This window comes from Methylobacterium sp. D53M, assembly GCF_053345625.1.
This window is the reverse complement of record NZ_JBKFAL010000013.1, coordinates 1-56,577: the sequence shown is the minus strand read 5'-3', so window position 1 is coordinate 56,577 and position 56,577 is coordinate 1. Positions and strand designations below refer to the sequence as shown.

The following is a 56,577-nucleotide window of genomic DNA, read 5'->3' as shown; positions in this document are numbered from 1 at the left end:
AGGGGTTGGAGCTCGGCTTCTGGCGGATCGCCCTCCGGCCGGGCAAGCCGCTGATGCACGGCCGCCTCGGCGACATGCTGGTCATCGGGCTGCCGGGCAACCCGGTCTCGTCCATCGTGTGCGGGCTCCTGTTCGTGGTGCCCGCCATCCGCGCGCTCCAGGGTGATCCGCGGGCCGGCGCCGACCGGAGCGAGCCGGCGACGCTCGGCCGCGACATGCCGGAGAATGACGGCCGGGCCGACTACATGCGGGCGAGCCTCGCCCTCGAGCCCGACCGTCTACCGGTCGCGACCGCCGAGCGGCGTCAGGACTCGTCGATGCTCGCCGTACTCGGACGGTCCGAAGCCCTGCTGATCCGCACCCCGCACGCGCCGGCCGCGCGCGCCGGCGATCCCTGCCGGATCATCCGCCTCGATCGGCGCCTGCTCTGATCATCAGGGCGCGACGCGCCAGACCTTGAGGGGACCGGGCACGTCCAGCGGCACGAGGCGCGCACTCCGGGCCGCGCCCGCGGCGAGCCGCGTGGCGAACGCCGTCTCCGCCTGGAGGTTCTCGGCCGGCCGGACCGGGCAGGCGACGAGGTAGCGGACGTCGAACGCCGTCAGCACCCGGTCGAGGTCGGCCTCGGTGCCGCCCAGCCCCTCGATCGCCGCTTTGAGGCCGGGAATGGCCCGGTGATAGGGCGCGGCGACGATGCTGTGCGGGGTGCGGAGGAGGATCGACGGCCCCATGAAGATCGGGGCGAGCACGGTGCCTTCCGGCAGGTGCGCCAGGGGGCGGACCGCGGCGTCGCCGAGGCAGGCATTGGTCTCGGCCGCGTCGGGCGCGTTGCGCAGGCCGGGCGCGAGGGTCTCCGCCAGGAGCGCCGGGATCATCCAGAGGCTGCTGACCATCGCGGCGCCGAGGAGCGCGACGGGCCAGCGCCGCGCCCCGGCCGGCAGGGCTGCCCGTGCCAGCGCGCGGTCGAGGACTACGCCCGCCACCAGCGGCACGAAGCCTGAGACGATGTAGAGTCCGCGGAACTGCGCGATGCCGAGGATCAGCCCCGGCCACAGGAACAGCGCGACCACCGACCAGGCCCGGCGTTCGGGGCCGCGCCACGCCATCGCGGTGGCCGTGAGGCTCGCCAGGATCACGACCGGGTAGAAGACCAGCGCCTCCCACTGGCCGCGGGCCACGAATTTCGCCAGCGGCGCCATCTCGTTGACCGTGAGCAGCCAGTGGATCCGCACCAGCGGCGGCATGTCGGGGAACGGGCCGCCGAGGCAGGACGGGAAGGCGGCGGCGAACCCTGCGAGCAGGACGCTGCCCGCGAGGCCCGCCAGGGCGAGGCGCGCCGGGACCGTCGAGAGGCGCTCGCCCGCGGCGGCGGCGATCGCGGCGAGGGCGAGGCCGCCCAGGGTGAGCCAGAGCCAGGGTGGCGAGAGCGCGTCACAGTGGGAGACCCCCCAGAGCGAGGGGGCCGTCTGGACGGCGAACAGCGCGGGGGCGGCGAGGCCGAGACCCAGGCCGAAGCCCGCGAGCGACGCCAGCGCGGGCCGTCCGCGCAGGCACCAGTCGCCCGTGAGGAAGAGCGCCGCCAGCGCGACGAAGGGCAGGCCCTCGAGCCCGATCGCCAGCGACACGGCCGCCAGGATCCCGCCGATCAGGCCGGGTCGCAGGCCGCCGCGGATCAAGCAGAAGGCGAGACCGAGGATCGAGAGAATCTGCAGATTGTGGTGGTCCACCCGCCCGGCCTGGAACTGGATCGTCACACCGAAGGTCTGCGCGGCCGCGATCAGGGCCAGGAGCGCGGCACGGCTGCCGAAGCTGTGCCGGACGCCGCGATACAGAAGCCAGCCGTAGAGCCCGAAGAGCAGCACGGGCCAGAGTGCCGCCGTCAGGCCCTCGGCGAGCGCGGGGCCCGTCAGGGGCGTGAGCGCCAGGATCAGGCCGGCGATGGGCGCGTCGACGAGGCGCGACCAGTGGCTCGGCACGCCGCCCGGGGACAGGAATCGGTACTGGACGTTGTCGTACCAGCCCTGGCCGGCCAGCAGGTCGCGCACTTCCACGAGGCGCATCGCGTCGTCGGTATCCGGGACGCGCAGGTGCTGGACGGTTTCCCAAACCGCGTGGGGCGCGTTCATCGTCGCGATGCAGAGGGCGGCGAGGATCCACAGCAGCGTGCGGGCCTCGATCCGCCCGCGCGGTCGGGAGAGGGGTAGCGCCGGAGCCGGCATGGTTGGTGGATCACCCGGGCGGGCGGTCGATGCCCTCGCCGGCATGCTCGCGCGGTTCCGCTTAACGCGCGGTCAAAGGGCACCGGATGCGCGGCCCGGCCGTCGATCCGGCCCCGCGGCGCCAGCGATTCCTTAACCACGACCGGGCATCCTGGCGACCGGTCGGCGTCCTGCGCGTCGCGCGCCGCACCAATCGCCGGAGCATGGGATGAGCCACCACACCGAGACGCTGGTGATCGGCGCCGGGCCTGCGGGTCTGACTGCCGCCTACCTGCTGTCGAAGAAGGGCCGCTCCGTCACCGTCCTGGAGCGGGATCCGGCGCAGGTCGGCGGGATCTCGCGCACCGTCTCGCACAACGGCTACCTGTTCGACATCGGCGGCCACCGGTTCTTCTCGAAGTCCCGGGCCGTGGTCGATCTCTGGGACGAGATCCTGCCCGACGACTTCATCGAGCGCCCGCGCCTGTCGCGGATCTACTATCGCGGGCGCTACTACGCCTACCCGCTGAAGGCCTTCGAGGCTCTGCGCAACCTCGGGATCCTCACCAGCGCGGCCTGCGTCGCCTCTTACCTCTACGCCCGCCTGCGGCCGGTGGCGGAGCCCAAGACCTTCCACGCCTGGGTCCGCAACCAGTTCGGCGAGCGCCTGTTCTCGATCTTCTTCAAGACCTACACCGAGAAGGTGTGGGGCATGTCGTGCGACGCGATCTCGGCCGACTGGGCGGCGCAGCGCATCAAGGGGCTCGACCTCGGCGCGGCGATCCGCGACGGCATCAAGCGGTCGCTGGGCCTGCGCAAGGCGCCGAAGGCCGGCGGCCCCATCATCAAGACTCTGATCGAGTCGTTCCGCTATCCCCGCCGCGGCCCCGGCATGATGTGGGAGGCGGCAGCCGCCAAGATCCGCGCCCAGGGCGGGCAGCTGAAGCTCGACCGCGGCGTCGACTCCCTCAGCTACGATGCCGGCACCGGCATCTGGACGGTGGCGGCCCGCCGCTCGGACGGCAGCCGCGAGACCTTCACGGCCCGCAACGTCGTCTCGTCCGCGCCGGTCCGCGAGCTCGTCGACGCCATCCGCCCGCGGCCGCTCAGCACCTTCAACGCCCGGGCGCTGAAGTACCGCGACTTCCTGACGGTGGCGCTCATCGCCAAGTCGGACAAGAACTTCCCGGACAACTGGATCTACATCCACGACCCGTCGGTGAAGGTCGGCCGGGTGCAGAATTTCCGCTCCTGGTCGCCCGAGATGGTGCCGGACGCGGACCACACCTGCCTGGGCCTGGAGTATTTCTGCTTCGAGGGCGACGGCCTCTGGAACGCCGACGATTCGGAGCTGGTTGAGCTCGCCAAGCGCGAGATCGGTCAGATCGGCCTGATCGACCCGGCCGACGTCGTCGATGCCTGCGTGGTCCGCCAGCCGAAGGCATACCCGGTCTATGACGAGGAGTATGCCGGCCACGTCGTCACCGTGCGGCGGGAGCTGGAGCGGGATTTCCCGAGCCTGCACCTCGTGGGCCGCAACGGCATGCACAAGTACAACAATCAGGACCACGCGATGATGACCGCGATGCTGACCGTGGAGAACATCCTCTGTGGCCGGCGCCGGCACGACGTCTGGCGGGTGAACGAGGACGCCGAGTACACCGAGTCCGGGGTGTCGGGGGCCGACGTCGCCCTGGGCAGCGAGCGCCTCGTCCCGCGCAAGGTCGCCTGAGGCCAGTTCCGGTCGGCCTCCCGTCTTTGCGAGCGAGGCGAAGCAATCCAGGGCGGCGCTGAGCGCCTCAGAGTCGCGCTGCCATGGGTCGCTTCGCTCGCGATGGCGGAGTGTGCGACCCCACTGAGGTAACGATCGGAAACCCCGCGGTCGGCGACACGGCTCGAGCCGCGTCACCGGCGCGGCTTGCCGGTCTCTGCGGCGCCCCTATCGTTCCTTCCCGGTAATGCCCTGGTCCAAGGGCCGCCGGGAGGATTCTATCGATGCGATCTCTACTTCTCGCCGCGCTCTTCGCGGGCGTGGCCATGCCGGCGGCGGTGCTCCCCGCCCTGGCGCAGGGTGCGGCCCCTGCCGAGACCAAGGCCAAGACCGACGACCTCGAGAAGCTCGAGGGCTTCCACAGCACGGACACCCAGGCCGCCGCCGAGATCCCGCAGACCGGCCGTCGCGCCGACGCGATCCGCAAGAACCTGTCGAAGGTCAAGCTGCCGGACGGCTTCAAGATCGACCTGTACGCGGTGGTGCCGGACGCCCGCGCAATCGCGGTCGGTCCCAATGCCGGGGTGCTGTTCGTCGGCACGCGCAAGAGCAAGATCTACACGGTCACCGACCGCGACAAGGACCGGGTCGCCGACGAGGTCCGCCCCTTCGCGCCAGGCATCACGTTCAAGATCCCGAACGGCGTCTGCTTCTCGAAGGACGGCGTGCTCACCGTGGTCGAGCAGAACCGCGTCCTTGCCTTCCCGGCCGCCGAGTTCTTCTACGAGAACCCGGACGTCGCCGCCGGCGTGCTGGTCAAGCAGGGACAGCTTATCCCGGCCTCCGAGGAGAGCTTCAACCACACCGCCCGGGTCTGCCGGGTCGGGCCGGACGGCAAGACCTACATCGCGCTCGGCCAGCCCTACAACGTGCCGCCCGCCGAGAAGGCGGACCTCTACAAGAAGACCGGCATCGGCGGCATCATCCGCATCGACGCCGACGGCAAGAACCGCGAGGTCTACGCGACCGGCATCCGCAACTCCGTCGGGATGGACTTCAATACCGACAAGTCGCTCTGGTTCACCGACAATCAGGTCGACGGCATGGGCGACGACAAGCCGCCGGGCGAACTGAACCGCTCCACCAAGGCGGGCGAGAATTTCGGCTTCCCGTGGTTCGGCGGCGGCTCGGTCCGGACGGTCGAGTACAAGGACCAGACCCCGCCGGCCGACGCCGTCGCCCCGCAGGCCGAGCTGCCGCCGCACGCGGCCGATCTCGGCATGACCTTCTACAACGGCAAGCAGTTCCCGGCCGCCTACAAGGGCGGGATCTTCATCGCCGAGCACGGCTCGTGGAACCGCACCGAGCCGGTGGGCGCCCGGGTGATGTTCGCCAAGCTCGGGGCCGACGGGAAGGTCGAGTCGGTCAAGCCGTTCGCGGAAGGGTGGCTCACCGGCGACGGCGAGTATCTCGGCCGCCCGGTGGACGTCGCGGTGATGCTCGACGGCTCGCTCCTGGTCTCGGACGATTCCGCCGGGGCGATCTACCGGATCTCCTACGAGAAGTAGTCTCTTGTGACCTGGCGCCTCTCCGCTCGTGAGGCGCCAGGTCGCGGAAAGCCGCAACGCGCCCTCTCTGACGTTCGGGAGAGGGCGCGCGCGTCCCCTTCCGACGCGAGCGGACAAGTCTTCACTGATCTCAGAGTTCGAGCCCGCCCGATGATCCGCCCGCTTCTCGTCCTCGCCGCCACCCTCGTCCCGCTCTCGGCGCAGGCCGGCGACGCGGCCGCAGGCAAGAAGCGCGCGACCGCTTGCCAGACCTGCCACGGCATGGACGGGCTCTCGAAGCTGCCGGAGGCGCCGAACCTCGCCGGGCAGGTCGAGCCCTACCTCGTGAAGGCGCTCACCGAGTACCGCGACGGCAAGCGGCAGAACGAGATCATGAACGTCGTGGCTAAGGAACTGTCGGACGCCGACATCGCCAATCTGGCGGCGTACTACGCGGGCATCCAGATCGACGTGCTGCCGCCGGGGTAAGCGGCACCACCGTCATTGCGAGCGGAGCGAAGCAATCCAGGGCGGCGGGCTATTGACGAGCGTCGCGCACCTGGTTTGCTTCGCTCCGCTCGCAATGACGCGGAGGATCAATCGTCCATCTTCAGGGCGGCGATGAACGCCTCCTGGGGGATCTCGACGCGCCCGAACTGGCGCATCTTCTTCTTGCCTTCCTTTTGCTTGTCGAGAAGCTTGCGCTTGCGCGAGATGTCGCCGCCGTAGCACTTGGCGGTGACGTCCTTCGACAGCGCCCGGATGGTCTCGCGGGCGATGATCTTGCCGCCGATCGCCGCCTGGACGGGGATCTGGAACAGATGGCGGGGGATCAGGTCCTTCAGCTTCTCGCACATGGCCCGGCCGCGCGACTCCGCGCGGGTGCGGTGGACCAGCATCGAGAGGGCGTCCACCGGCTCGGCATTCACCAGGATCGACATCTTCACGAGGTCGCCCTCGCGGTAATCCGACACGTGGTAGTCGAACGAGGCGTAGCCCTTCGAGATCGACTTCAGCCGGTCGTAGAAGTCGAAGACGACCTCGTTCAGCGGCAGGTCGTAGACCACCATGGCGCGCTTGCCGACGTAGTTGAGGTCGATCTGCACGCCGCGGCGGTCCTGGCAGAGCTTGAGCACGCCGCCGAGATACTCGTCGGGCGTCAGGATCGTGGCGCGGATCCACGGCTCCTCGATCGTCTCGATCTTCATGATGTCCGGCATGTCGGCCGGGTTGTGGAGCTCCTTGGTCTCACCGTCGCGCATCTTCAGGTGGTAGACCACCGAGGGCGCCGTGGAGATCAGGTCGAGGTTGAACTCGCGCTCCAGCCGCTCCTGGATGATCTCCAAGTGCAGGAGCCCGAGGAAGCCGCAGCGGAACCCGAAGCCCAGCGCCGCCGACGTCTCCATCTCGTAGGAGAACGAGGCGTCGTTGAGCCGGAGCTTGCCCATGGCGGAGCGCAGGTTCTCGAACTCGGCCGCGTCCACCGGGAACAGGCCGCAGAACACCACCGCCTGGACCTCCTTGAAGCCCGGCAGCATCTCGGTGGTCTGGCGCTTGTCCTCGGTGATCGTGTCGCCGACGCGGGTGTCGGCCACCTCCTTGATCGAGCCGGTGAAGAAGCCGACCTCGCCCGGTCCCAGCGCGTCGATGTCGGCCATCTTCGGCCGGAACACACCGATCCGGTCGACGCCATAGACGGCGTCGGCGCCCATCATGCGGATGGTCATGCCCTTCTTAAGGGTGCCGTCGATGATCCGCACCAGCACGACGACGCCGAGATAGGCGTCGTACCAGCTGTCCACGAGCAGCGCCTTCAAGGGCGCGTCGCTCCTGCCCTTCGGCGGCGGCAGGCGGGTGACGATCGCCTCGAGCACAGCCTCGATGTTGAGGCCGGTCTTGGCCGAGATCGGCACGGCGTCGGAGGCGTCGAGGCCGATCACCTCCTCGATCTGCTCCTTGACCCGGTCCGGCTCGGCGGCTGGCAGGTCGACCTTGTTGAGGACCGGGACGATCTCGTGGTTGGCGTCGAGCGCCTGGTAGACGTTGGCGAGCGTCTGCGCCTCGACGCCCTGCGAGGCGTCGACCACCAGGAGCGAGCCCTCGCAGGCGGCGAGCGAGCGCGAGACCTCGTAGGCGAAGTCCACGTGGCCGGGCGTGTCCATCAGGTTCAAGACGTAGTCCTTGCCGTCCTGGGCCTTGTACTCCAGGCGCACGGTCTGCGCCTTGATGGTGATGCCGCGCTCCTTCTCGATGTCCATCGAGTCGAGCATCTGCTCGCTCATGTCGCGGAGCGCGACCGTGCCGGTGGCCTGGATCAGCCGGTCGGCCAAGGTCGATTTGCCGTGGTCGATATGCGCGACGATCGAGAAGTTGCGGATGGTGTCGATCGGGGCTGTCATCGGCATTCCGTTCGGGCGCGCGCCGGCGCGCACCGTCTGACGTCGGGACGTGTTCGGATGGAGCGGCTCCCGCGCGAGATAGCAGCGCGGCGGGAAGGCGCCAAGCGCGGCCTGAGCGCCCGGGGGGGGCGGGCCCGGTCGATGATCGCACGCAAGCGAACGGGGGCCGGAACGAGCCGGCCCCCGGGTCACGATCGTGTCTGGCGCCGAGGAGCGATCCGGCTCAGCGACCGCGGTCGCGGATCAGTCGCTCGATCTCGGCCTCGCCGTGGGAGCGCGCCTTGGCCTCGGTCGGATGCTTCCGGTCCGAGCGCTGGTGCAGCTTGCCGTGCTTGCGGATGCTCCACTGGAACAGGGAGCCGCTCTCGCCGACCGGCTCCACGTCGAGGCTGAAGGGGTAGGTATCTGTCTGGGTATCGCTCATGGGGCCGATATGGGGCGGTCAGCGATCTTTCGCCATGCCTGATCGCCAAGTCCTTGCGCGTTTACGCGTCCGCACCGGTCGCGCGCGCCCGCGCGGCCATGGCAACGAGGCTTTTGCGCAGCGCACCCATGTCGGTGACGCGCTCCGGGTAGGGGACGCGCACCGTGCGGTCGGCCGCCATCAGGTCCATGCCCTCGGGGTCGAGGCCGGTGAGTCGCCAGGGCAGGTCGGCCGCGCCGCCGGCGCCGGCGGCGTAGAGCGCCAGGGCGTCGGCGTGGTCGGCGTTCATGTGCTCGACGGCGCCGCGCTCGCCCGCCACGATCGCCTGCGCGTCCGAGAGGTCGAGGAGGAGCTGGTCGCGGGTCAGGGTCGCGGCCTTGGCGAAGCCGCCATTGAGGTGGCCGGCCTCCGGCGCCAGGGCGAAGAATCCGAAATCCGGGAAATCGGCGTAGAGCTTGGCCTTCGGGTGCCGGGCCAGGAACCGCTCCCGGGCCCGCGCCTCGGCGGTCTGCAGAGCGCGTCCGACCACGGTCAGGCGGGGATGGGCGAGCGGGTCACCCTTGCCACCCTGCGAGAACAGCAGCGAGCAGCGCGGGTCGGCCAGCAGGTTGCGGGTGTGGGCCGACAGCTGCGACAGCAGCATCAGCGGCGTGCCGTCCGCGTCGGTGGCGATGGTGACGAGGGAGGCGAAGGGCGTGCCGTCCGGCTCCAGGGTCGCGAGCGCCCCGGACCGGACGCTGCGCAGGAGCGTGCGCGCCAGGCCGATCGCGTCGAACGGCGCCGCCTCGGCCGGCAGCGGACGGGCCGGTCCGCCCGCGCCGGGACCCGTGTCGATCGTCTCGCCCATGCGCGATTCCTCCCCTCCGGACAGCCGCCCGGTTCCGCCGCCACGTTAGCGGCGCAGCGTCGGCGGCGCGAGGCACCGCGACCGCGTCAGATGGGCCGCGGAAGGACCGGCGCGCTCCCGTGTTACGGCCAAGCTATGACCGCCGCTCGCTTTTTCCGATCGGCCGTACTAAAGCACCTATCCCTTTGCGTGTGCCGGGCTGCGCCCAAACTGCCCGGTTCGCGTTTTTGTCTGCCCCCTCGGGGCCGGGACGTGGCGCGGCCTGTGCGAAGAGCCGGGACCGCGCCTGAGCCCGTTCAGTCAGGGACCGCGCATGCCGACCATCGCCCTCGTCGACGACGACCGGAACATCCTCACCTCTGTGTCGATCGCGCTGGAGACCGAAGGTTACCGCATCCAGACCTACACGGACGGGGCCTCCGCGCTGGACGGTCTGCGCCACTCCCCGCCCGATCTCGCGATCTTCGACATCAAGATGCCGCGCATGGACGGGATGGAGCTTCTCCGACGCCTGCGGCAGAAATCTGACCTTCCCGTGATCTTTCTGACGTCGAAGGACGAGGAGATCGACGAGCTGTTCGGCCTCAAGATGGGCGCGGACGACTTCATCCATAAGCCGTTCTCGCAGCGCCTGCTGGTGGAGCGGGTGAAGGCGGTGCTCCGGCGCTTCGCCAAGGAGGCCCCCGGCAGCACGCCGCGCGGCGAGGCCGAGGTCGCGGCCCGGTCGCTCGAGCGCGGCGCGCTGATGATGGATCCCGAGCGGCACACCTGCACGTGGAAGGGCGAGCCGGTGACGCTGACGGTCACGGAGTTCCTGATTCTCCAGGCGCTCGCCCAGCGCCCCGGCGTCGTGAAGAGCCGCAACGCGCTCATGGACGCGGCCTACGACGACCAAGTCTACGTCGATGACCGGACCATCGACAGCCACATCAAGCGGTTGCGGAAGAAGTTCAAGGTCACCGACCAGAGCTTCGACATGATCGAGACGCTCTACGGCGTCGGCTACCGCTTCAAGGAGGCGTGATCTCCAGGATCAGCCCCGTGGCCGCACGTACCCAGACCCAGACCGAGGATGCCCCGCCCCGCGCCTCCCTGGCCCAGACCCTGTCCCGACCGCTCGGCTGGCCCCGCGCCGTGTGGGAGGCGGTCGGCCAGCGCGCCTCGTCGAGCCTGACGCGCCGCATCGTCGTCCTCAACCTCGTCGGGCTGATCGCGCTCCTCGTCGGGTTCCTCTACCTCAACCAGTTCCGCCAGGGCCTGATCCAGGCCCGGATCCAGAGCCTCGCCATCCAGGGCGAGATCATCGCGGGGGCGATCGCCGCCTCGGCCTCGGTGGACACCGACACGATCCGCATCGATCCCGACAAGCTGCTCCAGCAGCAGGCCGGCGAGGCGGCGGAGGAGGAATCGCAGCCGCTCGCCTTCTCGCTGAACCCCGAGAAGGTGGCGCCGCTGCTGTCGCGCCTCGTGACGCCGACGGGCAACCGCGCCCGGGTCTACGACCAGGAGGGCGGCCTCCTGTTCGACACCCGCACCTTGTTCAAGCGCGGCGATGCCAGCCGGCCGGACCCGCTCGAGCCGAAGCCCCACAAGCCCGGCATCCTCGAATCCGCCTTCGAGGCGGTCCAGTCCAAGCTCGGCGGCCTGTTCCGCAGCCGGTCCGAGACCACCGAGGAGACGGGGCCGGTGAACGGGCACTCGCTCCGGGAGGTCCAGGCGGCGCTCGGCGGCAATCGCGGCAGCCTCGTGCGCCGGAACAAGCTCGGTGAGACCACCGTCTCGGTGGCGGTGCCGATCCACCGGGCGGGCTCGGTCCGCGGCGCCCTCCTGATCTCGACTCAGGGCGACGCCATCGACCGGGTCATCGCTTCGGAGCGGTTCGGTCTGCTGCAGGTCTTCCTCGTCGCCTCGGCGGTGATGGTGGTGCTCTCGTTCCTGCTGGCGGGGGCGATCGCGGGACCGGTCCGCCGCCTCGCGGAGGCCGCCGAGAAGGTCCGCATGGGTATCAAGACCCGCGAGGAGATCCCGGACTTCACCGAACGCACGGACGAGATCGGCCACCTGTCGGGCGCCCTGCGCGACATGACCCAGGCCCTCTACCGGCGGATCGACGCGATCGAGAGTTTTGCGGCGGATGTCAGCCACGAGTTGAAGAACCCGCTGACCTCGCTCCGCAGCGCGGTGGAGACACTGCCGCTCGCCAAGACCGACGAGTCTCGTGGCCGGCTGATGGCGATCATCCAGCACGACGTGAAGCGCCTCGACCGTCTGATCAGCGACATCGCCGACGCCTCGCGCCTCGACGCGGAGCTCGCCCGCGCCGAGGCCCGGCGCGTCGATCTCCGGCGGCTGCTCACCACCGTTGTGTCGGTCGCCAACGAGCGCCGGCGCCCGAAGGATTGCCTGATCCAGCTCGACGTCGAGGCGACGGGCTCGGAGCAGGACGCGCCGTTCACGATCATCGGCCACGACAGCCGGCTCGGGCAGGTGGTCAACAACCTCCTCGACAACGCCCGCTCGTTCTCGCCGACCGACGCGAAGGTCCGGGTCGTGCTGCGCCGCGTGCGCGGCGAGGTCGAGATGATCTGCGAGGACGAGGGCCCGGGCATCCCGGAGCACGCCCTGGAGCGGATCTTCGAGCGCTTCTACACCGACCGGCCGGAGCAGGGTTTCGGCCAGAACTCCGGCCTCGGCCTGTCGATCTCCCGCCAGATCGTCCAGGCCCATCGCGGCACGATCCGCGCCGAGAACCGGCCCGGCGCCCCCGACGAGGACGGCGAGCCGACGGTGCGCGGCGCCCGCTTCATCGTGCGCCTGCCGGCGGCGCCGCGGCAGCTCCACGCCTGATGGTCACCCTGCACGGCGCCTGCGTCGCGCTGTGCGGGGCCGGGATCCTGATTCGCGGTCCCTCGGGTGCGGGCAAGTCGAGCCTCGCGCTCCTGCTCGCAGCCGCGCCGGACGGGTCCTTCGTGGCGGACGACCGGGTCGTCTGCACGATTCGCGACGGGCGAATCACGGCCGGTCCCCATCCCGCGCTCGCCGGACGTGTCGAGGTCCGCGGCCAGGGGATCCTGTCGGCGGCCGATCTCGGCCTGGCGGTGCGGCCGGAGGCGGTGCTGCATCTCGCCGTCGACCTGGTGGAGACGGCACCGCGCCTGCCCGAGCCGCCGGAACCCGCCGACATCCTCGGCCTCGCCGTTCCGCGCCTCGTCCTCGATCGGGGTGCGCGGGCGGCCGGCCTCGCACCGCTCCTGGTTCGTGCGGCGCTGCGAAAGCCGCGGCCGTGACTTCGCAGCCGCACAGGCGCCTCGATTCGCCCAAGACTGGTATCCCCCATGGCGCACACGCGGCGGCCGTGGCATGATCGCACCAATGTCCGGGCAAAAAAGTCGCGATCGCCTTGTGGGGGGCTGTGCGATGCACAACATGGCGGCACACACAGGACGTTGGAACACGTGTCGATGATTGGCATGGTGCTCGTCACCCACGGACTCCTGGCGACCGAGTTCAAGGCCGCGCTGGAGCACGTGGTCGGTCCACAGGATCAGATCGAAACGATCACGATCGGGCCGGAGGACGATATGGAGCTGCGACGCCGGGACATCATGTCCGCGGTCTGTCGCGTGAATACCGGGGACGGTGTGGTGGTGCTGACCGACATGTTCGGGGGCACGCCGTCGAACCTCGCGCTGTCCTGCATGAACGGCGGATCGGTGGAGGTCGTGGCGGGGATCAACCTGCCGATGCTGATCAAGCTGGCCAGCGTCCGCGACGAGGAGAAGCTCGGCGACGCTGTGCTGCACGCGCAGGAAGCCGGCCGCAAATACATCAACGTCGCTTCGCGCGTCCTGGCGGGCAAGTAGTTCTCCGGGATCAAGCTTCCAGGACGGCCGCCGGCGGAGCCGCGCGCCGCGCGCTCACGGTGATTCCCACCGATGCCGCGATCACCAGTGCGATCGCCAGCCATTGGACGGCGCTGATTCGCTCTCCCAGCAGGACCAGACCCGCGCAGGCCGCCACGGCGGGCTCCAGGCTCATCAGCACGCCGAAGCTCTTGCGGTCCAGGCGGCGCAGTGCGACCATCTCCAGCGAGTATGGCAGGGCGCTCGACAGCAGCGCCACCGCGAAGCCGGCGATGAGGAGTCCGGGCGCGAGCAGGGCCGTTCCGGCCTCCGCCACGCCGAACGGCGCCACGACGAGGGCCGCCGTCAGCATGCCCAGGGACACGGCCTGGCCGCCGTCGATCCGCCCCGCGCGCTGCCCGAACAGGATGTAGAGCGCCCAGCACAGGGCCGCGCCGAGATCCAGGGCGACGCCGACCGGGTCGAGGCCGTCCGCGCCGGCGATCGGCAGCAGCAACGCGAGCCCGGCCACCGCCACGCCGATCCACAGGAAATCCGAGCGGCGGCGCGACGCGATCAGCGCGACCGCCAGCGGCCCGACGAATTCGATGGCCACGGCCGGTCCGAGCGGCAGCCGTGCCAGCGCGAGGTAGAATAGGAGGTTCATCAGCCCGAGGGCCGTCCCGTAGAGGGCGATCCAGCCGGCCTCGCGTGCCGGGAGGCTGCGCCGCCAGGGCCGCCAGACGGCGATCAGGATCAGCGCCGAGAAGCCGACCCGGAGGGCCGAGGTCCCCGCCGCGCCCAGCGCCGGGAACAGGCTCTTGGCGAAGGTCGCGCCGCACTGTAGCGACACCATGCCGGTGACCAGCGCCGCCACGGACAGCACCGTATCGCCGAGGCCGAACCTGTTGCGTGACACGGGGGCGACATTCCTGAGGACCGGGATCCGGCGCGGGCATAGCAGATGCCGGGGCCGCCGCGGCCCACGCTCGGCCTCATGGCACACGCCATCCGCGCGCACGGCTCGCCGTCCCGGGCCAGCGGGGCGTCCGCCGGCCCGGCGTGATCCGTGACCGGCCCTTACAGGATGAAGCGGCTCAGATCCGCGTTCGAGGCCAGATCCTGCACCCGGTCGCGCACGTAGGCCGCGTCGATCGGCACCGTCTCGCCGGACCGATCGGTGGCGGTGAAGGAGATCTCGTCGATCACCCGCTCCAGCACCGTCTGGAGCCGGCGTGCGCCGATATTCTCCACCGAGGAGTTCACCTCCACGGCGACCCGCGCGAGGGCGTCCACGGCGTCGTCGGAGAAGGTGAGGGTGACGCCCTCCGTCTCCATCAGCGCGACCGTCTGCTTGAGAAGGCTCGCCTCGGTGGCGGTCAGGATCTGCTTGAAATCGTCCACCGTCAGCGGCTGCAATTCCACCCGGATCGGCAGGCGGCCCTGCAGCTCGGGGAGGAGGTCCGCCGGCTTCGAGACGTGGAAGGCGCCCGAGGCGATGAACAGCACGTGGTCGGTCTTCACCGGCCCGTGCTTGGTCGCGACGGTCGTGCCCTCGATCAGCGGCAGCAGGTCGCGCTGCACGCCCTCGCGCGAGACGTCGCCGGACGAGCGGCCCTCGCGGGCGCAGATCTTGTCGATCTCGTCGAGGAAGACGATGCCGTTGTTCTCGACCTCGCGGATCGCCTCGCGGACGAGCGCCTCGTCGTCGACGAGCTTGTCGGATTCCTCGGCCATCAGCGGCGCGTAGGCGTCCCGCACCAGCACACGGCGCGGCTTGCCGCGCTGGCCGCCGAGCGCCTTGCCGAGCATGTCGCCAATGTTGATCGCGCCCATCGAGGCGCCCGGAACGCCGGGAATCTCGAACATCGGCATGCCCGCGGGGGCGCCGGAGGTCAGCTCCAGTTCCACTTCCTTGTCGTCGAGCTCGCTGTTGCGGAGCTTGCGCCGGAAGCTGTCGCGGGTGGCCTGGCTCGCCGTCGGGCCGACCAGCGCGTCGAGGATCCGGTTCTCGGCTGCCGCCTCGGCCTTGGCCTTGACGCCCTCGCGCTTGACCTGCCGCGTCAGGCCGATCGCCACCTCGACGAGGTCGCGGACGATCTGCTCGACGTCGCGGCCGACGTAGCCGACCTCGGTGAACTTGGTGGCCTCGACCTTGAGGAACGGCGCGTTGGCGAGCCGGGCGAGGCGGCGCGCGATCTCGGTCTTGCCGCAGCCGGTCGGCCCGATCATCAGGATGTTCTTGGGCGCGACCTCCTCGCGGAGCGGACCGGTCAGCTGCTGGCGGCGCCAGCGATTGCGCAGCGCGATCGCCACGGCGCGCTTGGCGTCGTGTTGCCCGACGATGAACCGATCGAGTTCGGACACGATCTCGCGGGGAGAGAACGTCGTCACCGCTTTGCCATCCCTGTTCCCGGCCCGAAAACGGCCCCGCGCCGGGAATGGGGTCGCGCGCGGCCCCGCGCAAGGGGCCACGCGTCGGCCGGTCGCCGCCTCAGTGCGCCGCCGGGACCGCCGCGGCGTCGCCCTTGTCGTGCCGGCCGAACCGCTCCACCAGCGTCGCGCTGGCCTCGTTGAGGCCGATGACCGTCACGTCGCGGCCCCGGGCGCGGGCCTTGAGGACCACCCGGTCGAGGGCCGCGATGGCCGAGATGTCCCAGAAATGCGCCGCGTGGACGTCGATCACGAGGCGCTCGACCGGCTCCAGCACGTCGATCGCCTCCGAGAAGGTGCCGGCCGAGGCGAAGAACACCTGCCCGGTGACGGTGTAGGTCCGGGTGCCGCCGTCGGCCGAGAGGGCGGACGTGATCCGGTTGAGCCGGGCGACCTTGCCGGCGAAGAACACGCCGGACAGCAGCACGCCCACCAGCACGCCGATGGCGAGATCCTTGGTGGCGACCACGACCAGGACGGTCGCCAGCATCACCGCCGAGGAGGGCAGCGGGTTGGTGCGCAGCCGCAGCAGCGAGCGCCACGAGAAGGTGTTGATCGAGACCATGATCATCACGGCCGTCAGCGCCGCCACCGGCACGACGGCCAGCAGGTCCTGCAGTGCCACGAGGAGCACCAGCAGGAACGCGCCGGCCACGAGCGTCGAGAGGCGCCCGCGGGCACCCGACGAGACGTTGATCACCGACTGGCCGATCATCGCGCAGCCGCCCATGCCGCCGAACAGGGCCGAGGTCATGTTGGCCACGCCCTGGCCCATGCACTCGCGATTCTTGTCGCTGGCCGTGTCGGTCATGTCGTCGACGATCTGCGCCGTGAGCAGGCTCTCCAGCAGGCCGACCGCGGCGAGCGTCGCCGCGTAGGGCAGGAGGATCCGCAGGGTCTCGAGGGTGAGGGGCACGTCCGGCAGGGCGAAGCTCGGCAGCGTCGAGGGCAGGGCGCCGAGATGGGCGACCGTGCGCACGTCGAGGTGGAAGATCGCGGTGATCGCCGTCAGGACGGCGATGGCCACGAGCGGCGACGGGATCGCGCGGGTGATCCGCGGGAATCCGTAGATGATCGCCAGACCGAGGGCGATCAGCCCGTAGGTCGCCGGCGTGACCCCGGTGAGCTCGGGCAACTGCGCCAGGAAGATCAGGATCGCCAGCGCGTTGACGAAACCGGTCATCACTGATTGCGAGACGAACCGCATCAGCCGGCCCAGCCTGAGCAACCCGGCCAGGATCTGGATGACGCCCATCAGGATCGTGGCGGCGAAGAGGTACTGGACGCCGTGCTCGCGCACGAGGTCGACCATCACCACCGCGGTGGCGGCGGTGGCGGCCGAGATCATGGCCGGGCGACCGCCGGCGAAGGCGATGGTGCAGGCGATGACGACCGAGGCGTAGAGGCCGACCTTCGGATCGACCCCGGCGATGACCGAGAAGCCGATGGCCTCTGGGATCAGCGCGAGGGCGACGACGATCCCCGACAGGGTGTCGCCGCGCAGGTTGGAGGTCCACGACCGGAGATATCCGGCGTTCCGGGCTGGGTGTGTTGACATCGATGAATCCGCACGAGCGGCGTGCCCGCGTCGCTGGCGGGTCAGAGCGCGTCTCGAATGCGTGGTCCGGCGGATCGGCGGCCGGAAGAGCCACCCGGGCTTTCACCGGGTCCTTGCGAATGCGCCGACCCTAGGGGCGCGCGCGCTGCAATGCAACAACGTGGCGGGAAACGCTCGGCGACGCTTCCGTCATCGCGGGTCCGGCTGCGCGGTTCCGAAATGACGGGCGCGTCGGTCCGGCCGCCTCAGGCCGCGCGGACCTGGGTCACGAAGCCCGCGACCTCGCCGCCGAGCCCGTTCGAGCGGCGCGCGATGTCGGCGGCGGCGTCGAGGACTTCCGCGGCGCTGGCGCCCGTCTCGCGGGCCGCGCCCAGGACCAGCGCCATCGTGTCCGTGACGGCGCGGGTGCCGCTGGCGGCTTCGGAGACGCTGCGGGCGATCTCCTGGGTCGCCAATTGCTGCTCCTCGACGGCGGCGGCCACGCCGAGGGCGATCCCGTGGACCTGCTCGATCGTGCCGCCGATCTCCTCGATCGCCGCGACGGCGTCGTGGGTCGCGGTCCGCATCGCGGCGATCTGCCCGGCGATCTCCTCGGTGGCCTTGGCGGTCTGCGTCGCGAGATCCTTCACCTCGGTGGCGACGACCGCGAAGCCGCGCCCGGCCTCGCCGGCCCGCGCCGCCTCGATTGTGGCGTTGAGCGCCAGCAGGTTGGTCTGACCGGCGATGGTGGAGATGAGGGAGACGACCTGCCCGATCCCGTCGGCGCTGCGGGCGAGGGCCTGGACGCTCGCCCGGGTCCGCCGCGTCGCCTCGACGGCGCTCTCGGCGGCCGTCGAGGTCTGGGTCACCTGCACGCCGATCTCGCTGGCGGTGGCGGCGAGTTCCTCGGTGGCGGCGGCGACGGCCTCGACGTTGTGCGCCGTCGTCTCGGCGGCGCGGGTGACCGCCTGCGACTGCGTGCCGGCGTGCTCGGCGTTGCCCGCCATGGTCGCGGCGGCACGCTCCAGCCCGGCGGCGGCCCCGGCGAGGTGCTCGACGAGTCCGCCGATGCTGCCCTGGAACCGCTCGGCGAGCCCGGCCATCTCGGCGCGCTTGCGCGTCGCCGTGTCGGCCTCCAGCCGCTGGTGCTCGTGCCGCAGGCCCTCGGCCTCCCGCATCGTGTCGCTGAAGACCTGCATGCTCGTCCAGATCGCGCCGATCTCATCGCGTCCCGGCTTGACGGCGGGCAGGGTGTGGTCGCCGCGCGAGAGGCGCTGGATCGCGTCCGAGACCGCCCGCAGCGGCCGGGCGATCTGCCGCTGACCGATGAGCAGGCCGAGGGCGCAGCAGATCACGGCGCCGATCAGGGCGAGGCCGAGCAGGAGGAGGGTGCGCGTCTCGAACAGGGCCTGGGTGTCGGCCTTGATCGCCGCCATCTCGCCCCGGCCCTGCTTCACCAGGGCGTCGATGCTGGCCTGGAAGGCCTTGCGGTTTGCCCGGTTGGCGTCGTTGAACCCGAGCTCCGCGGCCGCCTTGGGGCCGGTCGTGTCGCCCGCGTCCGCGAGGGCGCTGCGGAGGGCGCGGAACGCGTCGGCGTTGCGCACCATCGTCTCGAAGAGCGGCCGCTCGGCCTCGGTCACCCGCGGTGCCCAGTCGGCCCGCAGCGCGTCCATCTCGGCGAGACCCTTGCGGATCCCGGCGGTGTACTTCGCGGCTTCCGCGCGGTCGGCGGAGGCGTAGACGCCGCGCGAGTCCATGGTGACTTCGGCGGCGAGGCGGTTGAAGTTCGCGGCGTCGAGCGCCCGGATCGACGCGCTCTCGACGCTCGTCAGCGAGCGCTCGAAGCTCTTCAGCGTCGCGACGCTGACCCCTGCCACGACCAGCGTCGTCAGGCTGCAGGCGCCGACGAAGCTCAGGAGTTTTCCGCCGATTTTCATTGCTATCCGACCGTCGAGACGCGATTGGCGTCAAAATGCCGGTTATTCGTCAAGACGTCGTAAACTGAGCTGATCCGGAATTATTTGTCACGCCTCTGAGCAGGGTCCTGATGAGGAAGGGGCGCGGCGGGCGCCGCGCCCGACCCGATCAGGCCGCCCGGACGGTGTCGAGGAAGCGGCTGACCTCCGCAGTCAGGTGCTCGGATTGCCGGGACAGCTCCGAGGCCGCGTCCAGGACCTGGCCGGCGGCGACGCCGGTCTCCTCGGCCGCGCCGGCGACACCGGAGATGTTGCTCGTGACCTCGCCAGCGCCGACGGCCGCCTGCGAGACGTTGCGGACGATCTCCTGGGTCGCCGCGCCCTGCTCCTCGACCGCGGCGGCGATCGAGGTGGCGACGCCGCTGATCTCGCGGATCCGGTCGGTGATGCCGGCGATCGACGTGACCGCCTGCCCGGTCGAGGCCTGGATCTGCGCGATCTGGCCGGAGATCTCGTGCGTCGCCTTGGCGGTCTGCTCGGCCAGGGCCTTCACCTCGGAGGCGACGACCGCGAAGCCCTTTCCGGCGGCCCCGGCGCGGGCCGCCTCGATGGTGGCGTTGAGGGCCAGCAGGTTGGTCTGGCCGGCGATGTTCGAGATCAGCCCGACCACGTCGCCGATCCGCGACACGGAGTTGCTCAGTTCCTGGACGAGCGCGCCGGTCTTATCGGCGTCGGAGACGGCCCGCTGCGCCAGATGCGCCGAGCCGTCCACCTGCCGGCCGATCTCCTGCACCGAGGAGCCGAGCTCCTCGGCCGCGGCCGCGACGGTGTTGACGTTGGAGGCGGCCTCCTCGGCGGCCGCCGCGACCGTGTTCGACTGGCTCGAGGTCTGGGACGCCGTCGCCGACATGGTCCGGGCGGTCGCCTGCAGCTCGGTGGCCGAGGACGAGACCATGCCGACGATGCCGCCGACCGCGCGATCGAAGCTGTCGGCGAGTTCGATCATGGTCCGGCGCCGCTCGGCCGCGGCGGCCGCGTCGGCGATCCGCTTCATCTCGGCCTCCTCGGCGGCCTTCTTGGCGACCATGGCCTTGATCCCGTCCACGGCACGCCCGACCGCGCCGATCTCGTCGCCGCGGGCGGCCTCCTTGATCTCGGCCTCGATCTCGCCGCGGGCCATGCGCTGCAGCACGGCCACGAGGCGGCCGAGGGGGCGGGTCAGCATGGCGAAGACGAGGAAGGCCAGCAGCCCCGCGATGACGACGCTGGCGACGCTGCCGAGCAGGCTCGCGAGGTAGGCGGCGCCGAAGGAGCGCGCCTGCTCGTCGCTTCGGGCGGCGAGGAGGTCGCGCTCCGCTTTCTCGGCCTCGCCGATCTTGGCGCGCAGGGCATCCATGGACGCTTTGCCGGCGCCGCTCGCCTCGATCTGCCGGGCCTTGTCGAGGTTCCCCGCCTCGACGAGGGCCATCTCCTTGGCGGCGATATCGTTCGACCACGTCTCCGCCGAGCCGCGCACGGCCTCCAGGCGCGCCTGCTGGGCGGCGTTGTCGGCGGTGAGCGACTTGGCGCTCTCCAGGGACACCTTGAAGGACTTCTGGCCGGCGCGGAGCGGCTCCAGGAATTTCGGATCGCCCGCGATCAGGTAACCGCGCAGGCCGGTCTCCTGATTGACCATCGCCTGCGTGAGGCCGTCGAGGGCGGAGATGACCTGATAGGAGTGCTCCGTGAGATGATTGACGCGCTCAATCGAAGACAGGTGACTGTATCCGATAGCGCTGATCCCCACCGTGACCGCCGCCAGGCTGCCGAATGCGGCAGTCAGCTTCGTTACGATCCGGACATCGTTGATCGAGCGCATAGTCAGTCCCCAGGGCCCCATTCGGGAATTCGGATTTGGTTCCCTGGCGATTGTGGTAAATTATACGCTGTAAATTTTATCTTACAGCGGGCTGTATCGCCCGGATGAATCCGGTTTAACGGCGGTTGAGGATCTGCTGCCAGCAATCAAACGTTAGTGATCGTCTCGCGCACTGCTGTCGTCGGCAATTACAACCTGAGATAAGAGGCGCCGGGCCGGATTTTGTAGCGACGCGGCGATCCGGGCGCGGTTTCGAGGAAGCTCTGCAGGATGCGAAGACCGGCGCCGGAGCGTATTCGCGCGCGGTGCGGTTCGCGCGGAAGCTGTGATGACCCGCGTTCAGCCGGGCAAACCCCGCGCCGATGCGCGAGCGCCCGCGACGGGATCCGGGCGACGCGGGCAGACCGTGTGCGATCGAGCGCGCAGCGACGGCGGCGGAGCCGGCGAGCCAGGCTCCGCCCGGCCGGGTCTCAGGTATCCAGCGCCTCGATGACGAGGTTTCCGTTGGTGTAGACGCAGATCTCGGCGGCGATCGTCATGGCCCGCCGCACGATCGCCTCGGCGTCGAGGTCGCCATCCTCCAGAGCGCGGGCGGCCGCCAGGGCGTAGTTGCCGCCAGACCCGATGGCCATGACGCCGCTCTCGGGCTCCAGCACGTCGCCCGAGCCCGACAGGAGCAGGCTGACCTCGCGGTCGGCGACCAGCATCATCGCCTCGAGCCGGCGCAGGTAGCGGTCCGTCCGCCAATCTTTCGTGAGTTCCACGCAGGCCCGGGTCAGCTGACCGGGATACTGCTCCAGCTTGGCTTCGAGGCGCTCGAACAGCGTGAACGCGTCCGCGGTGGCGCCGGCGAAGCCGCCGATCACCGCGCCCTTGGCGAGGCGCCGGACCTTGCGGGCGTTCCCCTTCACGATGGTCTGGCCGAGGCTGACCTGACCGTCGCCGCCGATGACGACGCGGCCGCCCTTGCGGACCATCAGGATCGTGGTCGCGTGCATCTGGGGGACGGCGCCCCGGTCGTCGTACCTGAATGCGTCCTGGCTCAAGATTCGGCTCCGCTCTCGATCGCGCCGAGATGGGGAGCTTCGCCGGCCGAGTCCAGCCGGTGCCGGGATCGCGCGCCTACTCGGCGACCGCCTCGGGGCTGCGCACCGGGCCGGCATCCTGCAGGATCGACTGCGCGGCGGCCTCGGCCAGGAGCGCGTAGCCGCGGTCGGCCATGTGCAGGCCGTCGGCGGCGAAGAGCTGCTTGGTCGTCAGCTTACCCTCGCGCACCCAGCCGTGCATCAGGTCGGCCCGGCGGATCACCGGCACGTCGAGCTCGTCGCCGATGCTGCGCACCGCGTCGCGGAAGCGCGAGGCGCCCGGGGTGGATTCGAGCTTCGGGCACCATTGCGGCTCCATCAGCACCACGTCGATGCCGGCGTCCCGGATCCGGCGGATCGCCGACACAGTGGCCTCGCGGAAATGGTCGAGCGACACGCCGCGCAGCGGGTCATTGCTGCCCGTCTGCCAGATGACGAGCTGGGGCTCGGCCGCGATCACGTCGCGGTCGAGGCGCGCCAGCATGTCGTCGACGTGCTCGCCGCCGATGCCGCGGTTGATGACCGCCACGTCCATCCCGTGCAGCTTCTTGCGCAGGTCGATCTGCAGGCGGGCCGGGTAGGCGTTGGCCGGGGTCGACGCGCCCACGCCCTCCGTCGAGGACGACCCGAAGGCGACGATCTTGAGCGGGGCGCCGATGGCGATCTGGCGGGCGACGTGGGGCAGGTCCGGGCTGTCGCCCAGGTCGAAGCCCAGCATGTCCAGGGATTCGGGCAGCAGGTCCGTGTAGGCGAGGACCGCCGTCGGAAGGACCAAGAGGGCACCCAACAAGCCCAGGCGGCGCAGCATCCTGCGGGCGGGGAAGACAGTGTTCAGCGTCTTGGACACGGGACCGACGGCTCCGGCTCTCGTGAGCGGTAGATACAATCTGACACAGGGCCCTGAAAAGAGCGGTTCCGGGCAGAGTTTGAAAACGCACTGAATTCGTAACGCAAAATTAGGCATGAGTGGGGAGGCGTGCCCTTGCCCGAGGATTCCCGGCAACAACGGCGCGGCGGGTCGACCCCAGCGACGTTGGCGTCGTGGCACCCGCACGCGTGACGCCGAGTCGGCACGAACCATGCAGAACACGCTCCGACGCGTCTCCGACAGGGCGGCGGAGCGCGCGGTCGGGGCCGCGGCGCGTCCCCCGACCGGCCGCTGGGCTCCGTGAGCCGTCCCATGGTCGACCGCTTGCGCATCGCGATCCTCACGCACTCGACCGACCCGCGCGGCGGCGTGGTCCACGCTCTGGCTCTCGGGGAGGCCCTGGGCAGGCTCGGCCACGAGGCGGTGGTCCACGCGCCCGACCCGACCGGCGGCGGCTTCTTCCGCGCGGCGCAGTGTCCGGTGATCTCGGTCGCGGCCAAGCCGGTCGCGGGACCGGCCGCCGCGCTGGTCGGCGCCCGGATCGCCGACTACCTCGCGCATTTCTCGACGCCCGCCGCCTGCGACTTCGACGTCTTCCACGCCCAGTGCCGGATCAGCGGCAACGCGCTCGCCACCCTGACCCGGCGCCGCCTGATCCCGGGCTTCGTGCGCACGGTCCACCGGATCGACACGTTCACGGATGCGCGGCTCGCGCAGTGGGAGGAGCGGGCGATCCTCGATGCCGGGCGCCTGCTCTGCGTCAGCCGGACCTGGGCGGCGACGCTGGCGGCCGAGTACGGCGCCCGGGCCGACGTGGTCGGCACGGGCGTCGACGGGGCGGCCTTCACGCCCGATCCCGGGCCGGAGGACGACGCGCTCCGCCGCCGCCTCGGCCTCGGCGGCGGCCCGGTCTTCCTCAGCGTCGGCGGCTTCGAGGCGCGCAGGAACACGCTGGCGATCATCGAGGCCTTCGCGGCCCTGCGCCGGACCTGCCCCGACGCGCAGCTCGTCGTGGCCGGCGGCGCGCCGTCCCTCGATCAGGCCGGCTACGAGGCCCGGTGCTGCGCCACGCTCGAGCGCGAGGGGCTCGAGGTCGGGCCCGGCCGGCCGGTGATCCGAACCGGCGCCGTGGCGCAGGCGGACATGCCGGGCCTCTACCGCCTCGCCGACACCCTGGTCTCTCCCTCCCTCGCGGAGAGCTACGGCCTGTGCGTTCTGGAGGCGATGGCCTGCGGAACGCCGGTGATCGTGTCGGTCCGGCCGCCCTTCACCGAGTATATCGCCCCCGGCGAAGCCCTGTCGGTGAACCCGGACGACACCGACGCCATCGCGTCGGCCATGCGGGCGAGCCTGGAGCCGAGCCGGCGGGCGCGACTGCGCAATGCCGGCCGGGAGGTCGCCCGGGCGCATGTCTGGGACGCCTGCGCGGCGCGCCACCTGCCGACCTACGCGGAACTCGCGCCCGGGGACGCGCCGTTGATGGCCGCGGCCACGGGGGCGGCGGCCTGGAACACGCTGCGGGTCCCGCGCGATGCCTGAGATGCGCTTCCATATCCGGTGGCCGGACGGGACGCGCGAGGCCTGCTACTCGCCGTCGCTGGTGATCAAGGACCACCTCGCGGTCGGGCAGGACTACCCGCTCGACGAGTTCGTCGCCCTGACCCGGCTGGCCCTGGGCATCGCCAGCGAGCGCGTCCGCGCCCGCTACGGGTTCCCGTGCGGCCGCGCGCAGGCGCAGCTCGCCCGGATCGAGGAGGGCGCCCGCCGCCAGGAGCCCGGGACCGTCCACGTCGAGGCCTTCGAGGACTGATAAGGGCCCGCGGGATCGCCGTGCGGCGAGGCGACGCGGCGCGGACCGGCGGCGCGCCGGGTTGTCCGCAGGACCCACGGCGCGCGGAGGCCCAGGCGATGATGACCCGGATTGCGGCAGTGCTGGTGCTGGCCGCGTCGCCCGCGGCGGCGCAGACGCGGCCGTCCACCACGGCGATGACCTGCGAGCAGACGATCCGCCTCATCCAGGCCCGCGGAGCGCTCGTCCTCGGGACCGGCGGCATGACCTACGATCGGTTCGTCCGCGACCGCTCGTTCTGCGAGCCCACCGAGATCGCGCGGCGCGCCTTTCGGCCGACCCGCGACAACCCGAACTGCCTGATCGGGTACACCTGCTACGAGCCCGGACGCGGCGACTGGTTGGGTGTGGACGACTAGCACCGTTCCCGATCGCGCTGCCGCGTTTCTCGAGCGTGGAAGAGGGGGGTGAAGTGCGGGACGCCGGCGCAGCGAGCGCGCCGCGTCAGCCGGCGTCCGTGACCGCCCGACCGGGTTCGAGGGCGACGATCACCCGACGATCCCCGGCCCGGCGGGTGAATCCCGTGGCGTCGAGGTGCTCCAGCAGCGGGATCGAGAACTTGCGCGAGATTCCCAGGGTCGCGCCGGCCTCGCGGGCCAGGAATCCGGTCTCCGCCGTCCGCGCCGTCGGGAAGGCGTCGATCAGGCGGCTCTTTGCGGTGGCCACCGCTTCCCGGTGGAACAGCACGGCGCGGCGCTGCACCCGGTCGACGGCGCGGATCACCGTGCCGGCTCCCACGAGGTAGGTCAGCGCCTCGCGGCGGCGCACGTCCCGGCCGATGGCCTCGGCCTCGTCGGGCGGGCTGAGGCCGGCGCGGCGGAAGACCTGCTCCAGCCGGCGGGCGGCCTCGCTCTCGTTCCGCGCGGGGTCGAACTCGGCCCGCCGCCACAGGGCGCCCGCCTGGGCGACGCCGCCGGCGGCCGCGAGGTCGCGCAGGACCGCGCCGGTCACCGCCTCGGGCAGCGCCAGGGCGCGGGACAGGCGCTCCAGGGCGATGCCGTGCTCCATCGGATAGTCGCGGTGATGGTGTGCCAGGGCGGCCAGCGTGCCGGTGCGCAGCGCCTCGAAGGCCGCGGCCCCGACGAAGCGGTCGCCGATCGCGCGGGCGCCGTCTTCGGAGAGCGCCTGCCGGGCGCGGTCCGGCGCGATACCGGCGATCCGGGCGAGTTCGTTGAGCGGTGCCCCGGCCGCGCCGAGCTGCCCGAGGCGGACCGTGATCGCCTCGGCGGGACCGCCCGCCGCAAGGGCGGCGAGGTCGGCCATGACCCGGGGATCGTGGCGCCGGCGGCGGCGGCTCGCCGGGTCGAGGATCCGGCCGCCTGCCACCGTGACGGAGGGCGAATCGAGGCGCAGCACGAAGGGCTCCCGCGCCGGCACCGCCACCGGCTCGCCGAGATGGAGCTGCGCCTGGGTACTGGCGCCCGGCTCCAGGGCGTCGCGGTCGAGCAGCCGCAGCCGCGCCTCGACCTCGGTGGTGCCGAAGAGCAGGCGGCAGGCCGTGCCGCCCGCCAGAGCATCCGGCAAACTCGCGGCCGCGGTGATCGCCACGTCGAGCCACGGGCTCTGCGCGAGCAGGCCCGGCAGCGACAGCGCCTGCCCGCGGGCGATCTGGTCGAGGTCGATCCCGCGCAGGGCGACCGCCGTGCGGCGACCCGGCTCGGCGCGCTCGACCGCGCGCCCGTGGATCTGCAGGCCGCGCACCGTGGCGGTGCGGCCGCCGGGGGCGATCTCGACGGTGTCGCCGACCGCGAGCGGCCCGCGTCGCAGCGTCCCGGTCACGACGGTGCCGAAGCCCGGCCGGGAGAAGACCCGGTCGACCGGAAGGTAGGCGAAGCCGTCGTCGCGGACCGGTTTCGTCTCCGCCACCAGCGCCGAGAGGGCGGCGGCGAGCTCCGGCAGGCCGTCGCCCGTCACGGTCGAGGTGGCGATGACCGGGCCGGCCTCGATCCCGGCCCGGGCGGCCGCTGCAGCGATCTCGGCGGCGCGCGCGGCCACGGTCTCGGGCGTCGCGAGGTCCGCCTTGGTCAGCGCCAGGACACCGCGGCGCACGCCGATGAGGGCGGCGATCTCGAGATGCTCCACCGTCTGCGGCTTGATTCCCTCGTGGGCGTCAACCGCCAGAAGAACGGCCCGCATGCCGGTGGCGCCGGAGATCATGGCGCGGACGAACCGCTCGTGGCCCGGCAGGTCGACGAGGTCGATCTCGCCCTGCGCGGCGGTCAGCAGCGCGAAGCCCGGCACGATGGACACGCCGCGGGCGCGCTCTTCCTTGAGCCGGTCGGTCTCGACGCCGGTGAGCGCGCGGACGAGCGCCGTCTTGCCGTGATCGACGTGCCCGATCACGCCGACGAGGAGTGTCTTCAAAGCAGCCACCGACCGCATCTTCTCCGCGGTGCCGCCGTCCACAAGGGGCGCACCGCTCGCTCGAAGGGGAATCCGCCGCGCCGGCGCGTCGCGGCGCCGTGTGCGCCTCCGGGCGGTCGGGGCCGGGGCTGCGAGGCAGATGGATTGTGGACAATTTGTCTTGCCACGCCGTGCCGTTTTGGGAAAGCGCGATTTTAACGCAGCGCAGCATCCATCCGCCGCGGGCGACCGGTCCCGTCCCAGCTTGACGACGGCGGCGCCGCCGCCTTTGCTGCCGCGGGTGCGTCGGACGGTCACGCCCCGATGCCGGTTCCGCGAGATGCGACGCAGGATGCGATGCAACCGGAGCCCATCCCTGGCTCGTTAGCCGGGGCAGGCGACGAAGAGGAGCGTATGAGCGACACCGATAGCCACGCCGCGGCGGAGCCCCGCGAGGTCGAGCTGAAGCTCGACTGCGCCGGGCCGGATCTGACGGCGCTCGCGTCCCATCCCCGGTTGAAGGACACGTCGGCGACCGAACCCGAATCCCTGGTGACGACCTACTACGACACGCCCGATCGCGCGCTCCGGAAGAACGGCCTGACCCTGCGCGTCCGCGCCAAGGGCGACCGCCATATCCAGACCGTGAAGGCCGGGAGCGGCGGTGTCGGCCTGTTCGACCGGGCCGAGTGGGAGACCGAGATCGCCGGCGAAGCGCCTGAGCCCGCGGCCTGGGCCGACACGGCCGCCGGGCCGGTCCTGCGCGAGGCCGACGCGCCGCTGGAGCGGCTGTTCGCCACCGTGGTGCAGCGCCGGGAGGTCCCGGTCGCGCAGGGCGAGTCCCGCGTGCTCGTAACCCTCGACGAGGGCCGTGTCGAGACCGACTCGGGCGTCGCGCCGCTCTGCGAGGTCGAGCTGGAACTCCAGTCCGGCGATCCGGCCGACCTGTTCGCGCTGGCGCGGGAGCTGGCCGAGACCGTGCCGCTGCGCCTCGGCGTGAAAGCCAAGAGCGCCGTCGGCTACGCGCTCCTCGACGGGATCGAGCCCGGCGTCGTGAAGGCCGAGCCCGTGGAGCTGCCCGAGGGCGCGAGCGCCGGGGAGGTCTTCCGCCGGGTGGCGCGCGCCTGCCTGCGCCACATGCGTCTCAACGAGACCGCCTTCCTGGAAGGCGGGCGCCCGCCCGAGGCGCTCCACCAGATCCGCGTCTCCCTGCGCCGCCTGCGCTCGGCGCTGTCGCTGTTCGGGCCCATGCTGGAGAGCGATCCCCGGGCGGCCGGCTTCAACGACGAGATCAAGCGCGTCACCGAGCCCTTTGGCCACGCCCGCAACCTCGACGTATTCCTGAGCGACACGCTGCCGGATCTCGCGGAACAGCGCCCCGACGAGCCCGGCCTGGACGCCCTGCGCGCGCGCGCCGAGGCGGAGCGCGCCACCGCGTACGACGCGGTCTCGGAGACCCTCGAGAGCCCGCAATGGCGCGCGCTCGTCATCGACTTCGCCGGCTGGGTCGAGGCGGGCTCCTGGGCCGCCGGCCCCGACGCGGCCGTCGACGGGCGCCACTTCGCCGCGCAGGTGCTGGACAAGGCGCGCGCGCGCCTCAAGAAGCGCGGGCGCGGCCTCCGGCACCTCGATCCGCACACGCGGCACCGGGCGCGGATCGCCGCCAAGAAGCTCCGCTACGGCGCGGAGTTCTTCGCCGGTCTCTACCGGAAGAAGAAGGCGGTCCGCCGGCAGGAGAAGTTCGGCGCCGCGCTCTCCGACCTGCAGGACCACCTCGGCGCGCTCAACGACCTGGAGACGGCCCGGTCGATGACCGAGAGCCTGTCGGGACCGCCGATGCCGGGTCCCGACGATCCGGGGGCACAGAAATTGCTCGACGCGGCCGCGGACGCACGGTCCGAGCTCCTCGACGTCAAGCCCTTCTGGCGCTGAGGCTTCTCGCGCTGCCGGCGCGGTCGGAACCCGGCCGGTGCGGCGGCGTTCGCCGGACGCGGATCGGCCCGTCCGGGGCAGGGAGCGCGGATGGCCCACGCCTACAGGTTCGGCATCGAGGAGGAGTTCTTCCTGGCCGATGCGCGCACGCGCGGCACGCCGCGGGCCGGCCTCCGGGCCTTCCACGCCGCGGTGCGGGCCCGCCTCGACGACGCCGAGCGCGAGCAGCTCCAGTGTCAGGTTGAGGTGGCCTCGCCGCCGACCGCCGATCTCGCGGAGGCGCGGGCGCATCTCGCGGATCTGCGCGGCAGCCTCGCGGAGATCGGCGCCGAGCGCGGGATCCTGACCTTCGCCGCGGGCACGCATCCGACCGCCCGGTGGCGCGACCAGCGCCCCACCGACAAGGCCCGCTACCACGGGATCATGGCCGACCTCCGGATGCTCGGCCGGCGCAACCTCGTCTGCGGCCTTCACGTCCACGTGGAGGTCCCGGACCCCGAGGCGCGGGTCGGGCTGACCAACCGGCTGCTGCCCTACCTGCCGGTGCTGCTCGCGCTCTCGACCGGGTCGCCGTTCTGGCAGGGGCAGCTGACCGGCCTCGCCGGCTACCGGATGCGCGCCTACGCCGAGTTGCCGCGCACGGGCGTGCCCGAGCTGTTCGCCGATGCCGACGACTACGCCCGCTACGTCGACGTGATGACCCGCTCGGGCGCCATCGCGGATGCCAGCTATCTCTGGTGGCACGTGCGCGCGTCGCTGAAATATCCGACCCTCGAACTGCGTGTCGCCGACAGCTGCACGCGCCTCGACGACGCGCTGTGCATCGCCGCGCTGTTCCGCTGCCTCGTGCGCCGGGTGGTCCGGGACAAGCGGCTCAATGCCGGCCTGACCGCCGCCTCCCGCGGCTTCGTCATGGAGAATCTCTGGCGGGCCGAGTGCGACGGCGTGCGCGCGACGCTCATCGACGCGGCGCAGGTCCGGACGGTGCCGGTCTCCGCGCTGGTCGAGACCCTCCTCGCCGACATCGCCGAGGATGCCGAGGCGCTGGGCTGCGCCGCCGCCTGCGGGCACGCGGCGCGGATCGTGGCGGAGGGGACCAGCGCCGACCGGCAGATGGGCGTGTTCGCGGCCGCGCGCCGGTCGGGCGCGCGGGAGCGCGCGGCGCTGTCGGCTGTGGTCGATCATCTCGCGGCGGAGACCGCCGCCGGCTCGAGGTCCGGGCCTGGGGGGCACCCGAACATCGCTCCGGCGGCGTGACGACGGGCGCGGAACCGGCTGAGGGGGGATCGTCGAGGCCGCGTTCCGTCGGCCGCGCTCGAGGACGCGGTCGGCCGTATGAGTCGCATGGCCATGTTGCCGAAGGATGTCTGGCCGCCGGTACCGCGCGCCTTTATGGCCGGTCGCGCGGCGACGGGTTCCCTACGTGCCGTCCTCTGCTATCCCTCGCGTTCCAGCAGCCACCCCGACTCCGCGGCCGACCCTCCGGAATGAGCCTCCTGCGCGACCTCTTCGGCCATGTCGGCCGTACCGTGACGGCCTATGCCGGCGACAAGGCCTTGATGCTCGCGGCGGTCTCGGCCGCCGCTAACGTCATCGTGGCCGACGGCGAGGTCGCGGGCCCCGAATTCGACGCCGCCCTGCACGGCCTGAAGGCCGACCCGGTCCTGATGAAGGGCTACGACGCGCTGATGCTGGAGACGGAGCTCTACGAGGGCATCGCCCGGGCCCGCACCCGCCTCGGCCGGGCCGAGAACCTGCGCCACGTCGCGGCGGTCGCCGAGCGGCCCGCGGCCCAGCGCGAGAACGTCTTCCTGATCGCCGCGGACGTCGCCGACCAGGACGGGATCAGCAACATCGAGGCGGGCGCCCTCGGCGAGATCGCCGTCGCCCTCCGGGTCGACGCGATCGCGCTCCTGCGCGCCAACCCGGTGCGGCGCCCGCTGGCCTGACCGGCCCGGTTGGCACCGCGGTTGCTCGCGGGTGCGCGTGGTGGGAGCGCTGCCAAGTCGGTCGCGCCCGCCTATAACGTCAGCGTCGCACGGCGACTCGCCGTGAAAGGAACCGGCATGGCCGAGATGAGCCTCAGCAAGACCCACAACCTGCGCGCCAACAGTGCGCGCCTCTGGGCGACGATCCTGGAGACCGCGGAATTCGGCGGCACGCCGGCCGGCGGCATCAACCGCCTGACGCTCTCGGCCGAGGACGGCCAGGTCCGCGACTGGTTCCGGGAGGCCTGTGAGGCGGCCGGACTCACCGTGTCGGTCGACGCGCTCGGCACGCAGTACGCCCTGCGGCCGGGCCGCGACATGGGCCGCAAGCCGATCGCCTTCGGCTCGCACCTCGACACTCAGCCGACCGGCGGTAAGTTCGACGGGGTCCTCGGCGTGCTGGCGGGGCTCGAGGTGATGCGCAGCCTGAACGATGCCGGCATCGAGACCGAGGTGCCGCTCCTCGTGGTCAACTGGACCAACGAGGAGGGCTCGCGCTTCGCCCCCGCCATGATGGCCTCGGCGGCCTACGCGGGCGACTTCACCACGGACGAGATCCTGGCCAAGCGCGACGCCGCCGGCACTACGGTGGCGGAGGCCCTCGACGCCATCGGCTACCGCGGGGTGGAGGCCGTCGGCACGCGGGAGATCGGCGCCTTCGTCGAACTGCACATCGAGCAGGGGCCCATCCTGGAGGCCGAGGGCAAGACCATCGGTGTGGTCGAGGGCGGCCAGGGCATCATGTGGTTCGACGGCGTGATCACCGGCTTCGAGAGCCACGCCGGGACAACGCCGATGCCGCGCCGCCGCGACGCGCTGCTCGCCCTCTCGGAATTCGCCCTGGCCGCTGAGCGGATCGCGCTGGGCCACGCGCCCACCGCGGTGGCGACGATCGGCGAGGCCGCGATCCTGGCGCCCTCCCGCAACGTCGTGCCGGGCCGGGTCGCCTTCACGGTGGACGTGCGCGATCCGCGCTCCGAGACCCTGGACGCGATGGAGGCGGCGCTCGGCGAGGCGGCCGCCGACATCGCGGCGCGGCGCCATCTGGAGATCGCGCTGACCCGGATCTGGCGGAAGGAGCCGGTGCCGTTCGACCCCGTGATCGTGGCGGCGATCGACGCGTCCGCCGAGAGCCTGGGGCATCCGCGCCGCCGGATCATCTCGGGCGCCGGCCACGACGCCTGCAACCTCGCCGCGAAGGTCCCGGCCGCGATGATCTTCGTGCCGTGTAAGGACGGGGTCAGCCACAACGAGTCGGAATCGGCCACGCAGGCCGACTGCGCCGCCGGCGCCGACGTCCTGCTGCAGACGGTGCTCCGCCTCGCCAACGCGCCGCGCGCCTGAGGCTTCCCGCCGGGACGGCGCCCGTCGTCCCGGCGCCGGGCGCGACGCACCGCCCGCGCGGAGGTGTACCGCGGCGGAAAATCCCGTAAGGACCGCTCCATGAGCGCGCGATCCTACCGCGACGCCAGGGGCCGGCCGCTCGTCGCGGTCACCGGCATCGGCGTCGTCTCCTCCCTCGGTCAGGGACAGGCCGACACCTGGGCGGCCATGACCGAGGGCCGGTCGGGCATCCACGCGATCGCGCGGTTCCCGACCGACGCGCTGCGCACCCGCATCGCCGGGACGGTGGACTTCCTCGACACCGATCCCCTCGTCGCGCCGCTCCTGTCCGAGCGGTTCGCCGCCGTCGCCGCCGAGGAGGCGGTGGCGCAGGCCGGGATCGGCGCCAGGGGCGATTTCCCGGGCGCCCTGTTCATCGCGGTCCCGCCGGTCGAGATGGAGTGGCCGCAGCGGCAGGCCCTGGCCGAGGCCGCGGGCGGCGACGGCCCGGTCGACTACGCCAGCCTCCTGCGGGCGGCGGCGACGCGCCGCTTCGATCCCTGGCACGACCTGTTCATCTTCGGCACGGTCGCCGACCGCATCGCCGACCGCTTCGGCACGAAGGGCTCGCCGATCTCGCTCTCGACCGCCTGCTCGTCGGGGGCCACGGCGATCCAGCTCGGCGTCGAGGCGATCCGGCGCGGCGAGACCGCCGCGGCGCTCTGCATCGGCACGGACGGCTCGGTGAACCCGGAATCGCTGATCCGCTTCTCGCTGCTCTCGGCGCTCTCGACCCGCAACGACGATCCCGCGACCGCCTCGAAGCCGTTCTCGAAGGACCGGGACGGGTTCGTCATGGGCGAGGGCGCGGCCGCCCTGGTGCTGGAGGACGCCGAGGCGGCCGTCGCGCGCGGCGCCGCGATCCTCGGCTACGTCCTCGGCTGCGGCGAGAAGGGCGACGGCTTCCACCGCACCCGGTCCAGCCCCGACGGCGCGCCGATCATCGCGGCGATCCGGGCGAGCCTGGACGATGCCGGTGTGGCGGCCGAGGCGATCGACACGGTGAACGCGCACGGCACCTCGACGCCGGAGAACGACAAGATGGAGGCCCTGGGCCTCGCGGCCGTGTTCGGCGACCGCGCGGCTGCCCTGCCGGTCACCTCCAACAAGTCGATGATCGGCCACACCCTCACGGCGGCCGGCGCCATCGAGGCGGCGGTCTCGCTGCTGACCATCCGCCACGGCCGCATCCCGCCGACCATCAACCACCGCGTGCCGGACCCGACCATCGCCCTCGACATCGTGGAGACCGCCCGCGATCTGCCGGTGCGGACCGTGCTGTCGAACTCGTTCGGCTTCGGCGGCCAGAACACCTGCCTGGTCCTCGGCGCGGAGCCCGCGTGAGCGCCGCCGACACCCCGCGCCGGGTCCTCGTGACCGGCGGCGCGTCCGGCATCGGCGCCGCGATCGTCCGCGCGCTGGCGGGATCCGGCCTCGGCGTCGACTTCACCTACCGCGCCTCGGCCGAGGCCGCGCAGGCGCTGCTGGCCGAGCTGCGGACGACCTACCCGGACCGGTCCTTCGCGGCCCATCCCGTCGACCTCGCCGACCGGTCCGCGCTGGACACCTTCTGCGAGACCGCCGAGGCCGCGGGCTATTACGGCCTCGTCCACAATGCCGGCCAGTCCTGCGACGCCCTCGCGGCGATGCTCGATCAGGAGCGGGCCGAGGCCGCCATGCAGGTCAACTTCTTCTCCCTGACGCGCCTCGCCAAGGCGCTGGTGCGGGAGATGACCCGGGCGCGCGCGGGCCGCATCGTGGCGGTCGGCTCGGTCGCCGCCCTGCGGGCGAATGCCGGCAACGCCGCCTACGCGGCGACCAAGGGCGCGCTCATCGCCTATTGCCGCACCCTGGCGATCGAGACGGCCAAGCGCGGCGTGACCGTCAACGTCATCGCCCCGGGCTTCGTCGACACCGCCATGATGGAGCGCTACGCCGCCTACCGCGACGGGATGGAGCGCCAGATTCCCGCCGGCCGCTTCGGGCGGCCCGAGGATGTCGCGGCGCTGGCGGCCTTCCTGATGGGCGAGGGGGCATCCTACATCACCGGGACCGTGCTGCCCGTCGATGGCGGCCTGACCGCCATGATGGGTGTCCACCGGACCTGACGGTGGCGCCGCCGAACCGGACGATTCTGCCGATGCGCGCCAGCCTCGCCCTCACCGCCGCCCTCTGCGGCGCGGCTCTCCTGGCCCCGGGCGACGCCCGGGCGGAGCCGCAGGTCTACCGGATCTCCGGCCTGCCGCCGGGCGAGCCGCTCAGCATCCGCGCCGAGCCGGACCCGTCCGCCGAGCAGATCGGCGAGATCCGCAGCCGCGCCCTGGTCTTCGGCTGCACCAACGACACGCCGAGCCGCACCACGTGGTGCCGGGTGAAGGCCGGACGCGCCCTCGGATGGGCGCGGCGGCGCTACCTGGCGCCGGAGTGACGAGAGACACGATGCGAGCCCTCCAGCTGTTCGGCGACCGCGATCTGCGCCTCACCGAGATCGAGCCGCCGCCCGCGCCCGGCGCCGGCGAGGTCCGGATCCGCATCCGCGCGGTCGGCCTCAACTTCATCGACGTCTGGGGCTTCCGCGGCATGGCCTTCGCCAAGCGGAAGATGCCGCTGATCGTCGGCGCGGAGGCGGCCGGGACCGTCGAGTCGGTCGGGGCGGGCGTCACCGGCCTCGTCGCGGGCGACCGGGTCGTGCCGTACGGCGCCATGACCTGCGGCAAGTGCAAGGCCTGCCGCGAGGGGCGCGACAACCTCTGCGAGGACGTGTCCGGCGTGATGGGCTTCCATCTCGACGGCTTCGCCCGGGAGCTGGTGACCATGCCGGCCCGCCTCGTCGTGAAGGTGCCGGACGGCGTCAGCGACACCGACGCCGCCTGTGCGGGCATCGCCTTCGGCACGGTCCAGCACATGCTGTTCGACAACGCCCGCCTGGAGCCCGGCGAGAGCGTGCTGGTCCATGCCGGCGGCTCCGGGATCGGGACCGCGGCGATCCGCATGGCCAAGGCGATCGGCTGCACCGTCTACACGACGGTCGGCGACGACGAGAAGGGCCGCAAGGCCGCCGAGCTCGGCGCCGACCACGTCATCAACTACCGCACCGAGCGTTTCGAGGGCGAGGTCCGCCGGCTCACGAAGCGCAAGGGCGTCGACGTGGTGTTCGAGCATGTCGGCGCCGATACCTGGAACGGCTCCCTGCTCTGCCTGAAGCGCGGCGGCCGGCTCGTGACCTGCGGATCGACCTCGGGCGTCTCGGCGACCATGAACCTGATGCAGCTGTTCCAGCAGCAGTACCGCATCACCGGCTCGTTCGGCTGCTCGCTCGCGAATATCCGGCAGGCTCTCGCCAAAATGGAGGCGGGCATTCGACCGGTGGTGGATATCGTGTACCCGCTGGCGGATTTCGCGCAGGGTCTGGAGCGCCTCGAATCGCGCCGGGTGTTCGGCAAGATCCTCGTCAGCCTGTAGCGCCGGCAGCGGCGCACCCGCCGGGTGCCGCACCGTCACCGGGTGCGGCGATCCGCATTTCGCGCTGCGGGAGACTTGTCGTAAACGTCGCTGTACGGGTGCGCTGGGGGGCCGCCCGGACCGTATCCTGGAATCGACTGTGCTGCGTCTCGCCCTCCTGCTCAAACGGTCGTACCCGCGCCTCGCGGGCTTCGCGATGATCCCGGTGATCCGCGCCCTGGTGCTGCTGGCCCGGATCCTCGGGCCGGTCCGGTCCACGGCACTCGGCGCCGCGCTCCTGCGAACCCTCGGACCGCTCCTGCCGGCGCACCGCACGGCGATGGCGAACCTCCGGGCGGCCTTCCCCGACATGTCGGAGGCGGAGCGGAAGCGGATCGCCCTGGAGGCCTGGGACAATCTCGGCCGGACGGGGGCCGAATACGCCCATCTCGACAGCCTGTTCGATTACGATCCCGCCGCCACCGGCGACTTGCGGACGGAGGTCGCCGGGATCGAGCACTTCTACGCCTTGCGCGACGACGGCCGGCCCGGTCTGATCTTCTCGGCGCATCTGGCTAACTGGGAATTGCCGGCGATCTGCGCGGCCCGTTTCGGCCTGGACGCCACCGCGGTGTTCCGGCCGCCGAACAACCCCGCCGCCGCGCGCCTCGTCCAGGAGGTCCGCCGCCGGACAATGGGCGGGCTCGCAGCCTCCACACCGGGCGCCGTCTTCGCCATGCGCGACGTGGTCGAGACCGGCGGCCACCTGGGTCAGCTGATCGACCAGCATTTTACCCGCGGCGTCGTGGTGGAGTTCCTCGGCCGGCCATGCCTCGCCAACCCCCTCTTGGCCAAGCTCGCCCGCCACTACGACTGCCCGGTGCACGGCGTGCGCGTCGTGCGCCTGCCGGAGGGCCGCTTCCGCCTCGAGCTGACGCCGCCCCTGGAACTGCCCAGGGCGGCCGACGGGACCATCGACGTCGCCGGCGCCATGCAGGCGATGACGGCCGTGGTCGAGGGCTGGGTGCGGGAGAATCCCGGCCAGTGGCTGTGGATGCATCGCCGCTGGCGGCCCGACATGCTGCCCAAGCCGAGAGTGGCGCCGGCGCCACTTCAACCGACAGTAGAGATCTCTCAAGCCAACGTGATTTCACCTTCGGCCTCGCAGACGGTCTGATGGATCGATGACGCCCCGGCACCGCGCCCCGACCCGCGACCGCCGCGCGCTCCGCGCCGCGCTGCTTGCCTGCGCGACGCTGGCCGCGATGCCGGCGCGGGCCGAGCCCGTCCGCGCCGTGGTCGAGCTCTTCACCAGCCAGGGCTGCGGCGCCTGCCGCTCCGCCGACCCGGTGCTGCGCGACCTCGCCCACAAGCCCGGCGTCATCGCCCTGACCCTGCCGGTGACCTACTGGGACTATCTCGGCTGGAAGGACACGCTCGCGCTGCGGCCGCTGACCGAGCGCCAGCGCGCCTACGCGCGGGGCCGCGGGGCCCGACAGGTGTTCACGCCCCAGGTCGTGGTCGACGGCAACGGCTTCGCCGTCGGGTCCGACCGGCCGGCCCTGGAGCGCCTGGTCCGCGATGCCTGCCAGCACGGCGGGCTGCCGGTGCCGGTGCGCGGCGAGACCAACGGCGACCGGATCCTGGTGGAGGTCGGCGCGGCCCCGGAGGCCAAGACCGAGATCCGCGGCGACGTCTGGCTGGTGCCCGTGCTCCGCAGCCGCGCCATCGCGATCCAGTCCGGGGAGAACGGCGGCCGGACGGCGACCTACGTCAATGTCGTCCGCGGCATGCAGCGGCTCGGTCCCTGGACGGGCCAGCCGACCCGCTTCGAGGTGCCCGACACCCAGGCCCGCGTCGCCGACGCGGACAGCTGGGTCGTCCTGCTCCAGGGCGCGGCCGACGGCAAGCCGGGCCGCATCTTCGGGGCCGCCAAGGGACCGGGGCTCTAGGCGCGGTGTCGCGCGCGCCGCTACTCCAGCGAGATCGGGTCGATCTGCCGGCGGCCCTCGCGCCGGTGGCGCGCCCGGGACGCGTCGGCGAGCGACGAGAGGCGAGCGTCGAGGCGCTCGGACAGGCGGCCCACCAGCCCGATCAGCCCGTCGATTGTCCGGCTGACGCCTGCGACCGTCCCGGTCACGGCTCCGACGATCCCGTTCTCGATGGCACGACCGATTCGGCGAACACGCTGCATGACGACTGTCTCTGGGTGGGCGGCGCCGGCGGCGCCCCGATCCGCGGCAGGTAGGGCGGGCGCCCCGGCCCGTGATGCGGCCGAAAGCGGCGCGGGTCCGCGCCGCGGGAGCGGAACCTTCGCGCGTCGCGGCCGGAGCGCGCGAACCGGCGGGTCGGCAGGCTCGTTGCATGGGTGAGCCGCCCGCCGTCCCGCGCGGGCGCCCGAGATCGAGGGTCGGCCATGCGGCGACGCCCGTTCCTGTCCGGGATGTTCGCCGCCCTGTCGCTGGCCGGACGCCCCGCCCGCGCGGCCGATACGGGCGTCGACCTCCTCCTCGTCCTCGCGGTGGACGTGTCGCTCAGCATCAGCGAGGCCCGGTTCGACCTCGAGCGCCGCGGCTACGCCGAGGCCTTCGGCGACCCGCGGGTGCTGCGCGCCATCGGCGACGGCCCGACCGGGCGCATCGGCGTCGCCCTGTTCGACTGGGCCGGACCCGGCGAGCAGCAAGTCGCGGTCGACTGGATGGTGATCGCCTCGGCGCAGGACGCGGCCGCCTTCGCGGCGCGCCTGAGTGCCGTGCCGCGGCCGTTCTACGGACGCACCGCCATCGGCTCGGCGATCGGTTTCGCCGCCGACCTTCTGGCCCGCGCGCCGTTCCGCGCCGAGCGCCGGGTGATCGACATCTCCGGCGACGGCACCGGCAATGCCGGGCGGCCCATCGCCGAGGCCCGGGACGCCGCCGTCGCGGCCGGCATCACGGTCAACGGCATCGTGATCCTCACCGAACCCGAGGGGATGCCGGCCTTCCTGAGAGAGCATACCAATCCGGCGGGCGGCCTGGCCGCGTATTACCGGAGCGTCGTGATCGGCGGGGAGGGCGCCTTCGTGATGACCGCCGAGAGCTTCGCGGCCTTCGGCCGCTCGCTCATCGCGAAGCTCGTGCGCGAGATCTCCTGACCGTCACCCAGATCCCAGAGGACCGACCATCGATGCGCCTTGCCGTCCTCCAGTTCACGCACGAGACCGTCACGTTCCTGCCGAACGACACGACCCGGGACGACTTCATCTATCCCGGCTCACCGGCTGCCGGGGCCGCGCTGCTCGCCACCGATCCCAAGGGCTACATGGGCGGCTTCGTGCAGGTGGCGCGGGAGTACGACGGCGTCGAGCTGGTGGGGATCACCTCGCCGCTCTGGCCGCGCACCGGCACCGCCTCGGGCTGGATCACCGCCGACGCCTACGCGCATTTCCTCGGGCAGATGGTGGCGGAGCTGCGGGCGCAGGGCCCGTTCGACGGGGTCTATCTCGCCCTGCACGGCGCGATGGCGGTGCGCGGCGTCCCCAGGCCGGAGGCCGACATCGCCCGGCAGGTGCGCGCCGCGGTGGGCGAGGAGGCGATCCTGGTCGGGACCTTCGACCTGCACGGCAACGAGGACGCCGCCTTCCTCGACCACGCCGACATGGCTTTCGCGGTGAAGTACTTCCCGCATTACGACGGCCACCTGCAGGGGCAGCGGGCCGCCCGGATGCTGGTGCGCGCCGTACGCGGCGACTTCCGGCCGGCGCACCGGACCCTCAAGGTGCCGATCCTCTCGCCGACCGTCGTGCAGTGGACCGGCGCCGCACCGTGGTCCGACCTCGTGCAGCGGGCTCTCGTCTGGGAGGCGCGCGAGCCGGACGTGTACGTCAACGTCTTCTTCGGCTTCCCGTGGGGCGACGCCCCGGACGGCGGGATGACCGTGCAGGCGATCACCGACGACGACCCGGCCCTCGCCGAGCGGGTGGCGCGGGACGTCGCGGATTTCGCGTGGCGGCAGCGGCGCGCGCTGCTCGAGGCGACGCGGATCCACACGATCGCCGACGGCGTGCGCCTCGCCCGGGCGGCGGTGGCGGAGGGGGCCGCCCCGGTCGTCCTCGCCGACCACAGCGACCGGTCGGGCCGGGCGACCTGGCTGCTGCGCGAGATCCTCCGGCAGGGCCTCGCCCGCACTCTCGTCGTCACGGTGGCGTCGCCCGGCATCGCGGCGGGGTCCCTCGCGGCCGGCGACCCGTTCGACGCGCCGGTCGGCGGTGGCGGCGACCCGTCCGCGGGCGACCCGGTGCGCATCACCGGGACCGTGCTGCGCGTCGTCGCCGCGCCGGAGCCCGGCGTCGCCGGCAGCGGCGGCGGAGGCACCTGGATCTGCGTCGCGTTCGGGGCCGGCAACGTCCTCGTGCTGAGCCCGCAGCTCGCGCAGATCGTCGAGCCCGACGAGCTGTGGCGGCTCGGCCTGGGCCCGGCGGATTTCGACGTCGTGGCGATCAAGTCGCGGGTGCATTTCCGGCGCGGCTTCGACGACAGCGGCTACGCCCGCACGATCCTGCTGGTGGAGCCGCCGGAGCCGTTCCTCGGCACGGTGCGCCTCGGTCACCTCGCCTACGCGCAGATGCGGGCCGCCGACTTCTTCCCCTACGGCGACCCGCCCGGGCCCGTCCCGTCCGACCCGTGACCGGTCCGGCGGGGACGACAGGTGGCGGTCGCCGTCACCCGCCGGTGCTCGCCCTGCACGTGCGAGGGCGCTAGGTTCATCCCGCACGCGCTCGGTGAGGCGCGGCGAGGGAGAGACGGGATGCGGATTCCGGCCGACAGGCTGATCGCCTACGTGCGGGACATCTTCGTGCGCGAGGGCTGCGCCGAGCCGGAGGCCGAGCGCATCGGCCGCTTCCTCGTGGCGGCGAACCTCACCGGCCACGACAGCCACGGCGTCGTCCGCGTCACCCGCTACGTCGAGTGGCTGCGCGCCGGCGAGGTCGAGGCCGGCCGCACGCCCGAGATCGTGACCGACGCGCCGAACTTCGCCCTCGTCGACGCCCATTACGGGTTCGGGCAGACGGCCGGCCCCGTCGCCGTCGATCTCGGCATCGCCAAGGCGCGGGAGAACGGCGTCGCGATCATCGCCCTGCGGCACGCCGGGCATATCGGCCGGATCGGCGAGTGGGCCGAGCGGGCGGCGGCGGCGGGGCTCGTCTCGGTCCATTTCGTCAACGTGGCGGGCAGCCTCCTCGTGGCGCCGTTCGGCTCCGTGGAGCGCCGCTTCTCGACGGCGCCCTTCGCGGCCGGCTTCCCGGTTCCGGGGGGCGACCCGATCATCCTCGACTTCGCCACGTCGCTGGTCGCCGAGGGTAAGGTGCTCGTCGCCTCGAGGGGCGGCAAGCCGCTGCCCGAGGGGGCGCTGATCGAGCCCGACGGCCGCCTCAGCGCCGACCCGGCGACCCTGTTCGGCCCGCTGGAGGGCGTCGAGCGCGACAACCAGCGCGGGGCGGGTGCGATTCGGGCCTTCGGCGAGCACAAGGGCTCCGGCCTCGCGCTGATGTGCGAGCTATTGGCCGGCGCGCTCACCGGCTCCGGCACGGCCGGGCCCGGGCAGCGGCGGATCTGCAACGGCATGCTGTCGATCTACGTCACGCCGTCGGCCCTCGGCACCGAGGACGCCCTGGCGGCCGAGACGCGGGCCTATCTCGACTTCTTCAAGAGCGCCAAGCCGATGCCGGGCGCCGAGGTCCTGCTGCCCGGCGAGCCGGAGCGGCGGATGCGCGCCGAGCGCCTCGCCGAGGGCGTGCCGCTGCCCGAGCCCGTCTGGGAGACCCTGCTCGCCGCCGGCCGGCCGCACGGCCTCGACGGCAACGCCTATCGCACCTGAGCCGGGAACGACCCGGCACGACACCACGCTCGGCGGCGACCCCCGGCTTCAACGGGGGCGCCTCACGGACCGGGGACGCCATACCCGGAAGACGGGAGGAGCCCACGATGCCTCGCTTGCGCTGGCTCATGATCGGCCTCTGCATGGCCGCCAACGCCATCAACTACATCGACCGCGCCAACCTCGCGGTCGCCGCGCCCTCCATGACCAAGGAACTCGGGCTCGACGCCACCGACATGGGCCTGATCCTGTCGGGCTTCTTCTGGACCTACGCGATCATGCAGCTGCCCTTCGGCTACGTGGCCGACCGGGTCGGCGCGCGGCTCTCCCTCGTCGTCGCGGTGGTCTGGTGGTCGGCCTGCACGGCGCTGACCGCGGTCGGACGGGGCTTCCTGTCCCTGCTCGGCCTGCGCATGCTGCTCGGCATCGGCGAGGCCGGGGCCTACCCGTCCTTCGCGAAGGTCGCGACCTCGTGGTTCCCGCGCAGCGAGCGCAGCTTCGCCAGCAGCATCTTCGACAGCGGCTCCCGGGTGGGCTCGGCCCTGGCGATCCCGCTGGTCTCCTGGGTCATCGCGACGCTGGGCTGGCGGGAATCCTTCGTCGTCACCGGCGTGCTGGGCTTCGTCTGGGCGGTGTTCTGGATGTGGCTCTACCGCGAGCCCGAGAACCACCCGAAGGTGTCGCCGGAGGAGCTCGCCCGACTGCGGGCCGCGCAGGAGCGGCCGAAGACCGTCGACGCGGCGGACGCCCAGAACCAGGTACCGTGGCTGTCGCTGTTCCGCTACCGCACGGTCTGGGGGATGATGGCCGGGTTCTTCTGCCTCAACTTCGTGATCTACTTCTTCATCACGTGGTTCCCGACCTACCTGGTCAAGGCGCGGGGCTTCTCGCTGGCGGAGCTCGGCACGCTCGGCAGCCTGCCGGCCCTGGCGTCGATCCCCGCGGGCTGGCTCGGCGGCTTCGCGTCGGACGCGCTCTACCGCCGTGGCTGGAGCCTCACCGCGGCCCGCAAGACTTGCCTCGTCGGCGGCATGCTGATGTCGTCGGTGATTACTCTGTCGATCATCGCCCCGAACATCTACGTGGCGCTGCTGTGCTTCGCGGTCGCCTACGGCAGCCTCGCCTTCACGGCGGCCTCGATCTGGGCGCTGCCCGGCGACGTGGCGCCGACCCCGGCCCACGTGGCCTCGATCGGCGGCATCCAGAACTTCGCGTCGAACGTCGCCGGGATCGTGACGACGACCTTCACGGGCGTCATGCTGACGGTCACCCAGGGCTCGTTCGTGATCCCCCTGATCGTGGCCGGCGGGTTCTGCCTGCTGGGCGCCTTCATCTACCTGTTCGTGGTCGGCGAGATCGCGCCGCTGCCGGTCCGCGACGCCCGCGCCCCGGCCCTGCGCCCCGAAGCGGCGCGGTGACGGCGCGGTGACGGCGCGGTGACGGCGACTGGCGCGACGGAATCCGAGGAGAGACCGATGTCCACGTATCCCGTGATCACCCTCCGCCCCGCCGACGGCGTGGCCGTGGCCCGCGGCGCCATCGAGCCGGGAACGCCGGTCGCCGACAACGTCACGGCGGCGGAGCGGATCCCGGCCGGCCACAAGGTCGCGGTCCGGGCCCACCGGAGCGGCGAGCCGGTGACCAAGTACGGGCAGATCATCGGCTTCGCCAAGGAGGACATCGCGGCCGGCCGCCACGTCCACGTCCACAATCTCGGGATGGGCGAGTTCGCCCGGGACTACGCGTTCGGGGTCGATGCGAGGCCGACCCAGCTGGTGACGCCGCCCGCGACCTTCCAGGGCATCCGCCGCCCCGACGGGCGCGTGGCGACGCGCAACTACGTCGGCATCCTCACCTCGGTGAATTGCAGCGCGCACGTCGCCGACCTGATCGCCGACGCGTTCCGGCGGCATCCGATCCTCGGCCTCGACCCGCTCGCCCCCTATCCCAACGTCGACGGTGTCGTGGCGCTGACCCACAAGACCGGCTGCGGCATGGCGATGGGCGAGCCGCTCCGGCTCCTGCGGCGGACGCTCGCGGGCTACGCGCGGCACGTCAACTTCTCCCACATCGTCATGATCGGGCTCGGCTGCGAGGTGAACCAGATCGGCGCCTTCCTGGAGGAGCAGGGGCTCGGCGGCCGGATCCGCAGCATGAACATCCAGAGCCTCGGCGGCACCCGGAAGACCGTCGAGGCCGGGATCGAGTTCGTGACCGGCATCCTGGCCGAGGCGAACGTGGTCCACCGCGAGCCGGTGCCGGCGAGCGAGCTGATCGTCGCCCTGCAGTGCGGCGGCTCGGACGGGTATTCCGGCGTGTCGGCCAACCCGGCGCTGGGGATCGCCAGCGACCTCGTGGTGCGGAACGGCGGCACGGTGATCCTGTCGGAGACCACCGAGACCTACGGCGCCGAGCACCTGTTCACCCGCCGCGCCGTCAGCCCGGAGGTCGGCCAGAAGCTCGTCGACCTGATGCACTGGTGGGAGGAGTACACCCGCAAGGAGGGCTCGGAGATCGACGCCAACCCGTCGCCGGGCAACAAGGCCGGCGGCCTGACCACGATCTTGGAGAAGTCCCTCGGCGCCATGGCGAAGGCCGGCAGCACCAACTTGGTCGACGTGCTGCGCTACGCCGACCCCGTCACCGCCAAGGGCTTCGTCTTCATGGACACGCCCGGCTACGACCCGGTCTCGGCGACCGGGCAGGTCGCGGGCGGCGCGAACCTCGTCTGCTTCACCACCGGCCGCGGCTCCGTGTTCGGCTGCAAGCCGTCGCCCTCGATCAAGATCGCCACCAACTCGGCCATGTACCGGCGACTCGAGGAGGACATGGACGTCAATTGCGGCACGATCCTCGACGGCGCGGAGAGCGTGGAGCAGGCCGGCCACCGGATCTTCGACCTGATCCTGCGGGTCGCCGGCGGCGAGCGGACGAAGAGCGAGCAGTTCGATTTCGGCGCGTCGGAATTCGCCCCCTGGCAAATCGGCGCGACCGTGTGAGGGAGCGGGGCGCGCGCTCCGCCGTCATCGCGAGCGCTGCGAGGCGACGCGGGGAGGCGAAACTTCGGTGAGCGTGGCGCAGCCCTGGATTGCTTCGCTGCTCTCGCAGAGACGGCTATTTCGACCGCCGTGCAGGCCTCGTCTCAGAGGTCGGTCCGGACCACGTGCGGGAAGCTCAGGATGAAGTCGGCGCCGAAGGCAGTGACCGGCGTGTGGAAGCCGGGCGCGACGGTGCCGGCGGCGACGCGGCGGGCCGCCTCCAAGGCGGTCCAGACGGTGAGCGTGTAGCCCTCGGGCGTCTCCATCCGGCTCGCCGCGCGGCGGCCGGCGCCGTCCCAGGCCTCCGCCAGGAAGGTGCTGCGGGCCTTCTCGCGCGCGGCGGCCGAAGGGCCCTCCGGCAGCCGGTCGATGCCGCGGTTGATCAGGCGCTGGGCGGTGCCGCCCGCGATGATCCGCCGGATGCCGGCGGGCAGGCCGGCCGCCGCCGCCATGGCGGGGAAGGCCTCGAAGTAGACGTCGATGTTCGGGACGCCGGTCGAGTACCACGCGCTCGACACGTCGCCCCAGCCGAGCCCGACGGTCCGACGCGGTCCCGTTCCGAAATCCGCGGTGGCGCGCGGCGGGCTCGGCAATTCGACGATGCGCCCGTTCCGGCGCACCCGCGTGCCCCAAGCGATGCCCTCCACCATGGTGCGGGCCGTGCCCCGGCTGAAGCCCCCGAATCCGCCGATGGAGATGCGCAGATGCGTCGCGCCGGGAACGCGGCCGGCCACGTGGGCGGCGAGGCAGTCGCTCGGCACCACGTCGAAGCCCGCCGCCGGCAGGAGGACGATGCCGGCCGCCTTCGCCGCCGCATCCTTGGCCGCGAGGGCCTCCAGCACCGCGATCTCGCCGGTGATGTCGACGTAGTGCGCGCCGGCGGCCAGGCAGGCCTCGGCCATCGGCCGCGCCGTCCGCGAGAACGGGCCGGCCGCGTGGATCACCGCCGCCGCGCCAACGAGGGCGGACCGCAGGCCCGCGGCATCGTCGAGCCGCGCGGCTCGCATCTCGAGGTTCAGCCGGGCCGCCAGCGGCCGCAGCTTCTCGGGATCGCGCCCGGCCAGGATCGGGCGCAACCCCTGCCCGACGGCGTGCGCGGCCAGGAGCTGCCCGGTATATCCGGTGGCGCCGTAGATCAGGATCGCGGTCATCCCGGCGTTCTGACACCGCTTCCGCCGGTGTCAAAGCGCGCGCCGCGTCGCCGCCCCGGATGCTAGGGCTGCGCCGATCCGATCGTCCCGCGGCGGGGATCTGACACCCTCCGTCCCCGCCCGAACAGGAGCCGAGGCACGATGTACGAGCGTAACCTCCCGCCGCGCGCGCGCCGCGCCAGCCGCAGGATCGGCTGCCTTGGCGCCGTCCTCCTGGGCCTGGCCGCGCCCGCCCGGGCCGCCGACGGGCCGGTGGTCCTGAAGGCGCCGTCCGACGCGAGCCCCGGCATCGCCGCCATGCCGCAGATCGCCGCGCCGGCCGACGAGGCCGAGCGTCGGATCAACGCGGCGCTGAAGCGCCTCGACGCGCGGGCCCTGAAGGCCGAGCAGGCGTGCAAGGATCAGGGCGGGAAGAACAGCTCCTGGGAGCGCACCGTCCAGGCCCCGATGCGCGGCCCGCGCTTCCTGAGCTTCGTCATCTTCGACAGCGGGTTCTGCGGCGGCGCGCACCCGAACAGCGGCACGATGTCGATCGTCTACGATCTCACCACCGGCGCCCCGGTCGATTGGACGACCCTGCTGCCCAACTCCCTGACCGGCAAGCTCGCCTTGGCGGAAGGCCCGGGCGGGACCAAGATGGTGACGCTCGCGTCGAAGAGGCTGCACGCCCTCTACCTCGCGGGCTATCGCCCGAAGACGGGCGATCCGAAGGCGGACGACGCCGACAAGGAGTGCCGCGAGGCCGTCGCCGAGACCTATGACGGGCAGCCGCCGGCCATGATGGCGTGGCTCGACGCCAAGGCCGGTGGCCTCGCGGTGCAGTTCGACCTCGCCCACGTCGTCCAGGCCTGTGCCGACCCGGTGGTGATTCCCGTGGCGACGCTGCGCCGGGAGGGCGCGCAGCCGCTCCTGGCCGTCGCGCTGGAATCCGCCCACGCGCTGGCCGCGAAGTGACGCGATCGGCAACAGCCTCTTCGGCCTCGACGCGGGCCCCCGACGGTGTAGCGTGAGTCCGCGACGGCGCGATGCCAGCGCGCCGTGTCCGAGGGGCGGCCCATGTCCGGATCCGGCGTTGTCGACGAGGCGGCCGCGGCGGCGAGCGAGCCTTTCGGCGCGTTCGCGGCCGGCCTGGCGGACCTGTCGCCCCTGCGGCGGGCGGTGGTCGCGGCCTGCCGGCGGCCCGAGCGGGACTGCGTGCTCCCGCTCCTCGAAGAAGCGCGCCTGCCGCCCGAGGCGGCTCGGCGCGTCGCCGAGGACGCGCGGCGCCTCGTCGAGTCCCTGCGGCGCCAGGGCATCCGCGGCGGCGTCGAGGGGCTGATCCACGAGTACGCGCTGTCCAGCCAGGAGGGCGTGGCGCTGATGTGCCTCGCCGAGGCGCTGCTGCGCATCCCCGACGCGGCGACGCGGGACGCGCTGATCCGCGACAAGATCGCCGGCGGCGACTGGGCCGCACATCTCGGGCACAGCCCGTCGCCCTTCGTCAACGCGGCGACCTGGGGCCTGCTCGTGACCGGCAAGCTGGCGGCGACCCGGGACGAAACCGGCCTGTCCGCCGCGCTCACCCGGCTGATCGCCCGCGGCGGCGAGCCCGTGATCCGCACCGGCGTCGATCTCGCCATGCGGATGATGGGCGAGCAGTTCGTGGCGGGGCGGACCATCGCCGAGGCCCTGCGGCACGCGGCGCGGCTCGAGGCGAAGGGCTTCACCTACTCGTACGACATGCTCGGCGAGGCCGCCGTGACCGCCGAGGACGCCGAGCGCTACCGGCGCGCCTACGCGGACGCGATAGCGGCGATCGGCGCGGCCTCTGCCGGGCGCGGCGTGTTCCGCGGCCCCGGAATCTCGATCAAGCTGTCGGCGCTCCATCCCCGCTACGCCCGCGCGCAGCGCGACCGGGTCCTGGCCGAACTCTATCCCCGCGTGCGGGACCTCGCCCGCCTCGCGCGGGAGCACGGCATCGGCCTCAACGTCGACGCCGAGGAGGCAGACCGCCTCGACCTGTCGCTCGACATCCTGGAGCGGCTCGCCGCCGAACCCGACCTCGCCGGCTGGGACGGGCTCGGCTTCGTGGTCCAGGCCTACGGCAAGCGCTGCCCCTTCGTCATCGACGTGCTGATCGACCTCGCGCGGCGGTGCCGCCGGCGGCTGATGGTGCGCCTCGTGAAGGGCGCCTACTGGGACAGCGAGATCAAGCGGGCGCAGGTCGACGGCCTCGCTGACTTCCCCGTCTTTACCCGGAAGGTCCACACCGACGTCTCGTACCTCGCCTGCGCGCGCCGGCTGCTCGCGGCGCCCGACGCGGTCTTTCCGCAATTCGCCACCCACAACGCCCAGACGCTGGCGAGCATCGTCGCGATGGCGGGACCGGATTTCCGGCTCGGTCAGTACGAGTTCCAGTGCCTGCACGGCATGGGCGAGCCGCTCTACGAGGCCGTGATGGCCGACGCCGTCCCGCAGCGGCCCTGCCGCATCTACGCGCCCGTGGGCACGCACGAGACCCTGCTCGCCTACCTGGTGCGGCGCCTCCTGGAGAACGGGGCCAACACGTCCTTCGTCAACCGGGTCGCCGACGAGGCCGTGCCGGTCGCGGACCTGATCGCCGACCCGGTCGCCGCCGTCGAGGCCGCGCCGGATCCCGGCGCGCCGCACCCGCGGATCGCGCCCCCCCGGGCGCTCTACGGCCCGGCCCGCGCCAACGCGGCCGGGCTCGACCTCGCCGACGAGGCGGAACTCGCCCGGCTGTCGGACGGGTTGGCGGCGAGCGGCCGCACCGCGTGGCGGGCGGCACCCTCGGGCGCGGACGACGCGGCGGCCGACGAACCCGTCCACAATCCCGCCGACCGCCGGGACGTCGTCGGATTCTACCAGGCGGCGACGGTGGAGGCCGTGGCGGTCGCCGTGGCGCGCGCGCAGGCGGGCGCGGCCGGCTGGGCGGCGACGCCGGCGACCGCGCGCGCCGCCTGCCTGCGGCGGGCCGCCGACGCCCTCGAGGCGCAGATGCCGCCGCTGATCGGCCTCGTCGTACGGGAGGCGGGCAAGACCTGCGCGAGCGCCGTCGCGGAGATCCGCGAGGCGGTCGACTTCCTCCGCTACGCCGCCGCCGAGGCCGAGCGGACCCTCGGGGACGCGCACGCGCCGCTCGGTCCGGTCGCCTGCATCGCGCCGTGGAATTTCCCGCTGGCGATCTTCGTCGGTCAGGTCGCGGCCGCCCTGGCGGCGGGCAACACGGTCCTGGCGAAACCTGCCGAGGAGACCCCACTGATCGCGGCCGCTGCCGTCCGCGTGCTGCACGCGGCGGGGATTCCCGCCGAGGCGCTGCACCTCCTGCCGGGCGACGGCCGGGTCGGCGCCGCCCTGGTCGAAGATCCGCGCGTGCAGGGCGTGATGTTCACCGGATCGACGGCGGTGGCCAAGGGCATCCAGCGGGCTCTGGCGGAGCGGCTGAACCGTTTCGGCGAGCCGGTGCCGTTCGTGGCCGAGACCGGCGGCCAGAACGCCCTCGTGGTCGATTCCTCCGCGCTCGCCGAGCAGGTGGTGGCCGATGTCATCGCCTCGGCCTTCGATTCCGCCGGGCAGCGCTGCTCGGCGCTCCGCATCCTGTGCCTGCAGGAGGAGATCGCCGACCGGACGCTGCACATGCTGAAGGGCGCCCTGCGGGAGCTGCGGGTGGGCGACCCGCGGCGCCTCGCCGTCGATGTCGGGCCGGTCATCACCGCCGAGGCCGCCGACCGGATCGTCGGACACGTGGCGCGGATGCGCGCGCGGGGCTTCCCGGTGGAGCAGTTCCCCCTGCCGCCCGAGGCCGGAGCCGGGACCTTCGTGCCGCCGACCCTGATCGAGATCGGGGCCGTCGCCGATGTCGAGCAGGAGGTGTTCGGTCCCGTGATGCACGTGCTGCGCTACCGCCGCGACGGCCTCGACGCTCTCCTCGCGGCGATCGACGCGACCGGCTACGGGCTCACCTTCGGGCTGCACAGCCGCATCGACGAGACCATCGACCGGGTCCTCGACCGCGTGCGGGCCGGCAACCGCTACGTCAATCGCAACATCATCGGCGCGGTGGTCGGCGTGCAGCCCTTCGGCGGCTCCGGGCTGTCGGGGACGGGCCCGAAGGCCGGCGGCCCGCTGGCCCTCGGCCGCCTGCTGCGACGCGCGCCCGCCGCCGCCCGCGACGGGCTGGCCGCCGACGATTCGGCACTCCGTCCCTACACGGCGTGGCTGCGCTCGCGGCACCGCCACGACCTCGCGGACAGGCTCGAAGCCGTCCGCTATCCCGGCCGCGCCGCGATCGCGCTGGCCGGTCCCGTGGGTGAGAGCAACCTGTACGCGCTGCGTCCCCGTAGGCGCGTCGCGGCCGTCGCGGCCACCGAGACGGCGCTCCTGCTCCAGCTCGGCGCGATCCTCGGCACGGGCAACGCGGCCGTCGTCATCGGGCCGGACGGGCGCGATCCGGTCCTGGACAGTCTGCCGGAAGCGTGCGCGGCGCGGGTTGCCGGGGCGCCGGACCTCGACCGCGCGGGCGCGATCGCCGGAATCCTGTTCGCGGGCGACGCCGACGACCTGCTGGCCCTGAACAGGGCCGTCGCGGCCCGCGAGGGCGCGATCCTGCCGATCCAGGCCCGCTGCCCGGAGGCGCTGGCGGCCGGCGATCTCTACGACCCGGCCGGCCTGGTGGAGGAGGTCACCACCACGATCAACACCGCGGCGGCCGGCGGCAATGCCAGTCTGATGAGCGTCGGGTGAGCCCGAAACTGCCCGGTCAGGCCGACCGGCGCAGGTTCCAGAACAGCGGCAGCCCGGTCTGCATGCCTTCGAGGTCGCGCCGGTAGGCGGTCGGCTGGAAATACTGGCCGCAGGGCAGGTAGGCGCCGACCTCCAGCGCCCGCGCCTGGATCCGCGCCGCCAGGGCCTTCTGGGCGTCGAGGTCCGGCGCGTCGAACCACGCGCCGCGCAGTTCCTCCAGGGGCGCGTCCGTCAGCCAGCTCGGCACGCCGGCCCGGCCGTTCCCGCGGGCGGCCAGATGGTAGGCCGGCGAGAGGTGGTCGAGCCCGCCGGAGAAGATGCCGAACATCGACCAGCCCCCCTGGTCCAGGGGCTTGGCGTTCAGGATCCGCTGGTTGACCGTCCCCCAGTCGGTGGCGACGACGTCGAGGTTCATCCCGATCTTGCGGCAGGCATCGGCCATCACCTCGCAGATCGCGTTGATCCGCGGCACGTCGGTCCCGGAGAGCAGCACGACGCGCTCGCCCTTGTAGCCCGCCGCCGCCAGCGCCCGCTTCGCGGCGGCGAGATCGCGGGGGGCAGTCAGCGCCTCCATGCCGGCCGAGGACGCCATCGGCCCGCCAGCCGTGAAGATGCCGACGGGCCCGCGCCGGATCGCCGGGTCGCTGCCGGCGACGGCGTCCATCATCTCGGTCTGGTCGACGGCCGCGAGCAGCGCCCGGCTGATCGCGGGATTGTCGAAGGGCGGCAGGGTGTGGTTGAGGCGGATCTGGCCGATCAGCCCGGCGGTCTCCACCAGATCCACCCGCACGGCGGGCTGGCGGTTCAGGTCCGGCACGAGATCGACGAGGGGCTGCTCCCACCAGTCGATCTCGCCCGAGCGCAGGGCGCCGGCCGCGGTCGCGCCGTCGGGGATCGTGCGCCACTCGACGCGGTCGAAATGCGCGATCCGCGGCCCCGCCGTGAAGCTCGGCGTGCCGTCGGGGCGCGGTCGATAGGCCTCGAACCGGCGGTAGACGTTGAGCGAGCCCGGGACCCGCTCCTCGGGGACGAAGCGGAACGGGCCGCTGCCGACGATCTCCGGCACCGGCTGCGTCGCGGGCGTCGCGCTCAGGCGCTCCGGCATGATCACCGGGACGTAGGAGGTCGGCTTGGCCAGGGCGTCCGGCAGGAGCGGGAAGGGCCGCTTCAGGCGGAACTGCACCACCGTGTCGGAGGGCGCCGAGAGTTCGTCCACCGTCGCGAACAGGGCCCCGCCGTAGGCATCGCGCTGCGCCCAGCGCTTCAGGCTCGCCACCACGTCGCGGCCGAGGACGGGCGTCCCGTCGTGGAAGCGCAGGCCGTCCCGCAGGGTCAGGCGCCACGTGAGGCCATCGGACGCGACCTCGTGGCCCGCCACCATCTGCGGCTGAGCGCGGTAGGCGGTGTCGAGGCTGTAGAGCGTGTCGAACACCATCAGCGCGTGGGTGCGCGTGACGTAATTGGTGGTGATGATCGGGTCGAGGAGCGCGAGGTCCGCGTAGGGGACGAACCGCAGGGTCGTCGCGGAGGCCGCTCGGACCAGGGCCGGCCGGGCAAGAGCCCCGGCCATCAGGGCTCCGGCGCCGGTCAGCAGGGTGCGTCGCTTCATGAATCGATCCCGGTCACGGCGGCGTCCGATCTGGCCGCAAGCCGGGTTCGCGTGCAAGTGGTGCGCCACTGCCGCGCTTCGATCGGGATCTCAGAACCCGCCCGGGCCGGGAGCCGGACGGGTCGCCCGTGATCGCGCTGCGCGCGCCCTCAGGCGGCGCGCGACCAGCGGATGTCGCCGAGGCTCTCGCGGAAGGCGAAGCGGGCGAGATGATCGGACACGACGTTCTCCAGCCGGGTCAGGTTGACCGGGTCGGAGCTGTCGATGCGCATCACCAGGGCGTCGGGCTCGGCATCGAAGGTGCAGACGCGGTCCTCGCCGAAGGGCACGGTGCCGTGAACGGGGGTCGCCTCGACCTTGAACTTGTGGCTCCAGTGCCGGCAGAGCTGCTGCAGGTAGCGGCTCGCCTCGGTGGTCTGCACGCGGGCCTGGGAGGTGGGCATTCCGTCGGTCTCCAGATGGATGTGAAAACAGCCTGTCGGTGACGGTTCGTCGTTCGATCTCGCACGTGCGAGATAGGGAGGCCTCAGAGCAATTGCCATGCCTGGCGCCGACGGATCCGTCTCCGCCGTCTGTATTGAGCGTGTGTCCGAAGCGTTAGCAGCGGCTTAACGCGACGGGCCGCCCCGGCGGTTCGCGGCGCGGCGTGGCTGTCCTGCACCCGTCTCCGCGCCGAATTATGGCGCGATGCACAAATTCGCTCAGGCCGGCGGCGGGCCGCGATCGGTCGGGACGAGCACCTTGCCGGGGTTGAGCAGGTCGTCCGGATCGAGCGCGGCCTTCAGGCGCCGCATGAGGTCGAGCCCGACCGGGTCGCCGTAGCGCGCGAGTTCCTCGCGCTTGATGAGGCCGACGCCGTGCTCGGCCGCGATGGAGCCGCCCAGGGCGTGCACGAGGTCGTGAACGATCCGGTTGAACCGGCCCCAGGCGGACAGGAACGCCGCGGGCTCCATGCCGGGCGGCTGTGACAGGTTGAAATGGATGTTGCCGTCGCCGAAATGGCCGAAGCCGCAGGGCCTCAGGCCCGGCATCTCGGCGAGGCAGGCCGCCCCCGCCCGCTCCAGGAACTCGGGCAGGCGGGAGAGCGGCACCGACACGTCGTGCTTGATCGAGGCGCCCTCGCGGGTCTGCGCTTCGGGAACGCCCTCGCGCAGGCGCCAGAGCGCGGCGTTCTGGGCCCCGCTGGTCGCGATGGTGGCGGCGGCGATCAGCCCGTCCTCCAGGGCCTGCCCGAGGGCCGATTCCAGTTCGGCCCCCGTGTCGGCGTCCGGGCGCGCGGACGCGACCTCGATCAGCGCGTAGGCGCCGTGCGCGCCGTCCAGCGGCCGCACCGTCCCCGGGATGTGGCGGAGCACGATCTCCAGGGCGAAGGGCGGCAGGTACTCGAACGCCGTGAGGTCGCGGTCCATCCGCGTCCGCAGGAAGACGAACAGGTCCAGAGCCGCCTTCGCCGAGTCGAGGCCGACGAAGGCGACGCTCGTCGAGCGCGGCCGCGGGAACAGCTTCAGCACCGCCGCCGTGACGATGCCCAGCGTGCCCTCCGAGCCGATGAAGAGCTGCTTCAGGTCGTAGCCGGCATTGTCCTTGCGCAGGGCCCTGAGCCCGTTCCAGACGCGCCCGTCGGCGAGCACGACCTCGAGCCCGAGGACGAGGTCGCGGGCGTTGCCGTAGGCGAGGACCGCGATCCCGCCGGCATTGGTGCTGACGCCGCCGCCGATCCGGGCGGAGCCGCGCGACGCGTAGGAGAGCGGGAACAGCATGCCGGCGGCCTCGGCCGCCTCCTGCACCTCCTGCAGGATCATCCCGGCCTCGACCGTGATGGTGGCGTCCACCGGGTCGACCGCGCGCAGGCGGTTCATGCGTTCCAGGGACAGGACGACGCCGCCCTGCGGCACGCCGGCGCCGGTGAGGCCGGTATTGCCCCCGAGCGGCACGACGGCGATCCCGGCCTGCGTGCAGGCGCGGACCGCGAAGGCGACCTCCTCGGTGCTCCCCGGCCGAAGTACGGCCAGGGCCGACCCGGTGAACAGGCGGCGGCTCTCCGTCAGGTAGGGCGCGAGGGCGTCGGGATCCGTGAGCACGTGCCGCGCGCCGAGCCCGTCCCGGAGCGCGGTCAGCAGGGTGTCGAGGGCGGCTGTCGGCGTCATCGCGCGGATTCTGTAGGCCGGAGCAGGCCGGAGGCAAGCGCCGGTATGGCGCGCGCCGATGCGGACCTTACAACGATGATGTAGGGCCCGGGCGTCGTCGCGCCGGTCCACCCGGACGATCCACCGCAGAGGCAGAGATGCTCTCCGTCATCCAGAACCCGCCCCGCATCGCGCTCCCCATCGTCGGCAGCAGCGACTTCTATCCCGTCCGCCGCGTCTACTGCGTCGGGCGCAACTACGCCGCCCACGCCCGCGAGATGGGCGCGGACCCGGACCGCGAGCCGCCGTTCTTCTTCATGAAGCCCGCCGACGCCCTGCAGATCGTCGGGCCGGAGCCGACGGCCCACGCCTACCCGCCGAAGACCGCCAACTACCATTTCGAGGTGGAGATGGTCGCGGCCCTCGCGAGCGGCGGCAGCGACATCCCGGCCGCGACCGCCCTGGAGCACGTCTACGGCTACGCCATCGGCCTCGACATGACCCGGCGCGACGTCCAGGACGAGGCCAAGAAGATGTCGCGGCCCTGGGACACCGCCAAGGCGGCCGACGGGTCGGGGCCGATCGGCGCGCTCCACCCGGTCTCCGCCATCGGCCACCCGGCCAAGGGCGCCATCACCCTGTCGGTCGACGACGAGGTCCGCCAGAAGGGCGACCTCGGCGACATGATCTGGTCCGTCGCCGAGCAGATCGCCTACCTGTCGGGCTACTTCGCCCTGCAGCCCGGCGACCTGATCTTCACCGGCACGCCCTCCGGCGTCGGCCCGGTCCAGCGCGGCCAGCGCATGGTCGCGGCGATCGACGGTCTCGGCGCCATCACCCTCGACGTCGTCTGAGCCGCGCAGCCGCATGCTCCTCGATCGGCCGCTGCTGCGGCGCCTGTTCCACCTCGGGGCGCTCGCGTCCCGGGGCATGACCCTCGGCGTGCGCGGCGTCGCCCTCGACGGGGCCGGGCGCGTCGCCCTGGTGCGCCACACCTACGTGAGTGGCTGGCACCTCCCCGGCGGCGGCGTCGAGCGCGGCGAGACCGCGCGCGACGCGATCGTGCGGGAGTTCCGCGAGGAGGCGGAGATCGTCGCCGAGGGAGAGCCGCGCCTGCACGGCCTCTATCGGAACGTGGTCGCCGCGCCCCGCGACCACGTCGCCCTGTTCGTCCTGCCGGCCTTCACGGTCCTGCGCCCGAAGGCGCCGGACCGGGAGGTCGCCGAGTGCGCCTTCTTCCCGGTGGACGCGCTCCCCGGGGGCACCACGCGCGGGACCCGCGCCCGGCTCCGGGAGATCCGCGACGGCCTCCCGCCGGAGCCGAACTGGTAAATCGTGACGGTTCGCGAAAAGGGCGCTTGCGTCGCCCGGCGGAATGGTGTTTAGAGAGCCGCGCCGGGGGCCGCCGGCACGAAAGTCCGGGCGGCGCGGCACAGTGAGCGGGTGTAGCTCAGGGGTAGAGCACAACCTTGCCAAGGTTGGGGTCGAGGGTTCGAATCCCTTCGCCCGCTCCAAAAAATCTCATTATCGCATGTACTTGCTGGATCGTTGCAACGCCTTACCCCGGCGTTGCAGCTTTCCAGGCAGCACCGAGGCGGCACCGGGTATGCCATGGTGCGGAACTCGCGTAAGGGTTTCCTCCGAAGGAATGGGCAAGCGACGGCTCGCTCCGATTTTTCCGACCTCGGTCGCGCTGGATCTCCCGTCCGCCTAGGCGCCTTCGTAGCTCGATCTCGACTTGGGTGCGGGACACGGGGCCGGCGCATTCCTTCTGCCTTCGCAGAAATCCGCTGCCATCGGTCTGGGCGGCTGTGGCGCTCGTTGATCGACGACATCCAAGGTCGGAGGCGTTCGACGTTTCAGGCGTTGTCCGCGGCGTTGCCGATCCAGGGGACGCTGGTTCCTTCGGTGCTCCGTGGTCCATTAGGGCGCCTCCTCCGTCCGATGGCGAACGCGGTTCGAAAGTGGGCCGGTGCTTCATATGAACTCGACGCGGGCATGTCGGCGGCCGAGATCGCGCGCTGGGCGCGGTCGCACTTTGGGACATTGCGGAGGTCCTGCCGTTCTTAAGCGCACGAGGTCGCGTTTGGTCCACGATGGGATCGAAACCGTCGGAGCGAGCTGCAGCGTCGGCTTGGGTCACGAGGGTTGCTTCGTCCAATCCCCGGTACAAGTTGGAGACATTCGTAGGGGCCTTGGCCATCAGAGACCACAAGCCGAGGATTGTATTCCGCAGTCCGGCCGTCGTGGCAGCGGCCGCGTTGAGGCCGGGCCAGGCGGCATGCGCCCTACCCAGTCATTGATTGAGGTTGGTTATTCCGTTGGCCCCGTTTTGCGTCGCCGGGACGCTTCTGCGCCGGCCGGGGTCTGTCGACCGATAGGTCGCGTTCAACAACGGCCGGACAGCGGCCTGTCAGGCCCCATTGTTCTCATGCGAGAATGGTCGCCCTTGG

Annotated in this window: 47 protein-coding genes, 1 tRNA gene and 1 other annotated feature (1 of these 49 only partly in view); of the genes, 31 read left to right on the top strand and 17 right to left on the bottom strand. The window is 72.2% G+C overall.

The features are described 5' to 3' along the window. Window positions 1-431 carry the 3' end of a molybdopterin molybdotransferase MoeA gene (locus ACLBYG_RS18380; protein ID WP_447682351.1) on the top strand. Its footprint begins 799 nt before the window's first position, so 431 of the gene's 1,230 nt are visible here — the last part of the coding sequence; its start codon lies off the left edge, out of view; the stop codon is at window positions 429-431. Between the two features lie 3 nt (window positions 432-434). Here ACLBYG_RS18380 and ACLBYG_RS18375 read toward each other — a convergent pair whose 3' ends face one another. Continuing rightward, window positions 435-2,219: a hypothetical protein gene (locus ACLBYG_RS18375; RefSeq protein ID WP_447682350.1), complete on the bottom strand. Its 1,785-nt coding sequence runs from the start codon at window positions 2,217-2,219 to the stop codon at window positions 435-437. Between the two features lie 208 nt (window positions 2,220-2,427). Here ACLBYG_RS18375 and ACLBYG_RS18370 point away from each other — a divergent pair, with 208 nt between their 5' ends. The 3 genes from ACLBYG_RS18370 (at window position 2,428) to ACLBYG_RS18360 (ending at window position 5,945) form a co-directional block, all read left to right on the top strand. Next, complete coding sequence (locus ACLBYG_RS18370) at window positions 2,428-3,930, top strand: NAD(P)/FAD-dependent oxidoreductase (protein WP_447682349.1); 1,503 nt, start codon at window positions 2,428-2,430, stop codon at window positions 3,928-3,930. A 263-nt stretch (window positions 3,931-4,193) separates the two neighbouring features. Further along, the gene (locus ACLBYG_RS18365; RefSeq protein WP_132366472.1) at window positions 4,194-5,477 is read left to right on the top strand and encodes a PQQ-dependent sugar dehydrogenase; all 1,284 of its coding nucleotides are present in this window, start codon (window positions 4,194-4,196) and stop codon (window positions 5,475-5,477) included. 150 nt (window positions 5,478-5,627) lie between these two features. After that, window positions 5,628-5,945, top strand: a complete 318-nt coding sequence (locus ACLBYG_RS18360; RefSeq protein ID WP_091680759.1) for a c-type cytochrome — start codon at window positions 5,628-5,630, stop codon at window positions 5,943-5,945. Between the two features lie 107 nt (window positions 5,946-6,052). Here ACLBYG_RS18360 and lepA read toward each other — a convergent pair whose 3' ends face one another. The 3 genes from lepA to ACLBYG_RS18345 form a co-directional block, all read right to left on the bottom strand. Further along, on the bottom strand, window positions 6,053-7,855 hold the full coding sequence (gene lepA, locus ACLBYG_RS18355) for a translation elongation factor 4 (protein WP_042669970.1): 1,803 nt from the start codon (window positions 7,853-7,855) through the stop codon (window positions 6,053-6,055). A 223-nt stretch (window positions 7,856-8,078) separates the two neighbouring features. After that, window positions 8,079-8,279: a hypothetical protein gene (locus tag ACLBYG_RS18350; protein WP_010682254.1), complete on the bottom strand. Its 201-nt coding sequence runs from the start codon at window positions 8,277-8,279 to the stop codon at window positions 8,079-8,081. A gap of 61 nt (window positions 8,280-8,340) precedes the next feature. Further along, window positions 8,341-9,126 carry a HugZ family pyridoxamine 5'-phosphate oxidase gene (locus ACLBYG_RS18345; RefSeq protein ID WP_447682348.1) on the bottom strand — a complete coding sequence of 262 codons (786 nt, stop codon included), beginning with the start codon at window positions 9,124-9,126 and terminating at the stop codon, window positions 8,341-8,343. A gap of 313 nt (window positions 9,127-9,439) precedes the next feature. Here ACLBYG_RS18345 and ACLBYG_RS18340 point away from each other — a divergent pair, with 313 nt between their 5' ends. From ACLBYG_RS18340 to ACLBYG_RS18325, 4 genes are all read left to right on the top strand, one after another. Beyond that, window positions 9,440-10,150, top strand: coding sequence for a response regulator transcription factor (locus ACLBYG_RS18340; RefSeq protein WP_020094607.1), 711 nt, complete (start codon window positions 9,440-9,442; stop codon window positions 10,148-10,150). Window positions 10,151-10,218: 68 nt separating this feature from the next. Next, on the top strand, window positions 10,219-11,973 hold the full coding sequence (locus ACLBYG_RS18335) for a stimulus-sensing domain-containing protein (RefSeq protein WP_419149864.1): 1,755 nt from the start codon (window positions 10,219-10,221) through the stop codon (window positions 11,971-11,973). Then, window positions 11,973-12,413, top strand: coding sequence for an HPr kinase/phosphorylase (locus ACLBYG_RS18330; RefSeq protein ID WP_447682347.1), 441 nt, complete (start codon window positions 11,973-11,975; stop codon window positions 12,411-12,413). The genes ACLBYG_RS18335 and ACLBYG_RS18330 overlap by 1 nt, the downstream gene beginning before the upstream one ends. A 174-nt stretch (window positions 12,414-12,587) precedes the next feature. Then, a complete protein-coding gene (locus ACLBYG_RS18325) occupies window positions 12,588-12,989 on the top strand; it encodes a PTS sugar transporter subunit IIA (protein ID WP_010682249.1) in 402 nt (133 codons plus the stop codon). A 10-nt stretch (window positions 12,990-12,999) separates the two neighbouring features. On the opposite strand, the gene ACLBYG_RS18320 is transcribed toward ACLBYG_RS18325, so the two are convergent. The 7 genes from ACLBYG_RS18320 to ACLBYG_RS18290 all read right to left on the bottom strand — a co-directional run bounded on the left by ACLBYG_RS18320 (window position 13,000) and on the right by ACLBYG_RS18290 (window position 22,644). Then, window positions 13,000-13,887 (bottom strand): EamA family transporter, encoded by an 888-nt coding sequence (locus tag ACLBYG_RS18320; RefSeq protein WP_447682346.1) that lies wholly within the window; start codon window positions 13,885-13,887, stop codon window positions 13,000-13,002. A 161-nt stretch (window positions 13,888-14,048) separates the two neighbouring features. Next, window positions 14,049-15,362, bottom strand: a complete 1,314-nt coding sequence (gene hslU / locus ACLBYG_RS18315) for an ATP-dependent protease ATPase subunit HslU (RefSeq protein WP_056528150.1) — start codon at window positions 15,360-15,362, stop codon at window positions 14,049-14,051. A 100-nt stretch (window positions 15,363-15,462) separates the two neighbouring features. Further along, window positions 15,463-16,959, bottom strand: coding sequence for a SulP family inorganic anion transporter (locus ACLBYG_RS18310; protein ID WP_447682345.1), 1,497 nt, complete (start codon window positions 16,957-16,959; stop codon window positions 15,463-15,465). Between the two features lie 60 nt (window positions 16,960-17,019). After that, window positions 17,020-17,075 (bottom strand) — a sequence feature (sul1 is cis-regulatory element that is thought to sense ions involved in sulfur or methionine metabolism; They are found in Alphaproteobacteria). 129 nt (window positions 17,076-17,204) lie between these two features. Continuing rightward, window positions 17,205-18,875: a methyl-accepting chemotaxis protein gene (locus tag ACLBYG_RS18305; RefSeq protein ID WP_447682344.1), complete on the bottom strand. Its 1,671-nt coding sequence runs from the start codon at window positions 18,873-18,875 to the stop codon at window positions 17,205-17,207. Window positions 18,876-19,023: 148 nt separating this feature from the next. Beyond that, window positions 19,024-20,712 (bottom strand): methyl-accepting chemotaxis protein, encoded by a 1,689-nt coding sequence (locus tag ACLBYG_RS18300; RefSeq protein WP_447682343.1) that lies wholly within the window; start codon window positions 20,710-20,712, stop codon window positions 19,024-19,026. 470 nt (window positions 20,713-21,182) lie between these two features. Further along, entirely contained in the window at window positions 21,183-21,710 is a 528-nt protein-coding gene (gene hslV / locus ACLBYG_RS18295; RefSeq protein WP_020094598.1) for an ATP-dependent protease subunit HslV, read from the bottom strand. Between the two features lie 124 nt (window positions 21,711-21,834). Further along, window positions 21,835-22,644 carry an SGNH/GDSL hydrolase family protein gene (locus tag ACLBYG_RS18290; RefSeq protein WP_447682342.1) on the bottom strand — a complete coding sequence of 270 codons (810 nt, stop codon included), beginning with the start codon at window positions 22,642-22,644 and terminating at the stop codon, window positions 21,835-21,837. A gap of 333 nt (window positions 22,645-22,977) precedes the next feature. Between ACLBYG_RS18290 and ACLBYG_RS18285 the strand changes: the two genes are divergently transcribed. The 3 genes from ACLBYG_RS18285 (at window position 22,978) to ACLBYG_RS18275 (ending at window position 24,873) form a co-directional block, all read left to right on the top strand. Next, the gene (locus ACLBYG_RS18285; protein WP_447682341.1) at window positions 22,978-24,204 is read left to right on the top strand and encodes an MSMEG_0565 family glycosyltransferase; all 1,227 of its coding nucleotides are present in this window, start codon (window positions 22,978-22,980) and stop codon (window positions 24,202-24,204) included. Continuing rightward, window positions 24,197-24,475 (top strand): MSMEG_0570 family nitrogen starvation response protein, encoded by a 279-nt coding sequence (locus ACLBYG_RS18280; protein ID WP_026605168.1) that lies wholly within the window; start codon window positions 24,197-24,199, stop codon window positions 24,473-24,475. Before ACLBYG_RS18285 ends, ACLBYG_RS18280 begins: the two co-directional genes overlap by 8 nt. Before the next feature lie 98 nt (window positions 24,476-24,573). Further along, on the top strand, window positions 24,574-24,873 hold the full coding sequence (locus ACLBYG_RS18275; RefSeq protein WP_447682340.1) for a hypothetical protein: 300 nt from the start codon (window positions 24,574-24,576) through the stop codon (window positions 24,871-24,873). Window positions 24,874-24,958: 85 nt separating this feature from the next. Here the strand turns inward: ACLBYG_RS18275 and selB are convergent, their stop codons facing one another. Next, window positions 24,959-26,896, bottom strand: a complete 1,938-nt coding sequence (selB, locus tag ACLBYG_RS18270; protein ID WP_447682339.1) for a selenocysteine-specific translation elongation factor — start codon at window positions 26,894-26,896, stop codon at window positions 24,959-24,961. 375 nt (window positions 26,897-27,271) lie between these two features. Here selB and ACLBYG_RS18265 point away from each other — a divergent pair, with 375 nt between their 5' ends. The 10 genes from ACLBYG_RS18265 (at window position 27,272) to ACLBYG_RS18220 (ending at window position 37,553) form a co-directional block, all read left to right on the top strand. Then, window positions 27,272-28,789, top strand: a complete 1,518-nt coding sequence (locus ACLBYG_RS18265; RefSeq protein ID WP_447682338.1) for a CYTH and CHAD domain-containing protein — start codon at window positions 27,272-27,274, stop codon at window positions 28,787-28,789. 90 nt (window positions 28,790-28,879) lie between these two features. Beyond that, window positions 28,880-30,046 (top strand): carboxylate-amine ligase, encoded by a 1,167-nt coding sequence (locus ACLBYG_RS18260; RefSeq protein WP_447682337.1) that lies wholly within the window; start codon window positions 28,880-28,882, stop codon window positions 30,044-30,046. Between the two features lie 230 nt (window positions 30,047-30,276). Continuing rightward, window positions 30,277-30,738, top strand: coding sequence for a tellurite resistance TerB family protein (locus tag ACLBYG_RS18255; protein ID WP_020094590.1), 462 nt, complete (start codon window positions 30,277-30,279; stop codon window positions 30,736-30,738). A 117-nt stretch (window positions 30,739-30,855) separates the two neighbouring features. Beyond that, window positions 30,856-32,121, top strand: a complete 1,266-nt coding sequence (locus ACLBYG_RS18250; RefSeq protein WP_447682336.1) for an allantoate amidohydrolase — start codon at window positions 30,856-30,858, stop codon at window positions 32,119-32,121. 99 nt (window positions 32,122-32,220) lie between these two features. Further along, complete coding sequence (locus tag ACLBYG_RS18245) at window positions 32,221-33,504, top strand: beta-ketoacyl-ACP synthase (protein WP_447682335.1); 1,284 nt, start codon at window positions 32,221-32,223, stop codon at window positions 33,502-33,504. Then, window positions 33,501-34,268, top strand: a complete 768-nt coding sequence (locus ACLBYG_RS18240; protein ID WP_447682334.1) for an SDR family oxidoreductase — start codon at window positions 33,501-33,503, stop codon at window positions 34,266-34,268. Before ACLBYG_RS18245 ends, ACLBYG_RS18240 begins: the two co-directional genes overlap by 4 nt. Window positions 34,269-34,300: 32 nt before the next feature. Beyond that, the gene (locus ACLBYG_RS18235; protein ID WP_026605165.1) at window positions 34,301-34,588 is read left to right on the top strand and encodes an SH3 domain-containing protein; all 288 of its coding nucleotides are present in this window, start codon (window positions 34,301-34,303) and stop codon (window positions 34,586-34,588) included. An 11-nt stretch (window positions 34,589-34,599) separates the two neighbouring features. After that, on the top strand, window positions 34,600-35,622 hold the full coding sequence (locus tag ACLBYG_RS18230) for a zinc-binding dehydrogenase (protein ID WP_447682333.1): 1,023 nt from the start codon (window positions 34,600-34,602) through the stop codon (window positions 35,620-35,622). 139 nt (window positions 35,623-35,761) lie between these two features. Continuing rightward, window positions 35,762-36,778, top strand: a complete 1,017-nt coding sequence (locus tag ACLBYG_RS18225) for a lipid A biosynthesis lauroyl acyltransferase (RefSeq protein ID WP_447682332.1) — start codon at window positions 35,762-35,764, stop codon at window positions 36,776-36,778. Window positions 36,779-36,785: 7 nt separating this feature from the next. Then, window positions 36,786-37,553 (top strand): DUF1223 domain-containing protein, encoded by a 768-nt coding sequence (locus tag ACLBYG_RS18220; RefSeq protein ID WP_447682331.1) that lies wholly within the window; start codon window positions 36,786-36,788, stop codon window positions 37,551-37,553. Window positions 37,554-37,573: 20 nt separating this feature from the next. On the opposite strand, the gene ACLBYG_RS18215 is transcribed toward ACLBYG_RS18220, so the two are convergent. After that, window positions 37,574-37,795 (bottom strand): hypothetical protein, encoded by a 222-nt coding sequence (locus ACLBYG_RS18215; protein ID WP_447682330.1) that lies wholly within the window; start codon window positions 37,793-37,795, stop codon window positions 37,574-37,576. A 222-nt stretch (window positions 37,796-38,017) separates the two neighbouring features. On the opposite strand from ACLBYG_RS18215, the gene ACLBYG_RS18210 reads away from it, so the two are divergent. The 5 genes from ACLBYG_RS18210 (at window position 38,018) to ACLBYG_RS18190 (ending at window position 44,456) form a co-directional block, all read left to right on the top strand. Beyond that, complete coding sequence (locus ACLBYG_RS18210) at window positions 38,018-38,734, top strand: DUF1194 domain-containing protein (protein WP_447682329.1); 717 nt, start codon at window positions 38,018-38,020, stop codon at window positions 38,732-38,734. Window positions 38,735-38,766: 32 nt separating this feature from the next. After that, window positions 38,767-40,266 (top strand): M81 family metallopeptidase, encoded by a 1,500-nt coding sequence (locus tag ACLBYG_RS18205; protein WP_447682328.1) that lies wholly within the window; start codon window positions 38,767-38,769, stop codon window positions 40,264-40,266. A gap of 120 nt (window positions 40,267-40,386) precedes the next feature. Further along, complete coding sequence (locus ACLBYG_RS18200) at window positions 40,387-41,457, top strand: malate/lactate/ureidoglycolate dehydrogenase (protein ID WP_447682327.1); 1,071 nt, start codon at window positions 40,387-40,389, stop codon at window positions 41,455-41,457. A 107-nt stretch (window positions 41,458-41,564) separates the two neighbouring features. Beyond that, on the top strand, window positions 41,565-42,875 hold the full coding sequence (locus tag ACLBYG_RS18195; protein ID WP_447682326.1) for an MFS transporter: 1,311 nt from the start codon (window positions 41,565-41,567) through the stop codon (window positions 42,873-42,875). Between the two features lie 57 nt (window positions 42,876-42,932). Further along, entirely contained in the window at window positions 42,933-44,456 is a 1,524-nt protein-coding gene (locus ACLBYG_RS18190; protein ID WP_447682325.1) for a UxaA family hydrolase, read from the top strand. Window positions 44,457-44,599: 143 nt separating this feature from the next. Here the strand turns inward: ACLBYG_RS18190 and ACLBYG_RS18185 are convergent, their stop codons facing one another. After that, on the bottom strand, window positions 44,600-45,646 hold the full coding sequence (locus tag ACLBYG_RS18185; RefSeq protein ID WP_447682324.1) for a saccharopine dehydrogenase family protein: 1,047 nt from the start codon (window positions 45,644-45,646) through the stop codon (window positions 44,600-44,602). 141 nt (window positions 45,647-45,787) lie between these two features. Between ACLBYG_RS18185 and ACLBYG_RS18180 the strand changes: the two genes are divergently transcribed. After that, entirely contained in the window at window positions 45,788-46,600 is an 813-nt protein-coding gene (locus tag ACLBYG_RS18180) for a hypothetical protein (RefSeq protein ID WP_100253434.1), read from the top strand. Between the two features lie 102 nt (window positions 46,601-46,702). Further along, window positions 46,703-50,389, top strand: a complete 3,687-nt coding sequence (putA, locus tag ACLBYG_RS18175; RefSeq protein ID WP_447682323.1) for a trifunctional transcriptional regulator/proline dehydrogenase/L-glutamate gamma-semialdehyde dehydrogenase — start codon at window positions 46,703-46,705, stop codon at window positions 50,387-50,389. Between the two features lie 16 nt (window positions 50,390-50,405). Here the strand turns inward: putA and ACLBYG_RS18170 are convergent, their stop codons facing one another. From ACLBYG_RS18170 to ACLBYG_RS18160, 3 genes are all read right to left on the bottom strand, one after another. Continuing rightward, window positions 50,406-51,998, bottom strand: a complete 1,593-nt coding sequence (locus tag ACLBYG_RS18170; protein WP_447682322.1) for an ABC transporter substrate-binding protein — start codon at window positions 51,996-51,998, stop codon at window positions 50,406-50,408. 149 nt (window positions 51,999-52,147) lie between these two features. Further along, a complete protein-coding gene (locus ACLBYG_RS18165; RefSeq protein ID WP_100253431.1) occupies window positions 52,148-52,441 on the bottom strand; it encodes a DUF2218 domain-containing protein in 294 nt (97 codons plus the stop codon). 258 nt (window positions 52,442-52,699) lie between these two features. Further along, window positions 52,700-54,145: an FAD-binding oxidoreductase gene (locus tag ACLBYG_RS18160; RefSeq protein WP_447682321.1), complete on the bottom strand. Its 1,446-nt coding sequence runs from the start codon at window positions 54,143-54,145 to the stop codon at window positions 52,700-52,702. Window positions 54,146-54,282: 137 nt separating this feature from the next. Between ACLBYG_RS18160 and ACLBYG_RS18155 the strand changes: the two genes are divergently transcribed. From ACLBYG_RS18155 to ACLBYG_RS18145, 3 genes are all read left to right on the top strand, one after another. Then, window positions 54,283-54,978, top strand: a complete 696-nt coding sequence (locus tag ACLBYG_RS18155; protein ID WP_447682320.1) for a fumarylacetoacetate hydrolase family protein — start codon at window positions 54,283-54,285, stop codon at window positions 54,976-54,978. 13 nt (window positions 54,979-54,991) lie between these two features. Then, window positions 54,992-55,456 carry an NUDIX domain-containing protein gene (locus ACLBYG_RS18150; RefSeq protein ID WP_447682319.1) on the top strand — a complete coding sequence of 155 codons (465 nt, stop codon included), beginning with the start codon at window positions 54,992-54,994 and terminating at the stop codon, window positions 55,454-55,456. 107 nt (window positions 55,457-55,563) lie between these two features. Further along, a tRNA-Gly gene (locus tag ACLBYG_RS18145) sits at window positions 55,564-55,638 on the top strand. The last annotated feature ends 939 nt before the right edge of the window (window positions 55,639-56,577 follow it).

Bases quoted from the DNA above. Each gene is read 5' to 3' on its own strand.
- ACLBYG_RS18375 (WP_447682350.1), bottom strand. From the start codon at position 2,219: ATGCCGGCTCCGGCGCTACCCCTCTCCCGACCGCGCGGGCGGATCGAG.
- ACLBYG_RS18370 (WP_447682349.1), top strand. From the start codon at position 2,428: ATGAGCCACCACACCGAGACGCTGGTGATCGGCGCCGGGCCTGCGGGT.
- ACLBYG_RS18365 (WP_132366472.1), top strand. From the start codon at position 4,194: ATGCGATCTCTACTTCTCGCCGCGCTCTTCGCGGGCGTGGCCATGCCG.
- ACLBYG_RS18360 (WP_091680759.1), top strand. From the start codon at position 5,628: ATGATCCGCCCGCTTCTCGTCCTCGCCGCCACCCTCGTCCCGCTCTCG.
- lepA (WP_042669970.1), bottom strand. From the start codon at position 7,855: ATGACAGCCCCGATCGACACCATCCGCAACTTCTCGATCGTCGCGCAT.
- ACLBYG_RS18350 (WP_010682254.1), bottom strand. From the start codon at position 8,279: ATGAGCGATACCCAGACAGATACCTACCCCTTCAGCCTCGACGTGGAG.
- ACLBYG_RS18345 (WP_447682348.1), bottom strand. From the start codon at position 9,126: ATGGGCGAGACGATCGACACGGGTCCCGGCGCGGGCGGACCGGCCCGT.
- ACLBYG_RS18340 (WP_020094607.1), top strand. From the start codon at position 9,440: ATGCCGACCATCGCCCTCGTCGACGACGACCGGAACATCCTCACCTCT.
- ACLBYG_RS18330 (WP_447682347.1), top strand. From the start codon at position 11,973: ATGGTCACCCTGCACGGCGCCTGCGTCGCGCTGTGCGGGGCCGGGATC.
- ACLBYG_RS18325 (WP_010682249.1), top strand. From the start codon at position 12,588: ATGATTGGCATGGTGCTCGTCACCCACGGACTCCTGGCGACCGAGTTC.
- ACLBYG_RS18310 (WP_447682345.1), bottom strand. From the start codon at position 16,959: ATGTCAACACACCCAGCCCGGAACGCCGGATATCTCCGGTCGTGGACC.
- ACLBYG_RS18305 (WP_447682344.1), bottom strand. From the start codon at position 18,875: ATGAAAATCGGCGGAAAACTCCTGAGCTTCGTCGGCGCCTGCAGCCTG.
- ACLBYG_RS18300 (WP_447682343.1), bottom strand. From the start codon at position 20,712: ATGCGCTCGATCAACGATGTCCGGATCGTAACGAAGCTGACTGCCGCA.
- hslV (WP_020094598.1), bottom strand. From the start codon at position 21,710: ATGCACGCGACCACGATCCTGATGGTCCGCAAGGGCGGCCGCGTCGTC.
- ACLBYG_RS18285 (WP_447682341.1), top strand. From the start codon at position 22,978: ATGGTCGACCGCTTGCGCATCGCGATCCTCACGCACTCGACCGACCCG.
- ACLBYG_RS18280 (WP_026605168.1), top strand. From the start codon at position 24,197: ATGCCTGAGATGCGCTTCCATATCCGGTGGCCGGACGGGACGCGCGAG.
- ACLBYG_RS18275 (WP_447682340.1), top strand. From the start codon at position 24,574: ATGATGACCCGGATTGCGGCAGTGCTGGTGCTGGCCGCGTCGCCCGCG.
- selB (WP_447682339.1), bottom strand. From the start codon at position 26,896: ATGCGGTCGGTGGCTGCTTTGAAGACACTCCTCGTCGGCGTGATCGGG.
- ACLBYG_RS18265 (WP_447682338.1), top strand. From the start codon at position 27,272: ATGAGCGACACCGATAGCCACGCCGCGGCGGAGCCCCGCGAGGTCGAG.
- ACLBYG_RS18260 (WP_447682337.1), top strand. From the start codon at position 28,880: ATGGCCCACGCCTACAGGTTCGGCATCGAGGAGGAGTTCTTCCTGGCC.
- ACLBYG_RS18255 (WP_020094590.1), top strand. From the start codon at position 30,277: ATGAGCCTCCTGCGCGACCTCTTCGGCCATGTCGGCCGTACCGTGACG.
- ACLBYG_RS18250 (WP_447682336.1), top strand. From the start codon at position 30,856: ATGGCCGAGATGAGCCTCAGCAAGACCCACAACCTGCGCGCCAACAGT.
- ACLBYG_RS18245 (WP_447682335.1), top strand. From the start codon at position 32,221: ATGAGCGCGCGATCCTACCGCGACGCCAGGGGCCGGCCGCTCGTCGCG.
- ACLBYG_RS18235 (WP_026605165.1), top strand. From the start codon at position 34,301: ATGCGCGCCAGCCTCGCCCTCACCGCCGCCCTCTGCGGCGCGGCTCTC.
- ACLBYG_RS18230 (WP_447682333.1), top strand. From the start codon at position 34,600: ATGCGAGCCCTCCAGCTGTTCGGCGACCGCGATCTGCGCCTCACCGAG.
- ACLBYG_RS18220 (WP_447682331.1), top strand. From the start codon at position 36,786: ATGACGCCCCGGCACCGCGCCCCGACCCGCGACCGCCGCGCGCTCCGC.
- ACLBYG_RS18215 (WP_447682330.1), bottom strand. From the start codon at position 37,795: ATGCAGCGTGTTCGCCGAATCGGTCGTGCCATCGAGAACGGGATCGTC.
- ACLBYG_RS18210 (WP_447682329.1), top strand. From the start codon at position 38,018: ATGCGGCGACGCCCGTTCCTGTCCGGGATGTTCGCCGCCCTGTCGCTG.
- ACLBYG_RS18205 (WP_447682328.1), top strand. From the start codon at position 38,767: ATGCGCCTTGCCGTCCTCCAGTTCACGCACGAGACCGTCACGTTCCTG.
- ACLBYG_RS18200 (WP_447682327.1), top strand. From the start codon at position 40,387: ATGCGGATTCCGGCCGACAGGCTGATCGCCTACGTGCGGGACATCTTC.
- ACLBYG_RS18195 (WP_447682326.1), top strand. From the start codon at position 41,565: ATGCCTCGCTTGCGCTGGCTCATGATCGGCCTCTGCATGGCCGCCAAC.
- ACLBYG_RS18190 (WP_447682325.1), top strand. From the start codon at position 42,933: ATGTCCACGTATCCCGTGATCACCCTCCGCCCCGCCGACGGCGTGGCC.
- ACLBYG_RS18185 (WP_447682324.1), bottom strand. From the start codon at position 45,646: ATGACCGCGATCCTGATCTACGGCGCCACCGGATATACCGGGCAGCTC.
- ACLBYG_RS18180 (WP_100253434.1), top strand. From the start codon at position 45,788: ATGTACGAGCGTAACCTCCCGCCGCGCGCGCGCCGCGCCAGCCGCAGG.
- putA (WP_447682323.1), top strand. From the start codon at position 46,703: ATGTCCGGATCCGGCGTTGTCGACGAGGCGGCCGCGGCGGCGAGCGAG.
- ACLBYG_RS18170 (WP_447682322.1), bottom strand. From the start codon at position 51,998: ATGAAGCGACGCACCCTGCTGACCGGCGCCGGAGCCCTGATGGCCGGG.
- ACLBYG_RS18165 (WP_100253431.1), bottom strand. From the start codon at position 52,441: ATGCCCACCTCCCAGGCCCGCGTGCAGACCACCGAGGCGAGCCGCTAC.
- ACLBYG_RS18160 (WP_447682321.1), bottom strand. From the start codon at position 54,145: ATGACGCCGACAGCCGCCCTCGACACCCTGCTGACCGCGCTCCGGGAC.
- ACLBYG_RS18155 (WP_447682320.1), top strand. From the start codon at position 54,283: ATGCTCTCCGTCATCCAGAACCCGCCCCGCATCGCGCTCCCCATCGTC.
- ACLBYG_RS18150 (WP_447682319.1), top strand. From the start codon at position 54,992: ATGCTCCTCGATCGGCCGCTGCTGCGGCGCCTGTTCCACCTCGGGGCG.